Here is a 56,406-nt window from a genome sequence, read left to right on the forward strand (position 1 = left end):
CCCGAGCTTGATCTTCGAGGTCTTCGTCGCGATCCCGGCCAGCACGGTCTCCGGGGTGGAGATCGAGTACTCCGGCCGGTGGTGCTCGCCGAGCGCGATCGCGTCCACGCCGAGCTCGTCGGCCAGCACCGCCTCGTCGACCACCTGCCGGATCGCGGCCGCGTCGGTCAGCTGCACGCCGTCGTCGCCCACCGGGATGTCCCCGAAGGTGTCGAGCCCGAAGGCCACCTCGGTCATCTGTCCCACTCCCATCTGTGTGTCACCAGAAAAGTCTAGGTTGACACGTCAACACGCCGGGAGGTGGGGTTCATTCCCGCAGCCGGATCAGCCGAGCACGGCCATCCGCCGCCGCGCGGCAGTCAGGCTCTCGGCAGCCCGCTGAAGGTGTTCGTACGCCGCCACGAGGTCCGCATCCGCACCCTCGACGAACTGCCGCGGCGTCAGGTCGGCCGGGTTGTCCGGCTCCCCCGCCGGCCCCCACTTCACCAGGTCGCCGTACCTGGTCAGGTCGAACGATCGCATCATCTGAGCGGCGGCGGACATCAGACCGCGCAGCTCGTGGATGCCGGAAGCAAGGAGTGACTGGTTGAACCCGAGACTTTGTTACCGGCCTGACGCCAACAAGTCCGCGGTCGACCGGCTATAGTTTGACGCAACCGTGTGGTTGCCATCTTTCGGAGGGGTGTTGTGGCGTTTCCCGATCGGGCGCACGTCGAGGCGATCGCGGAGCAGGTGTTCGTCGCCCTGGCCGACCCGAGCCGGCGCAGCATCCTGTCCAGCCTCGCCGCGACCGGTCCGGCCACCGCGACCGATCTCGCCGACCGGCTCCCGATCACCCGGCAGGCGATCGCCAAGCACCTGAACCTGCTCTCCGACGCCGGCCTGGTGACCGCCGAGCACGGCGAACGCCGCCGCGTCCGCTACCGCCTCCGCTCGGCCCCGATGCAGGTCGCCCAGCAGTTCCTCGCCGCGCTGGCCCGCGACTGGGACTCACCGCTCGACGCGCTCCGCACCCACCTCGACAGCTAGACAGCTCGACAGCTCGACAGCTCGACAGCTAAACCCAGTGCCGGAGCTTGTCCGGGTTCAGGACCATCCACACCGCGGACACCTTCCCAGCAGTGACCTTCAGGCTCGCTACGGCCACCACCGCCTCGGCCGACCGGAGGACGACCCCGGCCGCGCCGTTCACCGCCTCGACGGTCAGCGCCATCCCGGACTCGAGGCTCAACCGCTCGGCGACGCACCGAGCGACCGCGTCGGCGCCGCGCACCGGACCGAGCTCGGCCGGCACCTTGCCGCCACCGTCGAACAGCGCGAGGGCGTCGTCGGTCAGCAGGCTCCGCAGCGCGCCGGCACTGCCCGCCCGGCACGCGATCGCGAACCGGTGCACGACCGACGACTCGGCCCGTCGCATCCGGGAGCCCACGGGCCCTCCCTCGGCTCAGGCGACAGCAGTCAGCTTCGCGGGGTTCATGATCCAGAGCACCTCGTCGATGCCTTCGTCGGACACGGTCACGGTCAGCACCGTGAACGTCTCGCCGTCCTTCTTCAGCAGCGCCACCGCGCGGCCGTTCGCCGTACCGAACTCGATGTCGACGCCGACCCAGAAGCGGGTGTGGAACGCGCGCAGGTACTTCGCCACCCGCTCCCAACCGACCACCGGGAACTTCGACGCCCGGGCCGCGCCGCCGCCGTCGGCGTAGCTGATCGCGTCCTTCGCCAGCAGCTGCTCGAGCGCGTCCAGATCACCCGACCGGGCCGCGTCGACGAATGCCTTGAGCAACGTTTGCTGCTGACTCCCGCTGATCTCGGTCCGCCGCTCCGCCTTGATCCGTTTGCGCGCCCGGCTGACGAGCTGCCGCACCGCCGGCTCGGTGGACTGCAGCATCGCGGCGAGTTCGTCGTACGGGTAGTCGAACGCCTCCCGCAGGATGTACGCCGCCCGCTCGGTCGGTGACAACCGCTCGAGCACGAGCAGTACGGCGAAGCTCAGCGCCTCGCCGCGCTCGGCACCGAGGAGCGGGTCGGCGCTGGTGTCGACCGGCTCCGGCAGCCACGGACCCACGTACGTCTCCCGCCGGGCGCGCGCCGACTGGCTCACGTTGATCGCGAGCCGGGTCACCGCGGTCGACAGGTACGCCTTCGGGTTCTCCACCTTGCTGCGGTCCGTCCCCTGCCAGCGCAGCCACACCTCCTGGACCAGGTCCTCGGCCTCGGCGTGGCTGCCCAGCATCCGGTACGCGATCCCCATCAGGCGCGGCCGCACCTCGGTGAAGATCCGCAACGCGTCCGCCAACTCGCGGTCGAGCTCAGTCTCGGACATCGGCACCATCCATCAGCTCGGGGATCAGCCCGAGGATACGGCCGGTCCGGACGCCTCCCCCGAGCCACCCTCCAGCGCGACGATCGCGCCGTGCAGGCTTTCCAGCTCAACGGCCTCGATCTGGGCCTCGACCGGGTCGAGCAGCCACCCGTCCGGCGATCCGAGGTCGTCGTACGGCTCGCTGCCCTCGGCGTTCAGCTCGATGTCCGCGTCGACCTCGACCTCGAGGTCCCGTAGCGCGGGGTCGCCTGAGTAGTCGTTCGTGCTCATGATCACTTGCCCGCCTGAGCGGCGTACCACTCGTCGTAGTGCCGCTCGCCCTTGGTGGCGTCGCCGATCGGGACCAGGCTGCGCTCGCTCAGCTCGGAACCGAAGTACCGGGCGTGCTCGTCGCTGATCACCTCACGGTGGTCGCCGTGCGCGGCCAGCACCTTGCGGAAGAACTCGTCCATCCGGAACTCGTCCGGCCCGCAGATGTCGACCCGCGCGTTCAGCGGCGCGCCGACCGCGACCTGGCCCAGGTTCTTCGCCACGTCCTCGCCCGCGATCGGCGCCCAGGCTACCGGCGCGATGTGCACCTTGCCGTCGTCCCAGGTGCCCTCGTCCGCGATCGCCGGGACGAACTCGAAGAACTGGGTCGCGTGCACCAGCGAGTACGGGACGCCGGAGCCCTTGATCAGCTCCTCCTGCGCAATCTTCGCGGCGAAGTACGCGTTGTCCGGCATCCGCTCGGTGCCGACGATCGAGATGCCGACGTGGTGCCGGACGCCGGCCGCGTCCTCGGCCGCGAGCACATTACCGGTCGAGGTCTTGAAGAACTCCATCACCGGGCCGGCCTCGAACGACGGCGAGTTCGCCACGTCGATCACGACGTCGGCGCCCTGCAGGACGTCGGCCAGGCCCTCGCCGGTGAGGGTGTTGACGCCGGTGCTCGGCGCGGCCGGCACCGCCTCGTGCCCGTGCTCGGTGAGCGCGCCCACCAGCTTGGTACCGATCAGGCCGGTGCCGCCGATCACGACGATCTTCATCGCAGAACCCCTTCGTTTGCAGATTGTGGTGGTGTCATCGGGTTAGACAGGGCAGGCCCGCGGCTTGTGACAGTCACATCCGGGACGCGTGCACTGTCTTTCTGGATGAGGACTCCTGGAGAAGGGAACCGCTGTGCCCAACACGACCGTCCGGATCCGGGTCCGGATGACCGCGCGGCCGATCGACGAGCCGCACCGGGTGTCGAGCCAGCTCGAGCTGCTCTTCGACCTGACCTTCGTAGTGGCGGTCGCTGCCGTCACCGAGCAACTCGCGCACACCATCGCCGCTGGTCATGCCGACGTGCTGCCGTTCCTCCAGGTCTTCTTCGCGATCTGGTGGGCCTGGATGAACTTCACCTGGTTCGCGTCGTCGTACGACACCGACGACATCGCCTACCGGGTACTGACCCTGGTGCAGATGGCCGGCGTGCTGCTGCTCGCGGCCGGTGTCCCGGCGGCCGCGGACCACGGCGACTACACGGTCGTCACGACCGGGTACCTGATCATGCGCCTCGGGCTGATCTCGTTGTGGCTGCGCGCGGGCATCGAGGACCCGAAGTACCGGCGTACGGCGTTCCGCTATGCGATCGGGATCGGGGCGCTACAGGTCGGGTGGTTCCTGCGGCTGTACCTGGCCAACACCGGTGCGTCGGCGAGCGTACTGCTCGTCGCCTTCATCGTGCTGGCGGCGCTGGAGTGGTCGGTGCCGCTGTGGGCGGAGCGGCCGCGGGCGACGACGTGGCACCCGCATCACATTGCCGAGCGGTACGGCCTGTTCACGATCATCCTGCTCGGTGAGGCGGTCCTCGCATCGTCCAACGCGGTACGGCGAGCCGTCGAGGAGACGCACGTCAGCGTCGACCTGATCGCGGTCGCGGCGAGCGGTCTGGTGATGCTGTTCGCGCTGTGGTGGCTGTACTTCCTGCACCCGGCCGGGCCAGGGCTCGAGGATCGCCGGAATCGTTCGTACCGCTGGGGGTACGGCCACTACGTCATCTTCGCGTCGCTTGCCGCCCTCGGCGCCGGGCTGGAGGTCGCCGTCGAGCAGACCGGCCACGGCCTGCACCTGTCGGAGACGGCCGCGAGCTACGCCGTCGCAGTACCGGCGAGCTGCTTCCTCGCATCGCTGTGGGCGGTGCACACGATGATCGCGGACTCGTCGCGCGTGCACTTGGTGGCGGCGAGCGCCGGCGTGGCGGTCTTGCTACTGCTGCCGCTCGGCACGCCCTCCGTCGGACCGGTGGTGGATCTGGCGCTGATGGCCGCGACGTGCGTCACGCTCGTCGGCGTCGCCTCGTGGCACGAGAACTTCAGGCAGTCAGACCGGACAGAGTCTTCAGTGTCGACCGAATGACGTCCGCGAACGCGACGCCGTCCGGCTCGGTCAGCCAGCGCTCGAACGCGACCCGGAACACCGCGACCCCGGTCTCGGCCGCCAGTGCGGCGACATCCTGTTCGACGCCGCGCTCGCGGAGCGCCTTGGTCAGCCCGGTGGTCAGCGACGCCATCTTGATGAGCTCGCGCTCGAGCAACTCCGGCGTCGCCTGAATCACCGCCGCGCGCCGCCGCGAGTAGTCCCGGCGGATGTCGTCGAAGAACTCCGCCGACGAGAGGACGGCGGCCGTGACCGCGGCCATCGGGGTGGCGTCCGCCGGCGCCTCGCTGAGCGCCTTCACCATCAGCACCTCGAGCTGCTCGGAGCCGGCGAACAGCACCTCGCGCTTGTCCGCGAAGTGCCGGAAGAAGGTCCGCGCGGTGACACCGGCCCGGTCCGCGATCTCGGCGACGGTCGTGCCGTCGTAGCCGCGCTCGGCGTACAGCTCCATCGCCGCCTCGCGCAGCCGTCCGGCCGCCCCGGGTTCCCACCGTGTCATACGGTCGATCTTAACTGATGTCATGGAATGACATCATCGGGTGTAAGGTTAGTGATGTCAGTTGATGACATCACTCCTTGAAGGGACTGCACCATGCGCGTCTTCATCACCGGAGCGTCCGGACACCTCGGCTCGGCCGTCGTCCCGGAGCTCCTGCAGAACGGTCACTCGGTGCTCGGCCTCGCCCGGTCCGACGACTCGGCGAAGAAGCTGACGGACTGGGGTGCCGAGGTGGTCCGTGGCGACCTGGACGACCTCGACCGGCTGGGCGCGGCGGCCGCTGCCGCGGACGGCGTCATCCATCTCGCGTTCCGCCACGACCTGCTGGTCAGCGGCGACCTCGCCACTGCCGCCGAGTCGGACCTGGCCGCACTGCGGGCCATGGCCGAGGCTCTGGTCGGCTCGGACAAGCCGTTGGTCAGTACGTCGGGCACCGGCATGCTCGCCGCCTTCGTCCACGGCCGGACCGGGACCGAAGCGGACTTCGCTCCCGGCGGCGGCTACCGCATCGACGCCGAGAACTACGTCGTCTCGATGGCAGACAAGGGCGTCCGCTCGTCGATCGTCCGGCTTCCGCAGGTCCACAGCGAGCTCGACCACAGCGGTTTCATCCCGTCGCTGATCAGGTTCGCCCGGCAGAACGGCTTCGCAGGCTACATCGGCGACGGCAGCAACCGCTGGCCGGCCGTGCACACCCTCGACGCCGCACGGCTCTACCGCCTCGCCCTCGAGTCTGCGCCCGCGGGCAGCCGCCTGCACGCTGTCGGCGACGAGGGTATCGAGCTCCGCGTGATCGCCGAGGCGATCGGCCGCGGCCTCGACGTACCGACCCGTTCGATCACGACGGACGAAGCCCCGCAGTACCTGGGCTTCCTGGCGACCTTCGCTGCCTGGGACAACCCGACCTCCGCGACCCGGACGAGTGAGCTGCTCGACTGGCACCCCACTCACCCGGGTCTGCTGGCGGATCTCGCCGCGGGGTTCTACTTCGGCTAGACCGTGGGGATCGGGGCGATGGTCTTCAGCCGCGAGCCTTCGTAGGCGGCGAGGAGGATCCCGAGGACGGCGATGCCTTCCTCCTCGGTGTGGATGGGGCGGGTCTTGCCGGCCAGCGAGTCGGCGAAGTGGGCGATCTCGGCGACGAACGTGTCGACCGGTTCGAAGGTGAAGGTCTCGGACTCGCCGGAGCGGAGGGTGTAGGAGAGCGTCGTACCGTCGCTGGTGAGCGAGCCCAGCTCGCCGACGGCGGAGAAGCGTTCGGTGGACGTGGCCGGCTCGTAGGCCCAGCTGGTGACGAGCTGGCCGACGACGCCGTTGTCGAAGCGGATCAGCACCTGCGCGGAGTCCTCGCCCTCCATGAACTTCAGGCGGTGGGTCGAGAGCATCGCGGTCGCCTCGACCGGCTTGCCGCCAGCCAGGTGGAGCATCAGGTACGTGGGGTGGTAACCGGTATCGATGAGCTCGCCACCCCCGCTGGTCCTGGCACTCGCCCGCCAGCCCATCGTGCTCGGGTCGAAGTCGTTGTAGAAGCTGTCCGTGGTCCGCACTTCGTAGACCGGGCCGAGCGTGCCGGCCTCGAGCAGCTCCTTGGCCTTGGCGACGGCCGGCATGAACAGCTGGTTGTGCGCACACATCAGCGTCACGCCGTTCGTGGTGACTGCCTCGCGCACCGAGGCCGCCTCGGCGGCGCTGAGGCAGAGCGGCTTCTCGCAGAGGATGTGCTTGCCCGCCTCCGCCGCGGCGACGATCGCGTCGCGGTGCAGGTGGTGCGGCAAGCAGATGTCGACCGCGTCCAGCTCCTCGTTCGCGAGCATCTCGCGGTAGTCGGTGTAGTGGCTCGCGTTCAACTCCTCGCCGCGCTTCTTCGCCGTCTCCTCGACGGCATCCGCGACGGCGGTGACGCTGATCCGGTCCGCGTGCTGCTCGTATCCCTTGATGTGCGCCGACGCGATCCCGCCTGCACCGATCAGACCGACTTTGATCATTTGCTCCTCCTCAGCTGTAGGCGATCACGCGATTGGCCTCGGCGGCCGCATTCGCAGCCACGACGAGGCGGGTCAGCTCGACGGCACGCTGGATGTTGTCGTCCGCGCGGGTGCCGTTGGTGATGTGATCCACCCACTGAGCGAACGCGTCCGGCGCATGCTCTGGCACAGGCACTTGTTCGCCGTTCACCAGCAGCACGTTTCCGCGGTCGGTGTACGTCAGTGTTCCTTCGGTCCCGAACAGTTCGATCGTGAACGGATTGTCGCTGGCGAACCCCGCTTCGATCACGCCGATCGTTTGATCGCCGTACCCGGCCACCACGACAGCGTTGTCTTCGAGCCCCAGCCCGGCCACCGAGCGGTACGTCGCACTCACGGTCTCCGGCGTCGCGCCGAGGAAGAGCTGAGTCAGGTACACCGGATGGCAGCCGAGGTCGGTCAGCGCGCCGCCGATCGCGGCCTTCGGATCGAAGAACCGGTGCGGCAGCCAGCCATCCTTGCCGTCACGGCCGATCGCGCCGTCGTGGCTCAACCGGACCCTGCCGTAGGTCAGCTTGCCGAGGGTGCCGGCGGCGAGCACTTCTTTGATCGCTTGTGTGTAGCCGTGGTAGAGCCGCGGCAGCGAGACGATCAGCTTCACGCCGGCCGCATCCGTCGCGGCGACGATCTCCTTCGCCTCGGCCACCGTCGGGGCGAGCACCTTCTCGGTGAAGATGTGCTTCCCGGCCTCGGCTGCCTTCACCATGATGTCGCGGTGCACGTCGGTCGGGGTGGTGATCACCACGCCGTCGAGGTCTTCGCGGGCGAGCAGCGCGTCCAGGTCGCCGGTGTACTCCGTGCCGAACTGCTCCGCGCCGGCCTTGCCGCGCTCGGCGTTGTCGTCCCAGACGGCGACCAGCTCGGTCCCCGGGTGTTCCTGGGCCTGCCGCGAGTAGTCGCCGGCGTGCACGTGCCAGAAGCTGAGCGTCGCGATCTTGAGTGGGTTGGACACTGTGGTCCTCCTCAGTCGGAAACGTTTCGGTGGAGCCGCCGACATAGCACGGTACAACGTTGTCAAGGAGCCTGGGGAGGGGTGCGGCGCGGCTGTTCACACGGTGAGACCCGTGCGCAGCCGGGATGCTTATAGTTATCCAGGAGTCCACGATTAAGCGAGGTACCGCATGACGGAGGAGCCGGCCGGTGGGGACCTGTCCCGGTTGCGGCAGCTCAACGCGGCCGCCGTACTGCGGGAATTGCGGGGCGATCAGCCGCTGACGCTGACCGAGCTGTCGAAGCGGACCGGGCTGTCGCGGGCATCGACCGAGGACGTGGCGCGGGACCTGCTCGGGCGGGGCTGGCTGGCCGAGGTCGCGCCGTCGGTGGGGTCGGTCGGGCGGCCCGCGCGGCGGTACCGGTTCAACTCGGGGGCCGGGCGGATCCTCGGGGTGGATGTCGGCGGGCACAAGGTGCTGGCCCTGGTCACCGACCTGGACGGAACCGTGCTCAACCAAGCACGCATCCTGCTCGATCCGGAGCTCGGGCGGCGCGGGCGGCTCGCCGCGGTGGACAAGTGCGTTGCGCAGGCGCTGGCCGGAGCCGACGTCCGGGCCGACCAGATCTGGTCCACCGGCGTCGCCAGCACCGGGCTTGTCGACGGCACCGGCAAGGTCATGCTGTCCGACTCGCTCCCCGAGTGGACGGGTGTCGACCTGACCGCCCACTTCCGCCGCCTGGTCGGTGGCCCGATCCGGGTCGAAAACGACTGCAAGCTGGCCGCCCTGGCGGAAACCTGGCGTGGCGTCGCCCGCTACGCCAAAGACGTCGTGTTCCTCCTCGCCGGCCTCCGCACCGGCGCCGGCCTGATCATCAACGGCCAACTCCACCGAGGCTTCGCCAACTGGTCCGGCGAAATAGGCGCCCTCCCAGCCGCCGGCTGGCAACGAGCCCCCGAACACCTCAACAACTGGCTGGCCGGGGCCAAGCACCCCACTCCCCCGGTCGGCGCCGCGCAGGCTGCTCCCCCACCAGAGCTGGAGAGTGTGTTTGTGGCTGCTCGGCGGGGGGATCGGGAGGCTGGGCGGGCGGTTCGGGGGTATGTGCGGGACCTTGCTGTCGGGGCTTCGGCGTTGGTGCTCACGCTGGATCCGGAGTTGGTGGTGATCGGGGGTGGGTTTTCGCGGTCGGCCGACGTGATGGTGGAGCCGTTGCGGCGGGAGCTGGACCGGTGGTGTCTCAGGACTCCGGAGATTCGGGTGTCGGCGTTCGCGGACGAGGGGGTGGCGCTGGGCGCGGTCCGGCTCGCTCTCGAGGAAGTGGAGTCGACGATCACGGCAGGGCTGAGGCCTTGACATAATTTCCCTGGACTCCATGATTATTCCTATCGCCCCGCCCAGCGAGAGGAAGCGTCATCGTGCGTTCGTTCCGCCTGCTCGCCGCCGCCCTGGCCGGCGTACTGCTTGCCGCCCTGCTCGTCTCCCCCGCCGCAGCCACCATCAGCGGCGCCACCGCGACCAACACCGCCACGACCGTCACCTACCGCTTCTCCTACACCGGGACCCCACAGTTCCTCCGCGTGTACGTCGACACCGACCGCGATCCGTCGACCGGGTACGCCCAGGCCGGGACCGGCGCCGACTACCTGCTCGAGAACGGCAGCCTCTACCAGCACACCGGCACCGGCTGGAGCTGGTCCCTCGTCAGCGCTGTCACCTTCTCCAGCACCGGTGGCGTCGCGCAGTGGACCGTGAACCGCTCAGCCATCGGCGAGACCGCAACGCCGGGCGACGCGGACCTCGTCTTCCAGGTCGAAGCCCCGCTCGAGACGTCCGCGAAGTACACCCAGACCTACACCGGCGGCAGCGGCTCCGGCACCGTCACCTACACGGCCGCGACCGACAACTTCGCGAACCCCGAGCGCGGTCTCTACCACCACACCGGCGACTGCGACAAAGCCGACTTCTCCCTGTCCACCCTGCAGAGCTACCGCACCGGCGCCGGCATCTCGCTGGTGATGTGCGTCTTCTACCTGGCCGAGTACAAGAACGGCCCGATCGCCCAGGCCGCGCTCGACCAGCTCCAGCAGCAGATCGACACGGTCCGCGCGGCCGGCCTGAAGATGGTCCTCCGGTTCGCCTACACCACCTCGACCGCGGGCGACGACACCACGAAGGATCGAATCCTCGCACACCTCGACCAGCTCGCGCCGTACCTCAGCAGCGGTCAGGACGTCATCGCCGTCGTCCAGGCGGGCCTGATCGGCGCCTGGGGCGAGTGGTACTACACGCAGAACTTCGGCAACGCCGGCACGATCAGCGCGACCGACTGGGCCAACCGCAAGGCCGTCACCGACAAGCTGCTCAGCGTCGTCCCGTCGAGCCGGATGATCCAGCTCCGTACGCCGAAGTTCAAGCGGACCCTCTACTCGACGAGCCCGGTCACCTCCGCGAACGCCTACAACGGCTCGGCGCTGTCGCGGATCGGTCACCACAACGACTGCTTCCTCGCCAGCGCGGACGACTTCGGCACCTACGAGAACACCTCGGTCGAGTACCCGTACCTGCAGAGCGACACGACGTACGTCGCCATGGGCGGCGAGACCTGCGGCTCGAACCCGCCGCGCTCCAGCTGCCCGACCGCGACAAGCGAGCTCGCGCAGTTCCACTGGTCGTTCATCAACACCGACTACGAGCCGTCCGTGCTCAACTCGTGGAGCACCGGCGGCTGCCTCGCGACCATCACCAAGAACCTCGGCTACCGCTTCCGCCTTGAGTCGGGTACCTACCCGGCCACCGCGACCCACGGCGGCTCGCTCCCCGTCAGCTTCACCGTCCACAACGACGGCTACGCGACGCCGTACAACCCGCGCAACCTCGAACTGGTACTGCGGAACACCTCCACCGGCACGAACTACAGGCTCGCCCTGAGCTCCGACCCGCGCCGCTGGACCGCCGGTACGACGACCACCGTCACGCAGACGCTCACGCTGCCCGCCACGCTTCCGGCAGGTTCGTACTCCCTGATGCTGAACCTGCCGGACCCGCTCCTGTCCACCCGCCCCGAGTACTCGATCCGTCTCGCGAACCAGGGCACCTGGGACGCGGCGACCGGGATGAACTCGCTCCTGCACACGCTCACCGTCAGCTAGTTCGAGGAGAAACGTTCGATGCGACGTCTCATCACCGCGCTGGTCGCCTTCGGCCTGCTGCTCCCGGCCCAGACCGCAATGGCCCACCTCGGTCCCCCAGCCACCACCGTCACGTACACGACCTCCGACGAGGTGATCTCCAACCAGGAGCGCGGGTTCTACCACCACGCCGAGACGCACTACTACGCCGACAACTCCGGCTACGTGCCGCTCGACGTCACCAAGCTACGCAACTTCCGGACCCAGGAGCACATCACCCAGATCCTGCGGCTGTTCTACCTGGAGAAGTTCGCCAAGCAGGACGTGATCGACCAGCACTACCTCGACCTCATGCAGGCCGACTTCAACACCGCCCGCGCGGCCGGCGTGAAGATGATCGTCCGGTTCGCGTACGCGCTGCCAGGTGACGGCTGGCCGCCGCCCACGCCGTACGGCGACGCTCCGGTATCGCGCGTCCTGAAGCAGATCAAGCAGCTGACGCCGATCCTGCGCGCGAACTCGGACATGATCGCTGTCGTCCAGTCCGGCTTCATCGGCCTCTGGGGCGAGGGCTACTACACGGACTACTTCTCCGACCCGGCCGACCCGAGTCAGGTGTCGGACCAGAACTGGGCCGACCGCAAGGCCGTCATCGACGCGCTGCTCCAGGCGCTGCCGAAGGACAAGATGGTCCAGGTGCGGACGCCGTACATGAAGCAGCGGATGTACGGCGTACCGACCGGGACCGCGGGTGGGCTGACCGCGGAGCAGGCGTACGACGGCTCGGCGGTGGCCCGGATCGGCCAGCACAACGACTGCTTCCTGGCCAGTCCGGACGACTTCGGGACGTACCTGAGTGACCCGCTCCAGCTGGACAAGGATTTCGTTGCCCAGGACACCAACTATGTGCCGGAGGGTGGCGAGACCTGCGCGGTCAACCCGCCGCGGTCGGAGTGGCCGTCCGCGTCGGCCGAGATGGCGCAGCTGCACTTCTCGTTCCTGAACATCGAGTACCACCCGGACGTGCTCGCGAGCTGGGGCGACAACATCACCATCGCGAAGCAGAAGCTCGGCTACCGCTTCGCGCTGACGCAGAGCACGGTGTCGCAGTCGCACGGGAAGGTCCAGGTCAAGGTCCAACTGCGGAACGACGGGTGGGCCGCGCCCTACAACCCGCGGCAGGTCCAGCTGGTGTTCCAGAACAGCCGGCACACCTACCGGGTCAACGTGTCCGGCGATCCCCGTCGCTGGGGCGCCGGTACGACGACGACGCTGAACTGGAATGTGAAGGTTCCCGCCGGCAAGTACAAGGTGTTGCTGAACATCGCGGACCCGAAGCTGCAGTCGCAGGCCCGTCTACCAGGCTCCGCCGAAACCTACAACGCCGTCTACGCGGTCCAGTTGGCGAACAACGGGACCTGGCAGCCGAGCACTGGTTACAACGATCTCCAGCAGACGGTAACCATCCGCTAGGGCCTTCTTGATGAGGCGGGACGGCGTCCTGAACGCCGTCCCGCCTCATCCGCGTCTACTGAGCGTCCCGCGGTGCTGGTGCGGGAACGGGCGCGCTCGTGTGGGTGTCGTGCGCGATCCCCGCCGCGGCATAAGCGTCTGCCTCGTCGAGGGTCTCGTGCAGCAGCAGCTGCTCGGCGATCGAGTCCAACCGGCTCCGGTTCTCGGTCAGCAGTCGTCGCGCTTCGGCGTAGCACTCCTCGATCAACCGGCGTACCTCCTCGTCGACCGTGTTGAGCAGCTGGTCGGACACACCCGCCGACCGGGCGTCGCCCTCCACCGGCAGCACCGACACCGGACCGATCGCCTCGGACATACCCCATCGCCCGACCATCGACCGCGCGATCCGGGTCGCGTTCTCCAGGTCGCTCTCGGCACCGGTCGTGACCACGCCGAGCACTTCCTGCTCGGCCGCCATCCCGCCGAGCGCACCGATGATCCGGCCGCGCAGGTACTCGACGTCGTACCCGTACCGGTCGCCCTCCGGGGTCGACAGCGTGACACCGAGCGCCCGCCCGCGCGGGATGATCGACACCTTGCGGACCGGGTCCGCGCCGACCTGGATCATCCCGAGCAGCGCGTGCCCGCCTTCGTGGTACGCCGTCCGCCGCCGCTCCTCGGCCGGCATCACCACGCTGCGCGCCGTGCCGAGCTGGACCTTCTCCAGCGAGTCGGTCAGATCCCGCTGGGTGATCTGCGACTCGCCCTTCCGGGCCGCGGCGAGGGCCGCCTCGTTCAGCAGGTTGGCCAGGTCGGCGCCCGTCATACCCGGCGTCGAGCGCGCCAGCTGGCCGAGGTCAGCGCCTGGTGCGAGCGGCTTGCCGCGGGCGTGCACCCGCAGGATCGCCTCGCGTCCTTTTTGATCAGGTGCGTGCACTGTGATCGTTCGATCGAAGCGTCCAGGCCTGAGCAGCGCCGGGTCGAGGACGTCGGCACGGTTGGTCGCGGCGAGGACGACGACGCCCTCGGTGCCGGAGAAGCCGTCCATCTCGGTGAGGATCTGGTTCAGCGTCTGCTCGCCCTCGTCGTGCCCGCCGATCGAGCGGGCTCCGCCGCGGGCGCGGCCGATGGTGTCGATCTCGTCGATGAAGATGATCGCCGGCGCCACCTTGCGGGCCTCACCGAACAGCTCGCGGACCCGGCTCGCGCCGACCCCGACGATCATCTCGATGAACTCCGACGCGCTGGCGGAGAAGAACGGTACGCCGGCCTCGCCCGCGGTCGCGCGGGCCAGCAGCGTCTTACCGGTACCGGGCGCGCCTTCGAGCAGCACGCCCTTCGGCGCCCGGGCCCCGAGCCGCCGGTACTTGTCCGGATCCTTGAGGTAGTCGACGACCTCCTCGATCTCCGCCTCGACCTCGTCGATCCCGGCGACGTCGGCAAACGTCACCCGGACCGTACTCGGGTCGACCGGCTTCTTCTGCTGGCCGCCGCCGAGCAGACCACCCAGACCGCCGAGACCGCCGCCGGCGCGCTGCCGCCGGAACAGCCACCAGTAGAACGCCGCGATCAGGATGAACGGGCCGAGCGAGATGAGCAGGTTCCAGATCACGCCGCGCTGCTGGACCACCGGGGTGGCGCGCACCGTGGCGCCGCCCTTCTGCAGGTCGCCGTACAGGTTGTCGTTCGCGAAGGTCGGCCGCTCGGTGGTGAACTTCGTGTACGTCGCGTCGCTCTTGCCCGGGATCGGCGCCGCCTGCTTGAGCTTGCCCTCGATGGTGTCGCCGCGGGAGAAGATCTCCGCGACGTTCTGCTTCTGCACCTGGGCGGTGAAGTCGGTGTAGGCGATGGTCTGCTCGCCGCCGGCCATCTGGTCCTGCATGGTCGTCAGCAGGAACAGCACCAGGTACCCGCCGATGATCCAGGCGATCCACCGCCCCCACCGCGGCCGGCGCGGCTTGTCGTCGCCGTGCCCCGGCGGCAACCCTTCGGTCCGCCACGGCTTGTGCGGCGGCCGCTGGGCCCCGTCACCATCGGCCCGGCCGTTCCCGTCGGGACCGGCGCCCCGGTCGGCCCGATCGACCGGGGTCCCCGCCGGCTTGTCCTGCGGCGGCTGTTCCTTCTCGCTCATGCAGCCCAACATAGGTCCCCGGGCCCCCGATCAACAGCAATTCCGCTCGGCCGTGCCCGTAGCCTGTGCGCCATGGCCGTCCCGCTGATCCTCGACTGCGACCCCGGGCACGACGACGCGATGGCCCTCCTGCTCGCCATCGCCGATCCCGCCGTCGACCTCCTCGCCGTAACCACGGTCGCCGGCAACCAGACCGTCGACAAGTGCACGCTGAACGCCCGCCGCGTCCTGTCCCTGGCCGGCGCGTCGCACATCCCGGTCGCCCGGGGCGCCGCCCAGCCGCTGGTACGCCGGCTCCGCATCGCCGACGACGTCCACGGCCAGACCGGCCTCGACGGCCCGCTCTTCACCGACGAGCCCTCCGTCCCGGAGTCGCCGTACTCCGCGCACGAGCTGCTGACCGACGTACTGCGAACGCACCCGACGCCGGTCACCGTCGTCGCGACCGGCGCACTCACCAACGTCGCCGCGCTGCTGGCCAGCGAGCCGGTGCCGAACCTCGCCGAGATCGTCTGGATGGGCGGCTCGACCGATCGCGGCAACATCCAGCCGCTCGCCGAGGCCAACGCCGCCGTCGACCCGGAGGCGGCGGACCAGGTCGTGCGCTCCGGGGTGCCGTTCACGATGTGCGGGCTGAACGTGACCCACCAGGCGCTGGTGACGGACGAGATCGTCGCGCAGTTCGAGCGGATCGGGACGCCGTTGGCGCGGGTCTGCGTGGAGTGGATGACGTTCTTCGCGTCGACGTACCGGGACCTGTTCGGCTTCGCGGCGCCGCCACTGCACGATCCGGTCGCCGTGGCACGGGTGATCGACCCGGCGATCGTCAGGTGCGTCGAGGCGAACCTGGTGATCGAGACACAGGGCGAGTGGACCGCCGGGGCGACCGTGGTCGATCTGGACGGATACACCGGCCGGCCGGCCAACGCGCGGATCGCGGTCGAACTGGATCGCGGAGCCTTCTGGAGCAGGATCGTGGCCGCGGTCGCTGCCCTGGGCTGACCGGGTCCGTCTGCTGGTAGCGGAAGGGGCTTCTGCTCCTGGGGGACGAGGCGCAGGCTGGGTGTCATGCACCTGAACGAAACTGCCGCAACCTGGCCACCCGGACGCCCGGAGATCCCGTCGCCGTGGGCACCGCAGCCCCCGTCGCCGGCGCCGCAACCGATCCTGCCGTCGTGGCTGGAGCCCACTGCGATCACGCTCGAACGCGAGCTCGCCGACCGCCTCCTGCAACAGCGCGTCATCCTGGTCAGCGGTCACCTCGACGACCCGCTCGCCAGCCACGTCGCCGCCCAGCTCCTGCTGCTCGATGCACACAGCAACGACCCGATCAAGCTCCACCTCTCGGCCACCGACGCCGAACTGGAGCCCGCGCTCGCGCTGGCCGCCGCGATTGACCTGATCACGTCCCCGGTCCATGTCGTTGCCCGGGGCACCGTTCGCGGCCCGGCCGTCCTCGTACTCGCCGCGGCAGCTCAACGCGAGGCGCACCGGCACACGACCTTCGTCCTGTCCACGCCCGACTACACCGCCGAGGGCACCGCCGACGAGCTCACCGCGCTCGCAGACCAGCACGAGCATCAACTGGCCCGCGTCCGCGACCTGATCGCCACCGCCACCGGCCGCGCAGCGACCGAGATCGCCGCGGACCTCGCGACCGGCAAGGTCCTGTCCGCGGACGAGGCGAAGGAGTACGGCCTGGTCAGTCGTTTGCTGTGATTGTCAGCACGAGACGGCCCGCGGTCTCGCCGGCCGCCTGCCGTTTCCACGCGTTCGCGACGTGCTCGAGCGCAACGGTCTCGTGAGCGACCGCGATCTCGCCGGCCGCGGCGTGCCGCAGTACGGCGGTCAGCGCATCGCGACGCTGCTCCGCGGTGAGGGCGTTGTTCGTGTAACCGAGCACGCTCGCCGCCTTGCTGCGGAGCACCGACGACGAGAACGTCGCCGCATCACCCGACGATCCACCGAGGTTGACCAACCGGCCACCAGGCGCGAGCACCCGCGAGGCGGCCGTCGCCGCCACCCCGAAGACCGAGTCGACCACCACGTCGTACGCGGGCGCGCCGAGCCGTTCGGTCAGCTCGTCGACGTCGGTGCTCAAGGCAACCACCTCGTCGGCTCCCGCCGCCAGCGCGCGCTCCCGTGACGCGTCCGATCGCACCAGCGCGACCACCCGCGCGGCCTCGAGAACCCGGGCCGCCCCGATCGCGACCTGACCCACCGCACCACCGCCACCCATCACCAGCACCTGCTCCCCCGGCCGGAGCTGGGCCCGCGAGGTCAGGATCATCCACGCCGCCACTCCCGACAACCCGATCGCAGCCACCGACGCGTCCGGAACGCCCGCATCCGTGGCCGGCGCCTCCAGCGGGATCAGATCGGCGTCCGGCACGGCAGCGCGTTCCGCGAAACTCCCGTCGCCCGCGGCCATCCCCGCCGAGGTTGCGAAGAAGACTCGCGTCCCGGGCACCAACGACGCCGACTGCTCGACGACGCCGACCCCTTGAACGCCCGGCACGTACGGCAGCGCCGGCGGCCCGAAGTACGACGTACCCGACGCACAGAGCAGGTCGAGCGGGACGACCGGAGCCGCAGTCACGCGGACGATCGACAGCCCCTCCGCCGCGGCAGGCACCGGACGGTCACCGTGCGACGGCGGCTCACCATGCGTGTGGACGACAGCTGCTCGCACCGATCCTCCTCAGGTGGCGACGTCCGGATAGGGCAACGAAAGGTGTTGCAGCGCCCGGCCGTAGGCCTTCTGGTACTCGAGCGGATCGTGGTCGCGCTCGAACATCGCGATGAACAAGGTCAGTGTCAGGAACGGGTGCGCCCCGAGCTCGAACAACGCGACATGGTCGTGGTCCCGCAGCGCGCGGCGCTCGTCGTCGGTGAACTCCTGCCAGGTCGAGCGCTCGGCCACCGCGCAGTTGAGGAGCTGGTTGGCCAGCTCCTGCTCCCACCAGTCAACCGTCCCCACCGGATCCTCGCGGTAGCGCTCGACCAGCAGGGGATCCCGGTCGACGGTGTAGAGGAACTTGTCCAGCAGGTACTTACTCATGCCGGCGCTCCGTTCGGGTACCAGGTGAAATAGGCCTCCATGGTGTGGAACAGGTCGAGCGAGTCGACGTGGTCCGCCTTCGCCCCCGCGCCGGCAACGCCCATCATCAGCATGAAATCCATGAAGCCGTGGGTCGCATTGCCAGGCTGGTGCAGACTGTCCAGCGTGACCTCGGACAGACAGCCGTCGAGGTCGCCGGCCGCGATCCACTCCACCGCCTTGCGATCGAACTCCGGGTCCGGCCCGTGCTCGCCGAACTGCCGCGGCCCGCCGAGCTCCAGCGACAGGTGCCCGGTGCCGATGATCGCGACCCGCTTGTCCACCGGCCACGACTCGACCAGCTGCCGGATCGTCCGGCCGAGCTCCACGAACCGGCCCGGTCGCGGCAGCGGCGGCGCGAAGATGTTCGTGTAAATGGGCACGATCGGCAGGTCCGCCTCCGGCCGGAGCGTGATGATCGGGCAGGTGATGCTGTGGTCGATGCGCAGCTCGTTGCTGAAGGCAAGGTCGAAGCCCGCGTCCAGGCCGTTGCGCAGGATGTGCGCCGACAGGTCCTCGGCACCGGCCAGCCGCATCCGCGGGAGTCCGAACTCACGCTCCTCGTTGTACCAGTTCGCGTCGAAGTACGGCGCCTTGCCGACCAGGAACTGTGGCATGTTGTCCAGCCAGAGCTGGTGGAAGTGGTCGCTGCCGACCATCACCAGAATGTCCGGCCGGGCCTTGGTGAGGGTCTCCCGGAACGCCTCGATCTTGGCCACCCACTCGTCCGCGAACGGCGGCCGGTCAGCACCGGTCGCGGTACTCGCGCGGTAGTAGAACGGATGGTGGGTGGAAGCGATCACCGCGGCGACTGTGGCCATCTGGTGCTCCTTCAGGATTCCGGATCGACGTAGACGGCGTTGCGGTCGACGGTCAGGTAGGCGTCCATACCGATCGGCCGGCGGCGTTCCTCGGCGAGCTGACCGAGCAGGCCGGCAGCCCTTGCCAGCAAGGCGAAGCCGCGGAGCAGCTCGACCGGCAGACCGAGATCGGCCAGTGCGGCACCACACACCCCGGCGCCGTTCAGCGGGAGCTTCCGGCCGAGCACCTGCTGATGGACCCGGCCGATGGCCTGGAACAGCCGCAGGTGCGGACCCTCCAGCTGCTCCTCACGAGCGATGCCGATCAGCACCGGCGTCCGCGGATCCTGCACCTTGTGCACCGGATGCCCGAGCCCCGGGATGTACGTGCCGTTTGCTCTGGACTGCTGGACGACCTCCAGCGCGAGCTCGTCCCAGCCGGCCTCGTCCGTCGGCGGTTCGCGGCCCTCCAGCGCTCGGTGCAGGAAGATCCCGCAGTCCTCGGTCACCCCGAGGAACCGCGATCCGCCACCGAGCAGACCAGCGGCCAGCGCGCCTTGCAATGAGTCGGGCGCGGACAGATAGGTCAGCCGGGCGGCGATCGCGGTCGGAGTGAACCCGTGGTCGGCGAGCGCGACCAGGACCGCCTCGAACAGCCGCGTCTCGGCCGGTTGCGGCCGGCGGAGTGCGACCAGCCAGAACGCCAGTTCCCCGAACCCGACCTTCCCCATCAGGTCGGCGGTCAGGTCCTGACCCAGCAGGCGGATCTCGTCGGCTGTCGACGTACCCAGCGAAGTCGGAAAGCTCATTCGGTCAGCCACTTCCTCAGCTCGGCGCCATGCTCGTCCAGCTCCGGCGGCGGCAGCCGGTACGACGCGGCGCTGTCGGAGAACGTGAGCGGGTTGCGAACGGTCGGTATCGAGCCGACTGTCACCACCGGGTCGAGTCCGATGTCCGCCGCGAACGCGATTCCGCCGTCGACGGTGTTGATCGGGCCGCACGGCACCCCGGCCGCGATGATGTCGGAGAACCAGTCCAGCTTCGTCCGCGTCCGCAACCGTTCGACCAGCAGCGGCCGCAGCTCCGCACGGTTCGCCGTCCGCTGCTCGTTGCGGTCGAAGCGTGGGTCGTCGGCCAGCTCCGGCACGCCGAGGACCTCGACCAGCTTGCGGAACTGGCCGTTGTTCCCGGCCGTGATGATCAGGTCCCCGTCGGCACACGGCAGCGGCTCGTACGGGAAGAGACTCGGATGGCTGTTCCCCATCCGGTGCGGTACGACGCCGCCCGCGACGTACGCGCTCGACTGGTTCACCAGCCCGGACAGCGCCGAGGAGAGCAGGTTGGCCTCGACGCGCTGACCGCGACCGGTCTCGTGCCGGACGTTGAGGGCGGCCAGCACCCCGATCGTGGCGTGCAGGCCGGCCATCACGTCGAAGACCGAGATCCCCGCGCGGAACGGCTCGCCGTCCGGGTCGCCGGTCAGGCTCATCAACCCGGAGATCGCCTGGACGATGAGGTCGTACCCGGGCAACGCGGCACCCTGCGGCCCCGAACCGAACCCGCTGATCGAGGCGTAGATCAGCCCCGGGTTTCCGGCGGCAACGGTCTCGTAGTCGAGCCCGAAGCGGGTCAGGCCGCCGGGCCGGAAGTTCTCCACCAGGATGTCCGCGCGCCGGGCCAGCTCCTGCGCCGCGGCCAGGTCGCCGGAATCCTTCAGGTCGAGCGCGATCGACCGCTTGTTCCGGTTCACCGCGAGGTAGTAGGTCGAGACACCGTCGCGGATCGGTGGTTGCCAGGAGCGGGTGTCGTCACCGCCAGGCGCCTCGACCTTCACCACGTCGGCGCCAAGGTCGGCGAGCAGCATGGTCGCGTACGGGCCGGCCAGGATCCGCGAGAAGTCGGCGACCAGCAGCCCGGACAACGGACCGTCCACACGGCCTCCCAGAGTTTTGCGGACAACTGTCCGCCGACTCGGACGGCCTCAGTCTCAGCCGCCCTTGCGCTGCTTGTCAACCGTCCGGCCCGAGCTCTTGACACCGCGTCGCAGCGCTCAGATAGTGAGCCGCATCGCCCCGTTGACCGTCATACGGACGTATGTCCGGGTAGAGCTGGAGGGGATCAATGACCACTGCTGAGACGCCGGCCGCCGAACCTGTCGCCGGGCGGCCGCTGGTGCTGCGCGGCGCGACCGTGCTGACCATGGACGACCACCACACGGTCGTCACGGACGGCGACGTACTCGTCGACGGCGACCGGATCGCGGCCGTCGGCCGGGCCCTCGAGCTCCCCGAGGGCACCCAGGTGATCGACGCGTCCGGCGGCATTGTGATGCCGGGCATGATCGACACCCACCGGCACATGTGGCAGACCGCGATGCGTGCGTACGGCGCCGACTGGACGCTGACGCAGTACTTCGTCTGGTACTACCTCGAGCACGGCAAGCGCTTCCGGCCGGAGGACATTCGCGCCGGCAACCTGACATCGGCGTGGGAGTCGCTCGAGGCCGGTGTCACCACCACCGTCGACTGGTCGCACGGGCTGCAGAGCGTCGACCACGCCGAGGCCGCCGTGGACGCGTTGCGCGCTGTACCAGGCCGGTTCGTGCTTGCCTACGGCAACATTCAGGCCGGTCCGTGGGAGTGGACCGCGGACCCGGCCGTCCGCGCGTTCCTGGAACGGCTGCGGGACGAGGCCGGGCTCGGACTTCAGCTCGCCTTCGACGTGACCGGCGATCCCGCCTTCCCCGAGCGGGCCGCCTTCGAGGTGGCCCGGGAGCTGGGGCTCGGCGTCACCACGCACGCCGGCGTCTGGGGCGCGACCAACGACGACGGCATCCGGCTGATGCACGAGAACGGCTTCATGACACCGCAGAACATCTACGTCCACGCAGCCACGCTGAGCACCGACTCCTACCAGCGGATCGCGGCGAGTGGTGGCTCGATCTCGGTCTCTACCGAGTCCGAGCAGAGCGCAGGCCAGGGGTACCCACCGACCTGGCAGGTCCGCCGGCACGACATCCCGGTCTCGCTGTCGATGGACACCAGCGTCTGGTGGAGCGGTGATCTGTTCAGCGCGATGCGGAGCACGCTCGGCGCCGACCGGGCCCGCGAGCACCTCGAGGCGCACCTGAAGGGCGCCACGGTGACCCACAGCCACCTGCGCGCCGAGCACGTCGTCGACTGGGCCACTAGGGGCGGCGCGCGGGCGCTCGGCCGCGACGACCTCGGCAGCCTCGAGCCCGGCAAGAAGGCCGATGTCGTCCTGATCAAGAACGACGCGTCGCCGGTGTCGTTCCCGGTCGTCAACCCGTACGGGCAGGTCGCGTTCCAGGCGCAACGCGGTGACGTACACACGGTGATCGTTGACGGCCGCTTGGTCAAACACGACCACAAGTTGATCGGTTGCGACCTGGCCGCCGTACGCCGGGACGTCGAGGCGACTGTCGACTATCTGCGGTCGTCGCTCGGCGAAGAGGCCTGGACGAGCGGGATGAACCCGGAGCTGCCCGAGGGCGAGGTGCTGGACAACCCGTACCAGTACACCGAGTACAAGTCCGGCTCGACCCGCGACGCACGTGGCACCATCTTCGGTGAGTAGCCGACCAGCAGGAGGATTCATGGCAGGGCGTGGCGCGGGTCCGGATTTCGTCGAGTCGCTGGCTCGCGGGCTCGATGTGCTCGCCTGCTTCGACGCCGGCCACCGGACGATGTCGCTCACCGAGGTCGCGACCCGGGCCGGTCTGGCCCGGCCGACCGCGCGCCGCCTCCTGCTCACCCTGGCGGAACTCGGTTTCGTCCGCAGCACCGACGGGGCCTTCCAGCTCACCCCGAAGGTCCTGACGCTCGGGATGGCGTACGCCGGTTCGCTCGGGCTGTGGGACATCGCCAAGCCGCACCTGGAGGCGCTGGTCGCGCGCACCGGCGAGTCGTCGTCGATGGCGCAGCTCGATGGCTCCGACATCGTCTATGTCGCCCGCGTGTCGGTGCCGAAACTGATCGCGCTGCGCGTCGACATCGGGACGCGCTTCCCGGCCGCGCAGACCTCGCAGGGCAAGGTACTGCTCGCCGCGCTCTCCCCGTCCGAGCTGGCCGGGGTGCTCGCAGAGCCGAGTCGCGCCGGACTTCCGCCGTACATCGGCCGGAGTGCCGATCAGCTGCGCGACGAGCTCACCGAGATCCGCGCCCGCGGCTGGGCGCTGGCCGACGAGGAGCTCGCGCCGGGTGTCCGTTCCGTCGCGGCGCCGGTCCGCGACGGCAGTGGCACGGTCCGGGCCGCGATGAACGTGACCGTGCACGCCGCCGAGACCTCTGTCGACACGCTGCTGCACGACCATCTCCCGCTGCTGCTCCGCACGGCTGGTGACGTCAGCGCCGAGTGGGCGCTCTGGCAATCCCGTCCCCATGTCGAGGTCGAGCAACGCCACGAGACGACTGCTTGAATGACTGCATGACCGCTCTCGGCTCTCCTGTCCCCCGCTTCCACCTGGCGATGCCGGTCGACGACCTGGCGGCCGCCCGTACGTTCTACGGCGCCGTCCTCGGCCTGCAGCAGGGTCGGAGCTCCGATACCTGGATCGACTGGAACCTCCGCGGCCACCAGTTCGTCACCCACCTCGCGCCGGCCCGCCCGCAGCAGATCCACAACCCGGTCGACGGCCACGACGTGCCCGTCCCCCACTTCGGCTGCATCCTGACCGTGCCGGACTTCCAGGCCTTCGCCGAACGGCTGAAGTCCGCGGACGTCCGGTTCGTAATCGAGCCGTACGTCCGCTTCGAGGGTGAGCCCGGCGAGCAGTGGACGATGTTCTTCCTCGACCCGGCCGGCAACGCGCTCGAGTTCAAGGCCTTCGCCGACGACAGCCAGGTGTTCGCCGTCTAGGGTGTGACCCAGCCGGTCAGGATCGTTGTACCGGACGCGGTTGAGCAGACCAGCCGGTACGGCGTGTCCGGCGGCGGGCGGAGCGCGAAGAACCCGAGCTCGTCGATGTCGGAGCTGACCAGCTTCCCGGCGTCGTCGCGCGCGCTGACCGTCCCCGGCTCCGGCGGGTCGAGCTGCCCGAGGACCGCGTCCGGCGTCAGCTCGATCTCGATCGTCCACTCGTCGGACGCGAACGTCAGCGACCGGAGTACGGCGCTCTCGGAGCGGACCGCGAGCGGTTCCAGCGCCGAGTCGAAGGTGAGCTCGGCCAGCTCGGCGTCGATGGTGCGCCACGAGTACGCCGCCTTACCGGCCTCGACGAAGGCCTGTGGTACGTCGTCCGGGACCAGCGCATCCCGCAACGCAACGAGCAACTCGTCGTCCGTCCAGTCCGGGTCCACCATCCTGCTCACCCCCTCGTCCGTTCTAGTTCTCTTCTAGCTCTCTCTGAGCAACGCCATCGCCGGCGTCTGCCGCAGCCTGTTCAGGCACCGGGCCCGGTTCGGCCCGATACTCCCCATCGGCAGCTCGAGCCGGACACTGATCTCGTCGTACGGCGCCGGCGGGTCCTGCATCAGCATCCCCAGCAGCAGCTGGCACTTCTTCGACAGCTCCGCGAACGCCCTCCGCAGCACGGTCTGCTGCTCGTGCCGCAGTACCTCCTCCTCCGCGATCGCGTGCACCGGTACGTCGTACGACTCGGCGGACTCGACCGGCTCCACCTTGCTCGTCGCCCGTAGCAGCCGGAAGCACTCGCGCTGGGTCGTCGTCGCGATCCAGCCCGGCAACGCGGCCGGCTCCCGCAGACCGGGCAGGTGCTCGATCAGCCGCAGCCAGACGCTTTGCCCGATGTCGTCGACATCGGCCTGCGCCAACCGGTACCGGCGGCAGACGGACCAGACCAGCGGTGCGTACCGCTCCACCAACTCGTCCCACGCCGACTTGTCACCGTCTCGGGCCCGGGTGACCAGGTCGACGACGCTCGGATCGTTCCGCACGCTGTCCCCTCTCCCACCGGACCGCTCACTGGTACGGAGCGGACCGGACGATTCTTGATACACCGTTCAGGCACCGAGCGCGACAAATGAGCGCGCCGCGGCGACCGCCGCCGGATCGTCGCGCGCCACCGCCTGCGCGGCAGCAAACGCTTCAGCCAGCGACCGGCCGGCTTGCAGGTGGTCGTGCAGCGCGACCATCAGCGGCGCGGTCGCCGGATCGTTCACCGGTACGACGCTGGCCAGGATCCCCGCCGCACCCAACGGAATCAGGCTGCTGCTCAAACCGAGCAGCTCGTCCGCCCCGACCGGCTTCGCGAGCCCGGAGTCGCAACTCGACAACACCATCCGGTACGGCGCCCGCCGCAACCGCTCGAAGTCGTACACGGTCAATGGCCCGTCGTCGAGCCGCAACGAGGAGAACAACGGGCTGTCCGACCGGAACGTCCCGTGCGCCGCGACATGGGCGATCCACGCGCCGTCGAGCTCCCGCAGTACGTTCTCTGCGGTCGCATCGCCGTCCGCGAGCACGGTTGCGTCGGGGTACTGCTTGGCGAGATTCATCACCTCGGTCCGCCCGGCCGACAACCCTGGCCCGAGGACCAGCACCACCCGTCGCTCGGTGGGCGGCCGGACCTGCCGCGCCCGCAGCCAAACGGCCGCCGACGGTACGACGTTCACCGCGCGATCCGTCAACGCCGGCACCAGGCCCCACGGCAGCGCCTGCAACCGGCTCGGCGGCACCATCACCACCGGCCGATCACCGAGCAGCTCCTGCGCTTGTCCAAGGATCGCGTCACCCAAGCGCGCACCGATGACGTCCAGCGACGGCCCACGCTGCGACCGCCCGTGCGCCAACCACCGCAACCGGAACCGCGACCTCTCGACCTCGACCGCAGCCGCCTCCAGCGACCCCACCGGATGCCGAATGATCCGGCCGTCCCGCACCACCACCGCATGCAGTACGCCGTCCACCTCGATCAGCTCGACCAGCACGGACTCGCCCAACGCCCCGACCAGCTCGTCGACATCGAACCGGTCGACGGCACCCGTCGCGCCACCCTGCGCGCGGTGCGTGCGATCCCGCACCGCCTTCTCCAGCCGCCGCCGTTCCTTCTCCAAAGCAGGATCCGGATCCGCGTCCAACCGCCGTACGACGTCTCGCAGGGCCGCGAGCTCACCGACGAACTGCTCGTCGTCCGACGGCCGAACCGGTGGTACGCCCAAAGCTGTGGCCCGCCACCGCTCACCCCAGACCAGCAACCGCCGCGCATCGTCCCGCCGCAGGGCGTCCCGCAGCGCCAGCGATGCCAGCTCCACACCATGCCCGGTCGCCAACGCCCGCAGCTCGGTCGCACCCATCGTCAGCCGGTGCTCGTCCAGTGCATCCAGACCGCGCGCACAAGCCGTCAGCATGCCGCGGACATCCGACCGCGCCTCGGCCCGCAACGCCTTGCCCAGCCAGGCCGCACTCCGCGCCATCGGCTGCGCGTCCTTGCTGCTCCGGCCAGCCAACTCGAGCTGACGATCCGCCGTCTTCGGCCGCCCGGCAGCCAATGCGAGTCGCCCGGCCAGGAGATGTGCAGCGGACGCCTCGGATGCCCCGACAGCATCCAGCCGCCGAGCCACCTCCTGCACGCGCCGCAGCAGCCCGTCGCCCCGCTCACCGGACTGATAGCGAGCCTCGAGCGCCACCATCGACGACCGCACCGACCACCAAGCTCGCCGCTGCGCCGAGAACAACCGCCGCGCCCGCAAAGCCCGATCCTGCGCGGCATCCAGGTCGCCGGCCGCCAGCGCGGCTGTCGCTGCCGCGAACCACAACTCGCCGCGCTTGGTCGCCGTGGCTTCCAGCTGCGCAACGGCCTGGTCCATCTCCGCCTTGGCCTCGGCAGTGAGACCGGCCGCGAGCAGCACGCCACACCGATCGATCGCCAGGTCGGGCCACACCACGCCGACCGCCGCAAAGCGCCGTCCCGCCTCGTCCAGGTACCGCAGCGCCGCCGGCAGATCTCCACGCGAGTACGCGACCAGTCCCCGGTTCTGCCGGGCCTCGGCGTACTCGAACTCCTGACCCGTTGCGGCGTACAGCTTCTCCGCGACGGCGAAGTCCGCGTCCGCCCGTTTGGTGCCACCGAGCGCGAGCTGGATGAAGCCGCGGTAGTTCCGCGACCGCGCCTCCCAGACCTGATCGCCCGACCGTCGCAACCGGGTGATCGCCGACCGCAGATCGTCCAGCGCCTCGTGATGCCGGCCGAGCACCAGCAGTACGTCGGCCCGCCGCAACAGCACCCGCCCGGTCAGCGCGCCCCGGCTCAGGTCCACGGCCCGGTCGAGGCTCGCCAAGCCCTCGCGGCTGCGACCGGCCCGGCCGAGCGTGGCGCCCAGCGTGGCAAGGACATCCGCTTCGCGTTCCGGCCGGCCACACTCCTCGGCGAGCCGCACCGAGGTCTGCAGTTCGCGCACCGCCGCCGGAATGTCGCCGAGCTGGCGTAAACCGATTCCCCAGGCCTGATGTGCGATCGACGCCTCGGCCGGAGCGGGATTTTCGGACAGCAGCGAACGCGCCGACGCGATCGCGTCGTGCGGGCGGGACAACGCCAGCGGCAGCAGAAATTCGGCCCCCTCAGCTCTCCCCCCAGCCACCGGCACAGTGGAATGATATCGGCCGGTTTGCACCATTTCACCGGTTCGAGGGGGCTGGAAAAAGAAATGCCAGAACAGATGTCCGAACAGGGATCCGAACGAAAGTACATTGCACAGATCAAGCTGATTGTCGAGGCCTTCGGGAAGAACGTCGAGATTTTTCCCGAGGATTGGGAGAAGCGCCCGGAAGGCGCCGACTATCTGTACCGCACCGGAGTGGTCCTGGTCCGCGACGAGGACCTCAGCAGAGTCGTCGAGTTGTTCCAGGGCGGCCGCCCGGGCGAGGGCGGGATCGGCGGGGTGACCCGGCTGCTGCTGCCGGAGAAGCTGCCGCCGGACGCGCCGGAGCGCGGGACGCTGACCCAGCGCTTCCTGCAGTACGCCGACCTCCGGCTCGGCCGCGGCGTGGTCACGCCGGAGCACTTGTTCTACGTGTGCCCGAGCGTCAGCCCGTGCCCGGCGACGGAGCCCGAGGAGGTCCCGCCCGGCAGCCCGCCGGAGCCGTTCCTGCCGACGCCGTTCACGTCCGCGGGCGCGGCCGACGGCCGCGGGGTGAAGGTCGTCGTACTGGATGTCGGCTGGTCGGACGCACCGGCGGCGTACTGGCTGAACGGGGTGACCGGTGATCCGGAGAACGCGTTCGACGGGTCCGGGCGGATCCGGCCGTACGCCGGGCACGGGACGTTCATCGCGGGCGTGATGCGGGCGATCGCGCGGAACGTGGAGATCGTGGTGAAGAGCTACTTCACCAGCGCGGGCGCGATCTGGGAGTTCGACCTGGCGCAGGCGCTGGACGAAGTACTCGACCTGGCGCCGGACATCATCAGCCTGTCGGCCGGGACGCGGACGCGCTTCGACCTGCCGGCGCTGGGTCTCGACGTGTTCATCCAGACGCGGCTGGACAGGGTCGGCGGCCTGACCCTGGTGGCGGCAGCCGGTAACGAGTCGACCCGGGACTTTTTCTGGCCGGCCGCGTTCCCGGAAACCGTCGCCGTCGGAGCGCTCGCCGACAACGGCCACGACCGGGCGTCGTTCAGCAACTTCGGCGGCTGGGTCGACGTCTACGCACCGGGTGAGAACCTGGTCAACGCGTTCCTGACGGGCGAGTACGAGTGCACCGAGCCGCCGAACGCGGGGCAGCTGCGCGAGTTCGCCGGGATGGCGCGCTGGAGCGGTACGTCGTTCGCGACGCCGCTCGTGGCCGGGCTGATCGCCGGCCGGATGTCGGTCACCGGTGAGAGCGCGAAGCAGGCGTCGGACGCGCTGCTGGCGTTCGCGCTGACGCAGCCGGAGCCCGGAGTCGGCCCGGTACTGCGGGCCGGTGACGCGCTCGCGTCCCTGCCGTAAGGAGGCAGAACGCGCTGACGCGGTGTGGACTACCGGCCTGACCAACCGGACCCCCGCACCGCGTCAGCCCTCCCCCCTGCGTGCCCCCTGCTGCCGTCCCCCCTCGCGGCGGCCCGAAGGCGGTTCCCCCACTTATGCGGAGTCCGGGCCCGCAGGGATTGATACACCCTGTGACCAAGGAAGATTCAGAAAGTTTTCAACCGGTCGGCGGCTTCGGATGCTCACAGAGGAACGGAGCCCGGCGGCCGCCCGAGTGGTAGCTGTACCGCTTGCCGGCGGCCTCGAGGACGGTCCGGTGCCCGGGCACCAGCGCCTGGGTGTACATCATCCCCGGCTCCGGGCAGCCGAGGCTGCCGTCCGGCCAGGTGACCTCGTCCGAGCTGACCACTTTGATTTGCGACGAATCTATTCCGAGCCGTTTGGCGAGGTCGGCCCGGGCCTGGTCCAGCGGGCTGCCGGACGGTTCCGGGCTGGCGGAATTCCCCGGCGTTCCGGGACTACTGGTGCTCGGCGTCATGGACGGTTGCCCTCCGGTCGCAGTTTCGTTGCCGCACGCAACCAGCATGACGGTTGCCACCGCTACGATCATCACCCTCAGCATTGTGATCACCTCCCACAGTAGACGCTGCCGGAATCCGGTTCGTTGCAGCCTTTCTGTTCAAGTTGTGTTTGCCGCCTGTCAGCCCACGCCCTGAAGGATTCCGGAAAACCTCGGGGTACCGCCACTACTAGGAGTCAAGTCATGTCTGTCGATCGTCGTTCCGTCCTCCGCGGCGCCGCTGTGGGTGCCGCCGGCGTCGGGTTCACCACCGTCGGCGCGATGCCGACCCTCGCCGAGGCCGCGCCCGCGCGTCACGACGGGCCGTTCCCGCAGCACCGCCCGTTCCCGCCGCTGCTGGACGACCCGAAGGGCATCCTGGCGCTGCCACCCGGGTTCAAGTACCGGATCGTCACCCAGGCCGGTGAGACCAAGCTGACGAGCGGTCACCCGACGCCGACGCTGCACGACGGCACCGCGGTCGTCAGCAGCGGCCACGACCGCTACCAGCTGATCCAGAACCACGAGATCGGCTCCGCCAACGCGCTCGGCGTCCCGCAGATCGAGGGCACCGTGTACGACCCGGCGGTCGGCTCGGCCGGTGGCTGCACGGTGATCACCGTCGACTCCAGCGGCAACAACCTCGGCGAGTGGGTCGGCATCTCCGGCACGCTGACGAACTGCGCCGGCGGCCCGACCCCGTGGGGCACCTGGATGACCTGCGAGGAGACCGAGAACAAGGCCAACGGCACCACCCGGTCGAAGGACCACGGGTACGTCTTCGAGGTCTGGGCCGACGGCAAGACCGCGCACCCGGTGCCGCTGAAGGCGCTCGGCCGCTACGCCCACGAGGCGCTGGCGATCGACGAGGACCGGACCCACATCTACCTGTCCGAGGACGCCTCCGGCCCGAACGGGACCTTCTACCGCTGGTCGGCGCCGCGCGGCTACAAGCTCGGCCCGCGCAGCTGGCAGGACCTGCAGGACAAGGACTTCGGCAAGCTCGAGGCGCTGGCCATCCTCGGTGACGACGGCAAGCCGATCCCGGACGTCGCCTACCTGACCTCGGCCCAGCTGCTCCGCCCGTTCCGGGTGGCGTGGGTGCCGGTGCCCGACCGCGACGGCGCGACCACCTCGGTCCGCAAGCAGTTCACCGACGGCCAGATCACCCGCGGCAAGAAGTTCGAGGGTGTCTACGGCACCAAGCAGGGCGTGTACGTCGTCAACTCCTACGCCGAGTCCGGCACCGCCGACGTCCCGGCTGACGGCGTACCGCACGACGGGATGGTGTGGTTCTACAACTACGACGCCTGCACCATCCAGCTGGTCACCTACTTCCCGGAGAGCGCGGTCGCGAACAAGCCGCGCGGCGACGTGAAGTACGACGACCTGAACTTCGACGGCCCGGACAACGTCACCGTGACGCCGTGGGGCTCGCTGATCCTGGCCGAGGACGGGCAGGCCAGCAGTCACGTGCTGAGCGCCACGCCGGGTGGCCCGACGTACGCCATCGCGCGGAACATGCTGAACGACTCCGAGTTCACCGGCCCGACGTTCTCGCACGACGGCAAGGTGCTGTTCGTCAACATCCAGACCCCGGGCATCACGCTGGCCATCACCGGCCCGTGGCGCGACTACCTGGGCTGAACCCTCGGGCACAGATCGGCATGACGTCTTGACGTGGCCGCTCCCGGGCGCCTTCCTTGAGGAGGGGGCGCCCGGGGGTGGGTGCTGGAGGGGACCGTCATGGCGCAGCAGTATCCGAAAGAGCAGATCCGCTTTGCCGTCGTGCTGAACGGCGGCGTCAGCCTCGCCGTCTGGATGGGCGGCGTGGTGCAGGAGATCAACGCGCTGACCCGCGGCGACGGCGTCTACGGGGAGCTGCTCGACCTTCTGGACCTCGAGGCGCGGGCCGACGTCATCGCCGGTACGTCGGCCGGCGGGATCAACGGCGCCGCCCTGGCCCTTGGCCAGGCCAACAAACTCGCCGACGTCTCGCTGCTGCGGGACCTGTGGGCCGAGCAGGGCCGGATGGACAACCTGCTGCAGCAGCCGTTCCGTGGGGCGCCCGCGTCGCTGCTGCGCGGCGACGACTACTTCCTGCCCAAGCTGCAGGACGCCTTCAAGCACCTGGTCATGCCGTGGGACCCGGAGACGCCCGAGTACCGGCCGGTGGATCTCACCATCACCACGACGCTGCTGAACGGCGCCCGGACCGTGTCGGTCGACTCGCTCGGCCAGCAGCTGCCGCAGCGGCAGCACGAGGGCCAGTTCCGGTTCCGGCGGGGCGCGCCGTCGGAGGACGGCGAGGACGACTTCGCGCCGCACAAGGACCCCGACCTGGTCGCGGCCCGGATCGCGATCGCGGCCCGCTGCTCGGCCGGGTTCCCGCTCGCGTTCGAGCCGTGCTTCGTCCCGGCCGTTGCCAGCCGCAACCAGAACCTGGAGACCGCGGAGTGGAAGGTGTCCCGGTCGCAGCTCGACGTCACCCGGCCCACGCTGCGGCCCGACCTCGGCAGGTACGTGTCCTGGCGGGACGCCGGCCCGGCGGACGAGGTCCCCGACGACCGGTCGCGGTACGCCGTGGACGGCGGCGTACTCGAGAACACGCCGACGCAGCGCGCGCTGGAGGCGATCAGCCGGATGCCGGCCGGCGGGCTCGTGCACCGGGTGATCCTGATGGTCTACCCGCATGCACCGACCAACGACATCGATCCGCCGGACGCCCCGGGGACACCGCCCGACGTGACCGAGACGCTGGGCGGTCTGCTCGGCGCGTTGATGAGCCAGAGCAGCCGCACGTTCGTCGACGAGGTGGAGAACTTCAACCGGGCCTCGGCATCCCGTCGCGGTACGCGGCACGACGTACTGGAGACCGCGGCCGGCCCGGACAAACTGGAGACCCTGGCGGACACCATCTTCGCCAGCTACCGCCAGCTCCGCATCCGCCGCGCCGCGCGCGACCTGGCGCAACGCTTCACCCCACCCACGAACTGGTCGTACGAACGCATCCGCCAGGCCGCCGAGGACGCCCAGCGCACCTGGCTGGAGACCGGCCCGCTCCCCTACGTCCCGCCGGAGATCCCGGCGCGGCCACCGGTGATGTGGACCTGGGGCGTCACGGCAGGGGTCGACATCGCCGAGTCCGCCATCGACCTCCTCGACCGGCTGATCGGTGTCGCCCACGACGAGCAGATCAAGACCTGCGCCGACTCCCGCTCGCTGACCTGCGCGGCGCAGGAACGGCTCCGCCAGGTTCGCTGCGGCACCGACGACATCTGGACGGCGGACGGAGTACTCCGGAGGCTGCGGCCGAGCGCCGAGTACTGGAGCCTCCGGCTCGCCTTCTACGCCCACACGATGGTTGGCATGCCCGACGGGGTGCTGACCGCCGCCGCGGACGAACTCAAGGTCGCCGAGCTGGCCGCCGACGACGGAGTGCTGAGCCCCGCCGAGTTGGACTCAGTCGCCGGGACCCTGCTCGCGGCGAGCAGTCGCGGCGCCCTTGGCGTCGAGGCGCGACAGGCGGTCGGCGATGTGGTCAAGGCGGTGTACGACGTACTCGATCAGCTGCGGCTGCTCGGCGAGGACTCCGTTGCCATCGCGGGCCTCGAGCCTTGGCAGGCCTTGTTCGCGGGAAGCACCGGCCTCGACGACGTGTTCCAGCGGTTGCTGTGGCTGCACGTCGCGACCTGGACGATCGCGGACGAGTCGCCGACCGAGGCGACGCTTCCGATCGACCTGGTGCAGGTCTCGTTGCGGACGCCGAACGACTTCGCGAAGTACTCGACGACGCCCGACGACAAGGTGGGTGGGCTGTCGTTGCGGCGGTTCGGTGGGTTCCTGAAGCGGTCGTGGCGGATGAACGACTGGACCTGGGGACGGATCGACGCCGCGACGATGCTCTGCCAGATCCTGCTCTCGCCGCAGCGGATCCAGCGGCACATCGTGCTGCACGACAATCTCCAGGACGACAAGCGGGCCGCGCTGACCGCCGCCACCGCGTTCGTGACCCGGCTCGGCGAGAGCTTGTTCAACAGCGAACCCGAGCTGCTGGCGCCGCTCCGCCAGCAGGCCGCCGATGAACTTGTCCCGCTCTACCTCCGCAGTGCGACGAGCAGCCAGCTCCCGACGAGCCTGCCCAGGCTCGCCGCGCTCGCCGCCTGGGCCCTGCACCTCGGCATCGCCACGAAGGAACTGCCGGCCATCGCCGCCGCCGTCAAGGCCGACCGCGCCGACCGCGCGAACCGCTACTCCCGTGGCGAGCTCTTCATCGACCAGTACGACGACCTGCTGGCGGACCTGCGCACCGTGCAGACGGATCAGCCGCTGACCCTGCGCCGCATCGACCTCGGCCGGCAGGCTCTCGAGGCGCTCGACCGCGCCGGCATCGGGCGCGAGCCGATCACCGACGAGGCGCGGAGCGACCAGCTGATCCGGACCGCGACGACTGCGGCCAGCGTCGCGGTGACCGTCGCGGACAGCTCGCGGTCCGGCCTGTCCGCGATCAAACCCGTCACGCGGACGCTGCGCGGGGGCATGCTGTTCCCGTACTGGACCGTGCTCGGGCTGGCGTCGAGCGGACCGATCGCGCGCTTCCTCGCCCTGTGGCTGCTCGGCTCCGGGGCTGTACTGCTGGCGTTGCCGTTGCTCGGCGTACTGCATGGCTGGGCAGCCGCGCCGGCCACAGCGATCGGCGTCGGTGCGCTGCTGACCGCCTTTGGCTTTGCCGCCTTGCGGACCGGGACATTGCTGCATGGCATCGTGCTGCTGACGCCTCTCATCCCACTGATAGCGCTGGCCGCGCAACGCTGGAACGACCGGCCGGCCGAGGACGGGCAGGTCGTTGCCCTAGGCACCCTTGGCACCATCCTCGCGCTGGCGTTGACGCTCACGTTGCTCGGTAGCCTGCCGGCAAACCTCGGTACGCCGCTGGCCGGCCTGTACAACGCGCTCGACCGGACCGCGCAGCGCTACAACAGCACGATCCGGCCGAACCTCATCCCGCAGTCGCCGCAGTGGCGGCGCCGGCTCGAGACCCTGATCACCTGGTTCTCGTTCACGGCGCTGAAGATCGTCGCTCTGATCCTGGCGGTGGTCGCGATCTTCGTCGGGGCGGGCTGGGCCGACGTGCAGGCCAGGTCGTGGAAGTCGCACCACGTGCTACTGGTCCTGATCGTCATCGGGCTGGCACTGATCGCGTGGGTGCTCGGGTTCATCGCGGGCTGGTCGTACCGGCTCTGGTCGGAGTCGGCCGGCGCCTGGCGGACACGGCCGGTCAACCTGCCGAACGCGACCGCAGCGACCTGGTCCGTCATCTACGGCACGATCTTCCTGGTCATCGCCGCGTGGGTGATCTGGCACTGGCCGCAGCCCTCCAACTGGGCCTGGCGGGCCGCATTGATCACGTCGGTGGTGTTCGCCCTGTCACTGCTGTACGTCGTACCGGGCGTCGTCCTGCTGCACTCGCGCCTCGTCCTGCCGCGACGCCTGGCCGCCGAGGCAAAGGCCGGCGTGATCACCTGGCCGCAGCCGGTCCAGGCTTCGCCTGCCGCCGAGCGCGACGAGCAGCAGATGAAGGCGGTCATCGAGGTCCTCCATCGCCGGCAACTCAGCTATCGATGCCTGCTGCGCGCCGAGCGCCCCGAACGGACGGCCGGCACGGACACCTGGCTCAGCTGGACGCTCTGCTACGTAGTCGGCTGGAAGCGGCCTGCGGTCGACCAGCTGGTCCTGACCGGCCGCGGCCGGAAGCTCGCCGATCGGGTGACCAGGGTGACTGCTGAGACAAGGGGTTGAGACGCGGGGCTGAGACACGGGCTGAACTGTCGGTGCGGCGTGTGAAGATCGGAACATGCCCATCGACCAGCACCTCCTGCTCGCGTTCCTGCTGACGACGACGATCGCGATGATCACGCCGGGCCCGGACATGCTGTTCATCCTGGGCTGCGGCATGCGCAGCGGACCGCGAGCCGGGTTGCTGGCGACGGCTGGGGTGGCGACCAGCGAGGCGATCCACGTCGGGGTGGCGGCGGCCGGGCTGGCGGCGCTGTTCGCGGCGGTGCCGGTGGCGTTCACCGCGGTACGGATCGTCGGCGCGGCGTACCTGGTCTATCTCGGCGTACAGATGATCCGGCACCGGAACGATGTTGCCGACGAAGAGCCCGCTGCCGGTATGTCCGGGCGGAAGGCGTACCTGACCGGGCTGACGACGAACCTGCTGAACCCGAAGATGGTGACGTTCACGATCGCGTTCCTGCCGCAGTTCGTGGTGCCGGCGCACGGTCAGGTCGGGCTGCAGTTCGCGGTGCTCGGCGCGATTCTGATCGTGCTCGAGTTCCTGGTGGACGGCACGGTCGGGCTGCTGGCCGGGCGGATCGGCGGCTGGCTCCGCACCCGCCGCGCCGCCCGCCGCCGCATCGACACGGCGACGGGCGGGATCTTCATCGGTCTCGGCGTACGGCTCGCGTTCCTGCGCTAGCAGGCGACGTCGCTCATCGCTTGCCCATGCCGGCGGTCATGCCGGCGACGATGCGCCGCTGCATCACGGCGAAGAGCAGGAACAGCGGGATGGTCGCGAGCGCGACGGCCGGGAACAGCTCGGCGGGCTTGAACCGTCCTTGGCTCCCGATGAACGAGTACACCGACAGCGTGATGGTGGTTTTGGACGGTGAGCTGAGAAACAGCAACGGCAGGACCAGGTCGTTCCAGATCCCGATACTGACGAAGATCGCGATCGTCGCGGTGGCCGGCTTGAGCAGCGGCAGCACGATGCTCCAGTACGTCCGAAATACCCCGCAGCCATCGATCGCGGCGGCCTCCTCCAACTCGGTCGGCACCGTGCGCAGGAAGCTGGAGTAGAAGAACACCGCGAACGGCAGGTTCAGTGCCACGTTGCCGATGATGACCGCCGGGAAGGTGTCGAGCAGGGTGAGCTGACGCATCAGCAGGTACAGCGGGGTGAGCAGGACGAACACCGGAATGGTGAGGCCGGAGACGAACACGTGATAGGTGAAGGTCGTCCAGGTCCGGCCGTGCCGGGCGATGGCCCAGGCAGCTGCCGAGCCGGCCAGCACGACCACCACGATCGACACCAGCGTGATCGTCAGCGTGTTCGACAGGCTCTGCAGGAAGTTCATCCGCCGGAACATGTCCGCATAGTTGCCCCAGGCAAGGTGGCTGGGTAGGGACAACGCGCCCGTGCTCGTGTCGCCGGCCGGGCGCAGCGAGACGTTGAGGACCATCAGGATCGGGAGCAGCATGATCAGCGAGAACACCAGCAGCAGGCCGGCCGAGATCCGGCGCCGCAGCACGCGGGACGGCGAAGAGCTGCGTGCGGAGCGCCGCGACTTGGGCGTGGCCGGTGCTTGGCGGGGTCGAGTATCCACGGTTGCGGTCATCCCATTGCCACCTCCCGCCGTCGTAGCACCGTGGTGACCACCACCGCCAGCAAGACCGTCACCAGCAGCAGAACGGTCGCGATCGCGGTGCCGTAGCCGAATTCGAAGCTGGAGAAGCTGGTGTCGTACACGAACAAGCTGAGCGTCTCCGTCGCCCCGGCGGGGCCACCACGGGTCATGACCAGCGGGAGTTCGAAGATGCGCAGCGTCCCGATCACGGACAACGTGACGCTGACGGTGACGGCCGGAGCGAGCAACGGCCACTCGACCTGCCGGAACCGGCCCCATCCCCCGGCACCGTCGATCTGCGCCGCCTCGATGACCTCGCCCGGGATCGACAGGTAGCCGGCCAGATAGATGATCGCCGTGTACCCCAGGAACATCCAGATGCTGCTCGCCGAGATGGCGAGCAGCGCCGTCCGCTGGTCTCCCAACCAGACCTGTTGCAGCGATCCGAGCCCTAGCAGGCGCAGCATCGAGTTGAGCGGTCCGCCGAGAGGCGAGTAGATGAACGACCAGACGTACCCGACCGCGACAAAGGCCATCATGCTCGGCAGCAGCAGGCTGCTCTGGGCGACGGCGCGAACGCGGGGCTGGCTGCGCAGCCAGGCTGCGACAGCCAGCCCCCCGACGTTCTGGACGACGACGATGACCGCGGTGAACATCAAGGTGTTGCGCAACGCGTCGGAGAACGTCGCGTCGTGCAGCATCCGCCGGTAGTTGGCGAGACCGACGTACCGGCCGCCGGAGATGCCCTGCGCGTCGGTGAAACTGATGACGATTCCCCGGATCGTCGGGTAGACGGCGAACAGCCCGAAGACGAGCGCGGCGGGTAGCAGAAAGAGGACTGCCTGTCGGCCTCGCAGCCACATGAGCGACTCCCTGGTGTGTTCGGCGCGCCGTGTCGACGCTGTGTCGTCGACGCGCTGTGTCTTCGACGCGGAAGGGGCTACGGCGATCAGCTGAGCGGAGTCCGTGGAATCTGCGACTCCAGCGAGCTGAGCACGCTGCTCGTCGGCCGGGCCGGGTCGGCGAAGGCGAGCTCGATCCCCTTCTGCAGCTCGGTCTCGGCGTTGGCGAAGTTGAGCACCTGGGCCGGCGAGGGCATCGAGTGACCCGAGGTGTACGCCTCGAGCGCTGGTTTCGCCGCGGCGACCGCCGGGCTTTCGACGTCCTTGAGCGGACTGAACGCCGCCTCCGCCTTGAGCACGACGGTCGCGTTCTCCGGGCGCGAGAGGAACTCGACGTACTGCTTGGCCGCCGCCGGGTTCTTCGCGTGCGAGTTCACTCCCCAGCCCGCGCCGACAAAGGTCGCGAGCTTGGGTGCGGTCCCGGTCGCGCCGCCGGGAAAAGCATTGAAGGAGAACTTGAACGACGCGTTCTTGGCAATGTCGCTCAACGCCCACGCCCCGTTGATCAGGAAGGCCCACTTGCCGGCCTTGAACTGCGGTACGCCGTCGTTGTTCGGATCGAGGCCGAGCATCAGCTTCGGATCGACCGTCCCGGTGGAGAACAACTCCTTGATCCGGTCGACCACCGGGTTCCACGCCGGGGCGAACGACGCCTTCCCGCCGTCGTAGTCCTGGGCCCACGACTTGTCGACGAGGTTCGCCGCCAGCAGCAAGGCCAGCTGCTCGCCGGTCCAGCCACCCTTGTTCGGCAGCATGAAGCCGTTGATCTTCTTTGCCTTCAGAATCTGGAGGTCGCTGATCAGGTCGGGCCAGGTCTGCGGGACCTGCTGGATCCCGGCCTGCCGGAGCAGGTCGAGGTTGGCGTAGAAGCCGATGGCGATGTTCTCACCGTTCAGCTGGTAGGTCTTCCCGTTCATCGTGTTGAAGTACTTCAGATCGGGATTCATCCGGTCGACCCACGGCTGATCGCTGAGATCGGCCAGGTACCCCTGCTTTGACCACTTGACCATTTTCTGCCGATCGATCATCAGCACGTCGGCCGCGTCACCCGCCGCCAGCCGGGAGTTGTTGTACGTGTCGTAGTCCGGACTGACGTACTTGAACTCCAGCTTCAGGTCGGGATGTTCCTTCTGGAACTTCGCGTTGAGCTCCGGCAGCCCGGCCAACTCGGTGCCACCGCCCTTGAAGGCGACCACCGTCAGCCTCTTGTCGTCCGGTTTCGCACCTGCACCATTTCCGCAGGCCGTCGCGACGGCCGCCAATGCGGACATCAGGAGCAGTACTGCCAGCGCTCTGCGCATTTTCTCCTCTTTCGTGGGAATCCAGCAGTGAAAGCAGCCGATCCGGCGGCCGGGACTGATGCGCCCGCGGACATCAGCCTGCGGTCCGTACTGCACCGGCTTCGTCGTCGATCGCCCGGGCTGCCACGGTGTCGCGGATGACCAGCGTGGTGGGCTGGACCAGGACATCGGGAAGTGCCGGGCGTTGATCCAGCGTGTTGAGCAGGCAGCGGGCCGCCAGTTGCCCCATGTCGTGCAGCGGCTGCCGCACAGTGGTGAGACCGGGTACCGAGTCGCCGGCGTGCGGAAGATCGTCGAAGCCGACGACCGAAATGTCCCGCGGGACCTGCAGGCCGTGCGCACGGACCGCATCGATCGCTCCGAACGCGATCAGGTCGGAGGCCGCGACGATCGCCGTCGGGCGGTGCTCGACCAGCAGATCGCTGGCCTGCCGGAACCCGGAGCCGTAGCTGTAGTCGCACACCCGCCGCAGCGTGCCGTCGACCGCCCGCCCGGCCAGGCGCATCGCGTCGGCAAATCCGCGATCCCGCTCGGCGGCGCTGTCGAAGTCGGGATCACCGCCGAGGAAGGCGATGCGCTGGTGCCCCAGCCCGAGCACATACTCGGTCGCCCGGCGCATGCCGTCGTAGTTGTCGGCGACGATCCGTGGCAGGTCGACGTCCATCCGGCGCGGATCGACCACGATCGCCGGGCACTCTCGGTCGCGCAGCACCTCGACGCTTCGGTCCTCCAGCTCCGGCGCGATCAGCACGATGCCGTCGACCAACCCGCCGGCCAGGAAGCTGAGCCGCTCGTGCTCCCGGGTCGCGTCCTGGTACGACGCACAGATCAGGACCTCGTACTCGACGGTGGCGAGCTCGTCCGCGATCCCGCGCACGATCTCGAGCGCGTACTGGGTGGTCAGGTCGAGCATCAGGACACCGATCAGCCCGGTCCGCCCGGTCTTCAGCCCGCGCGCGGCCTGGCTTCGGACGTACCCGAGGCGCTCGACGACCGACAGCACCCGTTGCCGGGTCTGCTGCGATGCGCCTGGTCGCTTGTTCAGCACGTTGGAGACCGTCATCGCCGAGACCCCGGCCTCGCCGGCGACCTGAGCGATCGTGACCCTCGGGGACAAATTCGCCTCCTGCATGGGCGTAAACTTAACGATAAAGGCGTCGCTGTCAAGGCCTGATGAGGCGAAAAGATTTGTTGATGAGTCAGTCTTGACCAGATGTAACTTTATCGCAACACTAACCCTGAAATCCTGATCGGTGCCGGCGACCACGGCCGGCTACCTGCCGCCCGAACGCTGAGGGGTGTGGTCCAGATGCTGTCGCGCAGGACATCCAAGCTCGTGACGCTGCTGCTCTGCGTCAGCGCGCTCGTCGCCGGATCCATCGTTCCGGCGGGCGCGTACACCATTGCCGCGCCGTACACTTTCTCGCTCTCGGCGCCGACCCCGGTCGAGGACTTCGGTGACGGCGAGTTCACGGTCGTCAAGGACGGCACCGACCTGTACGTGATCGGCCTGGTCAGCCCGTCGTCCGCACCGCCGCAGACGCCCCGGATCTTCAAGGGCACGTCGATGGACAATCTTGTCCGGCAACCGGATGGAGCTCTCGACAGTTCGTACCCGACCGACCGCGGCGACCGCTACTGGTGGAACGCCGGCGCCTACGTCGACGCGAGCGGCAAGTGGTACGTCCCCACCCACGTCGAGTTCAGCTTCCCGGGCAACGGACTGGCGCCGTTGAAGCGGATCGGGCTGTCCACGAGCACCGACAAGGGCCGGCACTGGCACTACGAGGGCGACATCCTCACCTCGGACAACTCGTACACCTTCTCGGACTTCCACAACTACTACGACTACGGAGTCGGCGAGCCGGCGCTGTACGTGGATACCGCCGGCGGATTCTTCTACGTGTGGTACATGAACACCTGGTTCAGCACCACCGACAACGGCGAGTTCGAGAGCTCTCTTCGGGTCGCCCGGGCGCCGATCAGCGGCAAGATGGCCCCTGGCACCTGGCAGTACCTCTACAACGGGGCCTGGAGCGAGCCAGGCCTCGGCGGCCGGGCCAGCGACCTGCTGCCCAACGCCTCCGGAGTCACCGTTGCCTTCAACACCTCCCTGCAGAAGTTCGTCCTGATCTCGAGCAAGCTGTACTCGCGGCACGCGATCGAGGACGGCGCCTACATGGCGACGGCAACCGACCTGTCGCTGCAGAACTGGACCGGCTTTCACAAGATCAGCGACCAGCTCGACCACTACAACGTCATCACCACCAGCGACGGCACGGGGGTCGGAACGGTCGGCAGCACGATGCGCGTCTACTCGGGCGGCTTCGAGGGCGGCTGCTGCCACTGGGTACGCCGGACGATGACGTTCGGCGCCGGATCGCAGCAGGCGCTAGGCATGGCCGAGCAGCATCTGCCGCGGTACTCGATCAACGACGGCAACCCGTACTGGGACTGGGACGCGACACCACGGCCCACGAGCTACAGCGACAACTTCAACGACGGCGTACTCACCGGCTGGAAGACCTACAACGGAGCCTGGAGCGAAGCCGGCGGCACCTTGTCGGTGGATTCCGGCAGCGGGAACCGTGCGGCCATCGAGGACAAGTGGTTCGACGACTTCACCTTCGATGCGGACGTGCAGGCAACGACCCCCACCGGCAACGCGGGCGTCGTGTTCCGCAACGCGAGCAACGACTACGGCACCGACAACTACCGCGGCTACTACGTCGGATTCGACGGATCGCAACTCGTGCTCGGCCGCGCGGACAACAGCAGCGGCGTGGAACTGAACGCCAACCACGACATCGGCGACTGGACTCCCCTCCAGACTGCCGCCGTGAACGGGGCGCCGAACGTCTTCCATCATCTGCGGATCGTCGCGCACTCCGCGCGCATCCAGGTCTTCTTCGACAACGCCACCACACCGGCGATCGATGCGGTCGACTCGGCCTTCAGCTTCGGCGGGATCGGCGTCCGCACGTTCAACACCGCAGCCAAGTTCGACAATGTCAGCGTCACCCGGAACACGACGCTCAACGCGTACACGCTGTCGGACAACCTCTCCACCACGCAGGGCACCAAAGGGTGGCGGTACCAGCAGCTCAACGGCGGGACGTACACCGACCTGACCTGGAATCAGCAGCTCGGGCAGTGGAAGGGGTCAGCGCCGTACAACCTGGTCTGGGTGCCGTCCTGGATCCATCCTGACCAGAACGCCACGGCCGTCTCCTGGACCGCACCCACGTCCGGGCCGATCGTGATCAACGGTGCACCGCGCAAGGAGTCGGCGGCCGGCGACGGCGTCGACCTGAGGATCATGAAGAACTCGACGCAGATCTGGCCGGCCGGCGGGGTCCAGCATCTCACCGGCACCAGCGAAGTGGCCCACAGCGTCAAGACCACGGTCGCGGCCGGCGACGTCATCCATTTCGTCGTCGACAAGTCCGGTACCAACACCAGCGACGCGACGCTCTGGAACCCGACGATCGAGTACAGCAGTGGCCCGCCGATCGGACAGGTGATCTGGCTGCGGGCGGCCTCGAACGGCCTCAATGTCGTCGCCCGCGCCGACGAAACCGATGCCCCGCTGAAGGCCAAGAGCACGCAGCTCGGCAACTGGGAGAAGTTCCAGGTGCTCGATGCGGGCGCCGGCTTCATCGCCCTCAAAGCTCTCTCCAACAACAGGAACGTCGTCGCGTGGGCGAGCGTGACCGGAAATCCGCTCCGCGCCAACTCGGACGTGCTCGGCGACTGGGAGAAACTGCAATGGATCGACGTGGGCAACGGATCCATCAACTTGAAGGCGAACTCGAACGGGAAGTACGTCGTCGCCCGCGCCGACGAGTCCGAGTCGCCACTCCGCGCCAACAGCGACGTCCAAGGCGACTGGGAGAAGTACAGCTGGGGGCGGTACCTCACCGGAATCTCGTAACCGCGAGAGCCGCGCGGCAGGGCGTCCGTCTCAGCGATCGTCAGCGCTGAGACGGACGCCCCGCCGGCGGCGCCGTCGAACCGCGGACGATCAACTCGGTCGGCAAGGTCATCAGCTCGGGCAGGCCTGGGCGGCCGTCGATCCGGTTCATCAGGTGACGGATGGCCAGTTGGCCCATGTCGTGCAGCGGCTGACGGACAGTGGTCAGCGAGGGGAACGACTCGGCGGCTCGCGGAAGATCGTCGAAACCCACGACCGAAACGTCCGAGGGCACGTTGCCGCCCGCCGCGCGGACAGCGTCGACAGCCCCCACGGCAATCAAGTCAGCGCCCGCGACGATCGCCGTCGGGCCAGCGGCCAGGACTTCGCGCGCGGCGCGAAGTCCGGCCTGGTACGTGAAGTCGCACTCGCGCAGGAGTGTCTCGTCGACGGGCTTGCCGGCAAGCCGCATCGAGTCGAGGAAGCCCTGCCTCCGGGACGCGCTGCTGTCGAAGTCGGGATCACCACCGAGGTACGCGATCCGCTCGTGTCCCAGCGACAGCAGGTGGTCCGTCGCCTGCCGCATCCCGCCGTAGTTGTCCACGACGATCCGGGGGAGGTCGACCTGGAACCGCCGCGGGTCGACCACGATCACCGGACACGTCGCGGATCGCAGCAGGTCGAGTGTGGAGTCCTCGAGCCGCGGCGCCACCAGGACGACGCCGTCCGCAACGCCGACGACCAGTCGCGCCACCCGCTCCTGCTCGCGGGTGGCGTCCTGGTACGACGCGCTGATCAGGACCTCGTACTCGGCCTCGGCCAACTCGTCCGAGATGCCACGGACGATCTCCAGCGCGTACTGCGTCGTGAGATCCAGCGTCAGCACACCGATGAGGCCGGTGCGTCCTGACTTCAGACTCCTCCCGGCGAGGTTCGGCACGTAGCCGAGCCGCTCGGCCACCTTCAGCACCCGGCGCCGGGTCTGTTCCGACGCGCCGGACCGGCCGTTGACGACGTTGGAGACCGTCATTGCCGAGACACCGGCCTCAGCCGCGACCTGGGCGATCGTCACCCGCCGGGTCATGGCACCCCTCCCGCTGCTGAATTGGTCTAGCGCCAGGCGCCGGGCTCAACCTAACCCATCCCACTCCCGCTGGGTGCTCAGAAGCAGAGTCGGCACCAGCTCAACTTTACCGTTACAGTCGCGGCCGGCCGGGATGCGGTCAGACGAGAGCGAAGCCGCCGGTCCAGGCGACCTTCTCGCCGACCGCGAGGGTGAGCTGCAGGAAGGCGGCCGCCTCCAGCTCGCGGGCCCGCTTCAGGCCGCCCGCGTCGACCGCGCGCAGCCCGCCGGCGCTGATGATGCCGGCCAGCTCGGCCTTGGCGTCGACGTCGTCACCGGCGATCAGGACCGTGGTCGGCACGTCGCCCGTCCGGCCGGAGGCCACCGCCGCCGCGAAGGTGGTGTTGAAGGCCTTGAGCACCTTCGAGTCCGGCAGCTTCGCGGCCAGCTCGGCCGCGGCCGAGCTGTCGGCCGGAACCACCAGCGAGTCGAAGGTCTCGAAGTTGAGCGGGTTGGTGATGTCGACCACGACCTTGCCGGCCAGCTGGTCGGCGCGGTCCGCGAGCACCTGCGCCACCGACGGGTACGGCACCGCGAGCACCACCACGTCGCCGCTGACCGTCTTGTCCTTGTCGGTCGAGTTGAAGAGCTCGACCGTGTTGCCGCCCTTGGCGATGACGGCCGCGATCGCCTGACCCATGTTCCCGCTACCGATGATGCTGACGTGCGACATAACTGCTCCCTTTGGTTTGGTTGCGCGTTCAATCATCACCGTCGCGCAGGATGGTTGTAGCTACAACCTTTTGCTGCCAGAATGTTCGGGTGAGCACGCGATGGCTGGACGACGGTGAGATGACGGCATGGGTGCGGCTGGCCGCCGTACTCGAGCTGCTGCCCGGGGTGCTGGACTCACAGCTCCGGCGGGACGCGGAGCTGACCCACTACGAGTACTACGTGATGGCGATGCTGTCCGAGGCGCCGAAGCGGACGCTGCGGATGACGGCGCTCGCGCAGCAGACCAACGCGACGCTGCCGCGGCTGTCGCACGTGGTGAAGCGGCTGGAGGACCGCGGGTACATCGAGCGGTTCCCGTGTCCGCAGGACGCGCGGGCGACGAACGCGCGACTGACCGCCGAGGGCTGGAAGAAGATCCGGGCGACCGCGCCGGGGCATGTGGAGACGGTCCGGCAGCACGTGATCGACGTACTGACACCGGCGCAGGTCGGCGAGCTGGCCGAGATCTGCGGGTCGATCCTCGCCGCGGTCGACCCGGACCGGCGGCTCAGCGGGGTGTACGACCGCTGATCTCCAGCAGCACCTTGGAAGCGGCACCTCGATCCGACGCCAGCTCGAACGCCGCCCGCGCTTCCTCCAGCGGGAAGCTGTGCGTGACGATCGGCGCCAGCCCGATCCCCTCCACCAGCCACTCGATCGCGGTGTCGAACTCCTCGGCGAACCGGAAGGCGCCCCTCAGCGTGAGTTCGCGGGTCATCAGGAGGTTGCCCGGAAAGCCGGTGTCGCCGGGCGGGAGCGTCCCCACCTGAACGACAGTGCCACCACGCCGTACCTGCTCCAGACAGGTCCGCAGCCCACCCGCCGTCCCCGAGGCCTCGATCGCCACGTCGATATCCTCCAGACGCCGGCCGTCGCCCACCTTCACGGTCTCGTCCGCCCCCACCTGCGCAGCAAGCCGCAACGGCGTCTCCTGCAGGTCGGTCGACACCACATACTCCGCACCGGACCTCTTCGCCGCGGCCACGACCAGCAACCCGATCGGCCCCGCCCCGGTCACCAGCACCCGCTTGCCGTCGACCTCCCCGGCCTGCCGCACCGCATGGATCGCCACCGACAACGGCTCGGCGAGCACCGCCGTCTTCAGCTCCAGGCTTTCCGGCAGCACCCGCACCTGGTCCGCCCGGACGACGAGCTCTTGCACGAACCCACCCTGGATGTGCGGGGTGCGGGCCGCGCTCCCGAGATAGTTGCTATAGGCACAGATATTGCTGCGCCCGGCGACGCACTCCGCACAGACTCCACACGTTGTCGCCGGATGAATCCCTACTGCGGTTCCAGTTGACAGGTTGTCCACCCCCGCACCAACCGCAACAATCCGCCCGACCACCTCGTGCCCGAGCACCAACGGTTCGCGGACCCGGAAGTCGCCGACGCCGCCTTCGCGGTAGTAGTGCAGGTCCGAACCGCAGATCCCGCCGTACTCGATCCCCACCACGACCTGTCCCGGCCCCGGCTCGGCCCCGTCCCGCTCCTCGATCCGCAGGTCCCCGGCCGCGTGCACCACACAGGCATACATGGGCACAACCCTAACCACGCGCTAGCGGGACTCGAGCAGGTCTTTCAAGCGTGCCAGATCTCTGGTGTTGGCGCGGCGCATGGCGGCGACCATGACCGGTGCGGCCATGCCCGCGAAGCCGGACGGTTCGCCGCGGTTGCGCAGCGTCATCCGCGTCGCGCCCTCACCGGCATACGCCCACTCGTAGGTGGTCTCCATCGGGAACGGCCCCTCCGCCGTCCGCATCACCAGCCGCTTCCCAGGCTCCAGCGCGACCACTTCGTACGTGTACGCCAGCCGCCGCCCGAGGAACTGCGCGACGAAGTCCAGCTGCGACCCAACCGATATCGGCGGCTCGGTCCGCCACTCGACCGACCGAATGTTCGAATACCACTCCGGCGCGTTCCCCGGATCCCCGACGTACGCCGCCACCGTCTCGACCGGCCGATCGATCACAGTCTCGGTGATCACATCAACACCCATAACCCGACGCTACGCCCTCCGCGCCCTCAGCAGTGCGAGGGCGTCGCGGACGGCCGCGGCCTGGGCCGGGGACAGGTCGTCGAAGTAGACCTCGGCGGCTTGGTGGGCGGCGAGGTGGGACGGGAGGTGCGCGGCGAGGGTGTCGGGGAGGAGAGCGGCGAGCGCCGCGGCTGAGCGTCGTACCTGCGGGTCGTCCGGGTGAAGGTCGGCGAGGGCGTCGAGTACGGCGTACACCTGTGCGGCGTGGGGTCCCATCCCGCGCAGTACCGCCATCAGGTCACCGCGTGTCTCCTCGGGGAGGACGGTGTCGAAGTAGGCGAGGTGCTCGCGGTCCTTCGCGGCCATCGGTGAGTTGGACCGCTCGCCCAGGTCGGCCAGAAGCGCCGTGAGTTCCGGCGACAACGGGCCGTCCGCGGCGAGGTGACCCGCTCGTGCCTGAGCCAGCAAGGCGGCGAGGCGGGTCCGGCGCTCGCCCAGTACCGCCTCCTGCCGTCCGAGATCGTCGTCGAGCTCCTCCAGCACCTCGACCAGGTCGCGCCCTTCGGTGCCGGCGAGCACGTTGCGGACCTCGTCGAGGCCAAGTCCGAGCTCGCTCAGCCGGCGGATCCGGGCCAGCACGACGGCGTCGCGCAGGGCGTACTCGCGGTAGCCATTGCTGCGCCGCGCCGGCTCCGGGAGGAGCCCGAGTTGGTGGTAGTGCCGCACCGCACGCGGGGTGACACCGACCAGGGCCGCGAGCTCACCGATCCGCACGGTCCCAGTGAAAACCATGCCGTCGCGGCAAGGTCAAGCGGCTTGACCTTGCCGCGACGTCAGGGTTTTCACTCAGTCGCATCATTCCCCTGCTTGGAGAGGCGTTGCGATGACGACCAGCACCGAAAAGAATGTCCAGCTGCTACGCACGGCGTTTCGTACGCTCGAGACCGGCGACCTCGACGCCGCCGTGGCCATGCTGGCCGACGACTTCGTCGCCTACCTTCCCGGCAGCAACGAACCCCGCCGCGGCCCGGACATCTGGCGCGCCGGCGCCCAGGCCATGCTGACAGGCTTCCCGGACCTGACCGTCGAGATCCAGGACATCTTCGGCGCCGACGACAAGGTGACGGTCCTGCTCCAGTTCCACGGCACCCACCTGGGCACGTTTCAGGACCTGGAACCCACCGGCCGCAAGGTCACGTACCGAAGCCTCGAGCTCTACCGCATCGAGAACGGCAAAGTCGCCGCCGAGTGGGTCGCCCCGGACGTCATCAGCCTCATGCAACAGCTGACGGATGACGGCCGGTCGGCCTGACTCAGAGCATGCGCAGACTCAGAGCATGTGCAGCTTGTCGAACGGCGACATGACCCGCAGCAGCCGGCCACGCCCGAGATCGACCACGACCGCATACGTACCTTCGACGGCGGTGATCCGGCCGATCCCCTCCTTGTCGTGGGACACCCGGTCACCCGCCTCGAAGGTCTTGACCGGGCTTGCCACCCGAGGCTTGAAAGGACTCGTGGACAGATGACGACGCGTCGTCGCGCGAGAAGGCTCCATAACAAGCCCAGTATGCGCCCCTGGCCGCCCGAGTGCACGCTGACCCGGGGTCTGGCGCCCGGGAACCGTCGAGCTGCTGAAGGATTCCCCTCGTTCGGTTGCCGTTGCCGGCCGGGCGGTGGGTGAGTGCTGTGCAGTCGGTGTGTCCCCGGCGTAGCTTCGGTCGCGACACGATTCGTGCTCGTCTCGAGGAGACACCGCCATGACAGACTCGGGAATCACCCGTCGTGCGGCCCTCACCGGCGCCGCGGCCGCGTTGCCGCTGATCGGGGGTACGACGACGGCGCAGGCCAAGACGGCGTCCGACGGGTTCACCGGCAGACCTGTACCGGCCGACGTGGCCAGGATGCTGCGCGAGATCAGCCCGGCGAACATCCGGCGGACGATCGAGAAGCTGGTCTCGTTCGGGACGCGCAACACGCTGTCGTCCCAGACCGACCCGGACCGCGGCATCGGTGCCGCGCGGGACTGGCTGTTCGACGAGTTCAAGAAGGCGGCGCTCCCGTCCGGCGGCCGGATGACCGTCGAGCTCCAGTCGTACGTGCAGCCGGTCGCGTCTCGGATCCCGGTGCCGACCGTGATCACCAACGTGGTCGCCACCTTGCCCGGTACGGCGCCGGACTCGGTCGCCCGCACCTACGTCGTGAGCGGCCACTACGACTCGATGCCGACCGACCCGACCGACTTCGTCAAGGACGCGCCGGGCGCGAACGACGACGCCTCGGGCGTGGCCGCCGTACTGGAAATGGCCCGGGTAATGGCGACCCGGCAGTTCGACGCGACCGTCGTGTTCATGGCGGTCGCCGGTGAGGAGCAGGGAACCTACGGCTCGAACTTCTTCGCCACCCAGGCCAAGGCCAACGGGAAGAACATCGCCGGGATGTTCACGAACGACATCATCGGCAGCTCGACCGGGCCGGCGGGTGAGCGGGATCCGTTCAGCATCCGGGTCTTCGCCGAAGGCCTGGCGAACCCGGCGAGTCCGCTCGAAGCCGACTGGCGGCGGTTCGGCGGCGACGAGACCGAGTCCCCCTCCCGGCAGCTCGCGCGCTACATCAAGGAGGTCGCCGAGAACGAGGCGACCCACATGAAGGTGAACATCATGTACCGGCGGGACCGCCTCGGCCGCGGCGGCGACCACATCCCGTTCCTGCAGCAGGGGTACTCCGCGGTGCGGTTCACCGAGCCGAAGGAGGACTACCGGCACCAGCACCAGGACGTCCGCGTCGAGAACGGCGTACAGATCGGCGACCTCCCCGAGTTCGTCGACTACGACTACTGCGCCCGCGCCGCCCGGGTCAACGCCGCCGCCCTCGCCGCCCTGGCGCGCTCCCCCGCAGAAGTCCAAGGCGCCCTCATCAACGTCGCCGGCCTCCGCGCAGACACCGAACTCCGCTGGACCCCCAACACCGAGGCCGACTTGGCCGGTTACGAGGTCGTGCTGCGCGCACCCACCGCACCACAATGGGAGCACACGATCGAGGTCGGCAACGTCACCAACACAACCCTGAAAAACGTCTCGAAGGACAACTTCTGGTTCGGCATCCGCGCCACCGACACCCAAGGCAACCGAAGCCCCGTAGCCTCCCCCCGCCCCACCACAACCTAAACCTCCGCCAACGCCACCACATCAGCTCCGACGCGGTCCCCATGCCGGCGACCCACGACTGCTGATCCGCGACGCACCGCATGACCGCAGGCCTACACACAGGCTCGAAACCCAACCGAGCCATCGCCGCGGGCAGCTGGTTCCCCGCAGCCAGCTGATCGGCCGCACGTAAGGCAATGCGCGCACCCACAGCATCAACAGCCTCCTGAGGCCCCAGTTGCTGATGGCGCTCAAGGACTGTCACCAGGTTCATCGGGTCGCCCTTGCGCAGCGAGTGGAGGTCGTCGATCCAGCACACGAGGTCGGCCGTCCCGAGCACCAGCATCTGGTACGCCGGCGCCCGGTACAACACGTCCAGCACCGCGGCCCGCTCGACCATCTCAACGAGATCGAGCATGACCAGCACCGCGGAAGCATCCCGCCGTACATCAATGAAAGCCTCTGGCGTCGGCACGCGGCCCGACACCCGGTACGCACTCTCGGCCAACTGCCCGCTCAACCACCGATCCAGATGGCCGCGCAACCGCCGCACCCAGTACGCCGGACACCCCAAAACCGTGCTACGCAAGAGCTCCCGCAACGCCAGCACCCCCGGATGCCCGTTGCGCGCAGTCGACACCGAATCATCCGCAACAACCTGCCGCAGAGCCCCGACAAGCACCCCATCCTCCGCGACCCGCTGCTCATCGACAACACACAAATACCTGCACCAGTTAGCAACCAACGCCAACCCATGCAACGCAACCCCCGGACAAACCGCCCCCCACAACCCGCTCGCACTCCCCGCCCGCCCCCCACTCAACGTCAACCCGAACCGCAACCCCCACCCCTCACTCAACCGCCCCGCCACCCCCACCTGCAGATGCCTCCCTCCCCCAAACGGCAACCGAACCTCAGGAATCACGCACCCACCAATCCCGACGTTCGGCACCATGAACCCTCCTCCAGCCCAACAACCACGGGGCGACCAGAACGCTCCCACCCTCCGTCCGCACCCCCACCCCAACCACCCCAAACCCCTGTCAAAAACCGGCATGACAACTTCCCGCCCCCCACCGCACCATCAACCTGCCGCCGCGCCTCAGCGATCGATCCGCCGAAGCATGGCGACAAGAACCGGCCCGTCAACAGCCGGCTGCTGCGTACCGATCGACTCATAACCCCACGCCTCGTAGAGCCGCAGCACCTTGCCGTCGCCGTTCAACGCATTGACGAGCAACGAAACCTGTACCTCAGAACGATCACGAAGAAGCTCATCGTGAATCAGCCGCGCATTCCCCCGCCCCCGCCACGGCTGACGGACCATGATCTCCTTCACTGCCACAGTCGGCGTTTCTGTGCAGCCTTCGGGAAGCGGAGTGGCCATCCGTCGCCACCAGCGGTCGTCCGACGTCAACGTGTTCGCATAAGCGAACCCCACCGGCTCACCGTCGTCGTACCCCACGACAACTTCCCACCCAGGGTCGCCCGCATGCCGAGCAAACTGCTCCCCAAACCGCTCAACCGAGTAATGCGGCAAATGAAGCTGATCCGCCCGCACATCGGCATAAACCTCAACCAACGTGCTCCACACGTCATCGATCGCAATGAAGTGGCGCAGCGCAACCCCGTCAGAACTCATAGAACCTTCCTCTTACTCATCGGGCCAGTCGGGGTGCGCGAGGTCGCCGTCGTCGAACCACTCGGCCCCAGCGTCATCCCTGTGCGGCCCCTGGTGGTAGCCGAGGACACAAGCCATCTGAGTCCGTGGATTCCGTCCATCACACGCCAGTTCCTGCGCGGAACGCAGTACCGGCCACTCCTGCACGCGCTCCTTGCTCAGGTCCACTTCCCCGCCCTCCGTTCTCAGCATCGTTTGGAGCGGCCAGGGCGACGGGGCAGGAGAATCGCACACCGCTTGGCGCACGCTCGGGCTCACCCACCGCCCTGACCGTGCTCCAAATCTGCCGTCAACAGCGCGTACGAACCACCGCGAGAACCAGTGACCATTGGCTACAAAACTCCCCGTGCAACAGGGAGATTTGTGGCACCATGAAGATATGAGCAGTAGCGCCGGCACACGTGCTTCGGGGACGAGCAGTCTGCGCCGGGAGCGACGCGAGTGGTCCGCCGATCTCCGCAGCCACGGATCAACCTGGGTTGAGATCGCTGATGCCTTCGCTGACAAGTACGGCGTCAACCCGCGCGTGGCGCTACGCCTCGCACACGACTGGAGCCAGCGCGACGCCGCAGATCAATGGAACCGTCGCTGGCCTGACGAGCCCAAGACCTTCAAGAACTTCTCTTACTGGGAGCAGTGGCCGGCGCCGACCGGCTACGCCCCGTCCCTCGACGTTCTTGCCAGACTGGCCGAGCTTTATCAATGCGCGGTCGCAGATCTCGTCACTGATCTCGCCGACTACTCAGCCCTGGACACAGCTCGAGCCACCAGCGGCAACCTCGGCGGACTATGGCTCTCCCGCTACACCTACTTCTCCTCCGGCCGCGACGCGAACCTCCACGGCGAACACCCGATCCGCCTCTACCACCTCGGAAGCCGGCTCCACGGAAGCACCGACCCTGCCGAGGGCGAATCAAGGCTCACGCTTGACCTGTCCGTCCGCGGAGCCATCGCCACCGGAACCTGGAACGAGCGAACGGCCGCCACCGGCTACTACCGCGGCGCCGTCTACCACGGCACCGTCCAACTCGTCGTCAGCCCGCACGCCCGCGGCATGAACGGCCGTTGGCTTGGCTTCGGCAAGAACTTCAAGGTCAACTCAGGCGACTGGCACCTCGAATGGCTCGAGGCTTGACGATCACACCTCGGGCACGTCGCCCGACCCACTGATCAACGCCACAATCGTCGTACCGCGCGCGAACGTCCCGCGTGCCACCTGGTCGAACAACGCGTACATCATCTTCGCCTCGTACACCCAGTCCAATCGCAGACCGTGCCGGGCCTCGAAGTCGTCAACGAACGCATCCAACTCCGGACTCCGCTTCGCATAACCCCCGAAGTGGTAGTCATTCTCAAGCCGCCATGACCCTTGCCGCCCGCCGTAGACCTGCCGCTGCAACCCGACGATCTCCCCTTCCAGGAACTCGCCACCCTTCAACACCGGAACCCCAACTACAGACTGATCCGGACCCACCCCAGCGGCCACCCCCGCAAGCGTCCCGCCAGTCCCCACCGCACAGAACAAGACGTCGAACGACGACCCCAACTCCGCCGGCAGCTCCGCACACCCACGTACGGCTTCGGCATTGCTGCCACCCTCCGGGATCAGGTAGAACTCGCCGAACTCCGCACGCAACGCATCGACCACAGCATCCGACCGCTTCTCCCGGTACGTCGCGCGATCGAGGTACGTCAGCCGCATCCCCCGCGAAACCGCATACCGCAGCGACGGATTGAGTGGCAGATGCTCCTCACCCCGGATCACCCCAATCGTGCGGAATCCGCAGTACTCGCCAACTGCCGCGGTCGCCCGAACATGATTCGAATACGCCCCACCGAACGTCAGCAGCGTTCCGAAGCCCAGCTCCCGAGCAGTAGCGACGTTGTACTTCAACTTCCGCCACTTGTTCCCCGGCACCTCAGGATGAATGAGATCGTCCCGCTTCAACAGCACCCGAACCCCCGCAGCCGTCAGCCGCTCGTCACCAACCTCCACCACCGGCGACGGCAACCGAAGCCCCGCAATCACCCCATCCTCCACCCCACCACCATCCCACGCCCACCGAGCCGCTCCCTCGCCCCGCACCTCATCCACCAACTCGAATCGATCCGCACAACGGCGCCGAAGACACCCACCACCTGACCAACCTGACCCCAGACCTCGACCACAAACTCAAGCCCGCCCTCAAAGCATCTGCCAAGAAGCTGGCTTTGTAGCCGTGCCCGCCACCAACAGCTGCCTCGCGCGTGCTGGCCAAGTGCAAGTCCCCCGCGCCGCCTGACCCACTAGCTGAACGCTGGGGCGCGGTCGGTCGGAAAGTGTCAGGCGGACTGCGGTTGCCAGGATGTCGACGGTTCGGTGGCAAGTGCGGTTCTGATTCGACCGATCGACCATCCGTAGCGGCTGACGAGCTCGAACGACGGATGTGAGCGCAGCACGCGCGCGAGTTGTCTGCGCGCCGTCGTACTCAGGTGCAACGCATCACCAATTGCGCGCATCGAGGCGTCCGGGTGTCGCACCAGGTACGACGCAACGCGAAGCTCCAATCGACTTGGATCCGGCGTGAACACAAGTCGGCCATCCATGAGCGCGCGGTGAGCCAGGTTTCCAAGCTTGATGTTGGCATTCAGGCGTCCTACCACAGGGCCGATGCCGTCAGCGACACCCTGACGCCGCGTTGGCGAGGCAAGAAGCAGATAGGCACCGATGCCGGAAGCGAGCACGAAAGCTGTCCATACGATGGCGGGTCGGGCGTTGAAGCGAGCGGATGCCCACAAGACTCCGGCCCTGGCGCCGGCTCCAGTCAGCCCGATGGCGAGATAGCGGCTTGTTCGGACTCGCGGTGCACTGAGACCGCAGTCAGTTGCGCGATCCGTCGGTAGTAATCGGCCTTCGTGGCGGGGGCAAGGCGAGGATGGCGCAAGTGCCTGTCATGAGAGTAGATAGCTGCGGCTGAGACGAGTCTGGCCAGCTGTGCATGCGCAACGTCATCGGCATCACGGACGTCTGATGCATCAGGCATCCACTGCTCCGAACCATGCGGTGGGGTGGCCACAACCGCGATTCGAGGCAGGTACTCGTCGGTGATGAGCCGACGCAAAGCATCGTGGTCGACTCCGTGCCGGCGAGCGTTCGGAGCCGACATCCTGCCAACCTCAAGGAACGCCTGCTCTGACATCACACCGATCCCCGAACCGGCATCGATCGCACGCAGCCACTCCGAACGTCGGCCCGATGCCAGGACATAGCAGGCATCGTTCAGCAACGCGTCCGTGTCGACGACAAACACCTCTGGGCCCAATGCCCAGAGGTCATCCGGCAACACACTTGCAGCAGTCAGCACAAGCCGAGACTAGAGCCACCGACCGACACTTTCACCGATTTATGCGCACGACGCTCACTCAAGTGTTGACCTGACAGGCGGTGCGAGCCAGATGATCGGCGTCACACCCCGTCATCGAGCGAGCATGCCGCTTGGGGATCTGTTCGCTAGCGACCTTGTAGCTTGCGGTAGCCGACGTCTCGACTGCCGGCCGATCTGCTCACCTCGCTCTAGCGAGTCGAACCGGGGTGGGCAGCCTGATACCAGTCCGGGCCGCTTAAGAGGCTCGTGTCCCGCGGGTCCACCTCTTCAGGCAACGACGTACCAATGCGACGCCAGCGGCGGCCCTGAAGATCGGTGAAGCTGAAGATCGGCACCGGGGACCCACCGGCGCGCCAGCTCCGGATCGAGCGGAGGATCGTACGACACGTCGACCGGCAACCGGCCTTCGGCGCCGGATGGCGCCAGGTGATCCGGAACCCGATAGTCCTCCCACAGGTCGGCTGGGTCGTCGAACTTCCAGTCCGCGGTTCCGCCCTCCGGATGGAGAAAGGTCTCCAGCCGCGGGTGGATCACCGGATGAGCGCCATAGTTCTTCATCACCATCCACCACTCGGGGCTGATGCCGTTCGGATCATAAGGCGGCGCCTCGACCTCCCCGAGAACCAAGCTGGCCTCACGGATCCCTTGTTGCCGCGCTGCCTGCGCCTCGCGTTGCTCGCGCTCGAGGGCGTCGGCGCGGGCACGGTTCTCCCGCTCACGGGTCTCGACAATCTCGCGCTCCTGAAGTGCCAGGCGCTCGGCTATCGCTCGCTGACTGCGTTCACTCGCCTCGGCGATCGCGCGATTCCGGCTGGCCTCCGCCTCCCGATTCGCGATGTGCAACGCGACCATGACCGCGGCAACGGTCCCCGCGGCTCCGAGCCACTCGCCCAGCGCACCCCAGGCATCCGTGTTGATGCCCTGCCCGAGGAATATGCCGACTCCGAGACATACCATCCCGGCCGCTGCCGCAACCGCCCACCGAAACCAACTTTGCGCCTGCTTACCCACAGCCGAGGATCTCACGCCCGGCCCTGCGCTCAGGGGCGCCACTTCGCAAGCAGCGTGCACGTCGCGCCCCACAGAGTCCCGATGACCGCGGCAGGCAGGGGTTCGCCCAGCGCCGCCAGTGCGATCACGGCACCGAACGCGACCACGGTGACGACCAGTACCACCAGCGACAGTTGACCGAAGGGCGACCCACCCGAGGGGTGCGGACCGACGCTCATCTTCCTACTCCGTTCTCGATTCGTTCGAGGTCCAGAGTGAGCGATCCGTCCCGTAACCTCCAGCTCGGGCAAGCGGCCACCGAAGCGGTGTGAATCGACCAGCAAAGCGGTTCATATTCTCCTCCTAGGAATCTAATCTAGGTAGCACGTATGCACCGCTTCGGTGGTCGCCGCTTCAGTGGGGGAATTGGATGCCAGATTCACCGGACACGACCGTCGCGCGCCGCCGCGCGTGGGCTCAGCGAGTTGCGGACTCTCACCGAGAAGACCGTGCACATCGGGCCGACCAGCTCGCGAATCGCGCCAGGCTCGACCCGGCGCTCAAGCTCTACAAGGCCTCATTCGGACATCTCCACGACGTCAGAATCAGGACGGGCTATCTGCTACTGGAGAATGGACGCGAT

General features: G+C 68.5%; 56 protein-coding genes (1 of these 56 cut by a window edge). 20 read left to right on the forward strand and 36 right to left on the reverse strand.

The features are described from left to right. Positions 1–237: the start of an LLM class flavin-dependent oxidoreductase gene (locus AB0E69_RS08825; protein WP_360141831.1), read on the reverse strand. Its footprint begins 804 nt before the window's first position; only the first 237 of its 1,041 coding nucleotides appear in the window; its start codon is at positions 235–237; the stop codon falls past the left edge of the window. 87 nt (positions 238–324) lie between these two features. Then, positions 325–543 carry a hypothetical protein gene (locus tag AB0E69_RS08830; RefSeq protein WP_360141833.1) on the reverse strand — a complete coding sequence of 73 codons (219 nt, stop codon included), beginning with the start codon at positions 541–543 and terminating at the stop codon, positions 325–327. A gap of 144 nt (positions 544–687) precedes the next feature. On the opposite strand from AB0E69_RS08830, the gene AB0E69_RS08835 reads away from it, so the two are divergent. Continuing rightward, complete coding sequence (locus AB0E69_RS08835) at positions 688–1,029, forward strand: metalloregulator ArsR/SmtB family transcription factor (protein ID WP_360141835.1); 342 nt, start codon at positions 688–690, stop codon at positions 1,027–1,029. 28 nt (positions 1,030–1,057) lie between these two features. Here the strand turns inward: AB0E69_RS08835 and AB0E69_RS08840 are convergent, their stop codons facing one another. Genes AB0E69_RS08840 through AB0E69_RS08855 form a run of 4 tightly spaced genes read right to left on the reverse strand, consistent with a single transcriptional unit; the run spans position 1,058 to position 3,354 of the window. Further along, positions 1,058–1,429: a hypothetical protein gene (locus AB0E69_RS08840; protein ID WP_360141837.1), complete on the reverse strand. Its 372-nt coding sequence runs from the start codon at positions 1,427–1,429 to the stop codon at positions 1,058–1,060. A gap of 15 nt (positions 1,430–1,444) precedes the next feature. Beyond that, positions 1,445–2,326 (reverse strand): RNA polymerase sigma-70 factor, encoded by an 882-nt coding sequence (locus AB0E69_RS08845; protein ID WP_360141839.1) that lies wholly within the window; start codon positions 2,324–2,326, stop codon positions 1,445–1,447. 24 nt (positions 2,327–2,350) lie between these two features. Next, on the reverse strand, positions 2,351–2,596 hold the full coding sequence (locus AB0E69_RS08850; RefSeq protein WP_360141841.1) for a hypothetical protein: 246 nt from the start codon (positions 2,594–2,596) through the stop codon (positions 2,351–2,353). 2 nt (positions 2,597–2,598) lie between these two features. Next, the gene (locus AB0E69_RS08855; protein ID WP_360141843.1) at positions 2,599–3,354 is read right to left on the reverse strand and encodes an SDR family oxidoreductase; all 756 of its coding nucleotides are present in this window, start codon (positions 3,352–3,354) and stop codon (positions 2,599–2,601) included. 133 nt (positions 3,355–3,487) lie between these two features. Here AB0E69_RS08855 and AB0E69_RS08860 point away from each other — a divergent pair, with 133 nt between their 5' ends. Next, positions 3,488–4,708 (forward strand): low temperature requirement protein A, encoded by a 1,221-nt coding sequence (locus tag AB0E69_RS08860; protein ID WP_360141845.1) that lies wholly within the window; start codon positions 3,488–3,490, stop codon positions 4,706–4,708. Here AB0E69_RS08860 and AB0E69_RS08865 read toward each other — a convergent pair. Further along, on the reverse strand, positions 4,665–5,228 hold the full coding sequence (locus tag AB0E69_RS08865; protein WP_360141847.1) for a helix-turn-helix domain-containing protein: 564 nt from the start codon (positions 5,226–5,228) through the stop codon (positions 4,665–4,667). The genes AB0E69_RS08860 and AB0E69_RS08865 overlap by 44 nt on opposite strands. A gap of 93 nt (positions 5,229–5,321) precedes the next feature. Between AB0E69_RS08865 and AB0E69_RS08870 the strand changes: the two genes are divergently transcribed. After that, the gene (locus tag AB0E69_RS08870; RefSeq protein WP_360141849.1) at positions 5,322–6,224 is read left to right on the forward strand and encodes an SDR family oxidoreductase; all 903 of its coding nucleotides are present in this window, start codon (positions 5,322–5,324) and stop codon (positions 6,222–6,224) included. Here AB0E69_RS08870 and AB0E69_RS08875 read toward each other — a convergent pair. Then, entirely contained in the window at positions 6,221–7,213 is a 993-nt protein-coding gene (locus tag AB0E69_RS08875) for a Gfo/Idh/MocA family oxidoreductase (RefSeq protein ID WP_360141851.1), read from the reverse strand. The two genes, AB0E69_RS08870 and AB0E69_RS08875, sit on opposite strands and share 4 nt — an antisense overlap. A gap of 10 nt (positions 7,214–7,223) precedes the next feature. Further along, a complete protein-coding gene (locus AB0E69_RS08880; protein WP_360141853.1) occupies positions 7,224–8,204 on the reverse strand; it encodes a Gfo/Idh/MocA family oxidoreductase in 981 nt (326 codons plus the stop codon). A 169-nt stretch (positions 8,205–8,373) separates the two neighbouring features. On the opposite strand from AB0E69_RS08880, the gene AB0E69_RS08885 reads away from it, so the two are divergent. The 3 genes from AB0E69_RS08885 to AB0E69_RS08895 all read left to right on the forward strand — a co-directional run bounded on the left by AB0E69_RS08885 (position 8,374) and on the right by AB0E69_RS08895 (position 12,788). After that, complete coding sequence (locus AB0E69_RS08885) at positions 8,374–9,540, forward strand: ROK family protein (protein ID WP_360141855.1); 1,167 nt, start codon at positions 8,374–8,376, stop codon at positions 9,538–9,540. Positions 9,541–9,602: 62 nt separating this feature from the next. Then, positions 9,603–11,336, forward strand: coding sequence for a DUF4832 domain-containing protein (locus AB0E69_RS08890; RefSeq protein ID WP_360141856.1), 1,734 nt, complete (start codon positions 9,603–9,605; stop codon positions 11,334–11,336). An 18-nt stretch (positions 11,337–11,354) separates the two neighbouring features. Then, a complete protein-coding gene (locus AB0E69_RS08895; RefSeq protein WP_360141858.1) occupies positions 11,355–12,788 on the forward strand; it encodes a DUF4832 domain-containing protein in 1,434 nt (477 codons plus the stop codon). Between the two features lie 55 nt (positions 12,789–12,843). On the opposite strand, the gene ftsH is transcribed toward AB0E69_RS08895, so the two are convergent. Next, entirely contained in the window at positions 12,844–14,898 is a 2,055-nt protein-coding gene (ftsH, locus tag AB0E69_RS08900) for an ATP-dependent zinc metalloprotease FtsH (RefSeq protein WP_360141860.1), read from the reverse strand. Positions 14,899–14,970: 72 nt separating this feature from the next. On the opposite strand from ftsH, the gene AB0E69_RS08905 reads away from it, so the two are divergent. Beyond that, on the forward strand, positions 14,971–15,900 hold the full coding sequence (locus tag AB0E69_RS08905) for a nucleoside hydrolase (protein WP_360141862.1): 930 nt from the start codon (positions 14,971–14,973) through the stop codon (positions 15,898–15,900). Between the two features lie 66 nt (positions 15,901–15,966). Continuing rightward, a complete protein-coding gene (locus AB0E69_RS08910) occupies positions 15,967–16,617 on the forward strand; it encodes an ATP-dependent Clp protease proteolytic subunit (protein WP_360141864.1) in 651 nt (216 codons plus the stop codon). Here the strand turns inward: AB0E69_RS08910 and AB0E69_RS08915 are convergent. Genes AB0E69_RS08915 through AB0E69_RS08935 form a run of 5 tightly spaced genes read right to left on the reverse strand, consistent with a single transcriptional unit; the run spans position 16,601 to position 20,731 of the window. After that, complete coding sequence (locus AB0E69_RS08915; RefSeq protein ID WP_360141866.1) at positions 16,601–17,590, reverse strand: zinc-binding dehydrogenase; 990 nt, start codon at positions 17,588–17,590, stop codon at positions 16,601–16,603. The genes AB0E69_RS08910 and AB0E69_RS08915 overlap by 17 nt on opposite strands. A 9-nt stretch (positions 17,591–17,599) precedes the next feature. After that, a complete protein-coding gene (locus tag AB0E69_RS08920) occupies positions 17,600–17,959 on the reverse strand; it encodes a hypothetical protein (RefSeq protein ID WP_360141868.1) in 360 nt (119 codons plus the stop codon). After that, on the reverse strand, positions 17,956–18,819 hold the full coding sequence (locus tag AB0E69_RS08925) for a hypothetical protein (RefSeq protein WP_360141870.1): 864 nt from the start codon (positions 18,817–18,819) through the stop codon (positions 17,956–17,958). The genes AB0E69_RS08920 and AB0E69_RS08925 overlap by 4 nt, the downstream gene beginning before the upstream one ends. A gap of 11 nt (positions 18,820–18,830) precedes the next feature. Beyond that, a complete protein-coding gene (locus AB0E69_RS08930; protein WP_360141872.1) occupies positions 18,831–19,607 on the reverse strand; it encodes a citryl-CoA lyase in 777 nt (258 codons plus the stop codon). Further along, entirely contained in the window at positions 19,604–20,731 is a 1,128-nt protein-coding gene (locus AB0E69_RS08935; RefSeq protein ID WP_360141874.1) for a CoA transferase, read from the reverse strand. The genes AB0E69_RS08930 and AB0E69_RS08935 overlap by 4 nt, the downstream gene beginning before the upstream one ends. Positions 20,732–20,919: 188 nt before the next feature. Here AB0E69_RS08935 and AB0E69_RS08940 point away from each other — a divergent pair, with 188 nt between their 5' ends. From AB0E69_RS08940 to AB0E69_RS08950, 3 genes are read left to right on the forward strand one after another with little or no spacing between them, the layout of a single operon-like run. Continuing rightward, positions 20,920–22,395 (forward strand): amidohydrolase family protein, encoded by a 1,476-nt coding sequence (locus AB0E69_RS08940; protein ID WP_360141876.1) that lies wholly within the window; start codon positions 20,920–20,922, stop codon positions 22,393–22,395. Positions 22,396–22,414: 19 nt separating this feature from the next. Then, positions 22,415–23,236 (forward strand): IclR family transcriptional regulator C-terminal domain-containing protein, encoded by an 822-nt coding sequence (locus tag AB0E69_RS08945; protein ID WP_360141878.1) that lies wholly within the window; start codon positions 22,415–22,417, stop codon positions 23,234–23,236. An 8-nt stretch (positions 23,237–23,244) separates the two neighbouring features. Continuing rightward, positions 23,245–23,676 (forward strand): VOC family protein, encoded by a 432-nt coding sequence (locus AB0E69_RS08950; protein ID WP_360141880.1) that lies wholly within the window; start codon positions 23,245–23,247, stop codon positions 23,674–23,676. On the opposite strand, the gene AB0E69_RS08955 is transcribed toward AB0E69_RS08950, so the two are convergent. The 3 genes from AB0E69_RS08955 to AB0E69_RS08965 all read right to left on the reverse strand — a co-directional run bounded on the left by AB0E69_RS08955 (position 23,673) and on the right by AB0E69_RS08965 (position 27,356). Beyond that, positions 23,673–24,128, reverse strand: a complete 456-nt coding sequence (locus AB0E69_RS08955; protein ID WP_360141882.1) for a hypothetical protein — start codon at positions 24,126–24,128, stop codon at positions 23,673–23,675. The genes AB0E69_RS08950 and AB0E69_RS08955 overlap by 4 nt on opposite strands. A 24-nt stretch (positions 24,129–24,152) precedes the next feature. Further along, positions 24,153–24,713 carry a sigma-70 family RNA polymerase sigma factor gene (locus AB0E69_RS08960; protein WP_360141884.1) on the reverse strand — a complete coding sequence of 187 codons (561 nt, stop codon included), beginning with the start codon at positions 24,711–24,713 and terminating at the stop codon, positions 24,153–24,155. Positions 24,714–24,779: 66 nt separating this feature from the next. Further along, a complete protein-coding gene (locus AB0E69_RS08965; RefSeq protein ID WP_360141886.1) occupies positions 24,780–27,356 on the reverse strand; it encodes a CHAT domain-containing protein in 2,577 nt (858 codons plus the stop codon). A 78-nt stretch (positions 27,357–27,434) separates the two neighbouring features. Between AB0E69_RS08965 and AB0E69_RS08970 the strand changes: the two genes are divergently transcribed. Next, positions 27,435–28,703: a S8/S53 family peptidase gene (locus AB0E69_RS08970; RefSeq protein WP_360141888.1), complete on the forward strand. Its 1,269-nt coding sequence runs from the start codon at positions 27,435–27,437 to the stop codon at positions 28,701–28,703. Between the two features lie 196 nt (positions 28,704–28,899). On the opposite strand, the gene AB0E69_RS08975 is transcribed toward AB0E69_RS08970, so the two are convergent. Then, entirely contained in the window at positions 28,900–29,292 is a 393-nt protein-coding gene (locus tag AB0E69_RS08975) for a hypothetical protein (protein ID WP_360141890.1), read from the reverse strand. A gap of 153 nt (positions 29,293–29,445) precedes the next feature. Here AB0E69_RS08975 and AB0E69_RS08980 point away from each other — a divergent pair, with 153 nt between their 5' ends. From AB0E69_RS08980 to AB0E69_RS08990, 3 genes are all read left to right on the forward strand, one after another. Next, on the forward strand, positions 29,446–30,888 hold the full coding sequence (locus tag AB0E69_RS08980) for an alkaline phosphatase PhoX (protein ID WP_360141892.1): 1,443 nt from the start codon (positions 29,446–29,448) through the stop codon (positions 30,886–30,888). 99 nt (positions 30,889–30,987) lie between these two features. After that, on the forward strand, positions 30,988–35,040 hold the full coding sequence (locus AB0E69_RS08985) for a patatin-like protein (RefSeq protein WP_360141894.1): 4,053 nt from the start codon (positions 30,988–30,990) through the stop codon (positions 35,038–35,040). Between the two features lie 55 nt (positions 35,041–35,095). Continuing rightward, positions 35,096–35,722, forward strand: coding sequence for a LysE family translocator (locus tag AB0E69_RS08990; protein ID WP_360141896.1), 627 nt, complete (start codon positions 35,096–35,098; stop codon positions 35,720–35,722). A 13-nt stretch (positions 35,723–35,735) separates the two neighbouring features. On the opposite strand, the gene AB0E69_RS08995 is transcribed toward AB0E69_RS08990, so the two are convergent. The 4 genes from AB0E69_RS08995 to AB0E69_RS09010 all read right to left on the reverse strand — a co-directional run bounded on the left by AB0E69_RS08995 (position 35,736) and on the right by AB0E69_RS09010 (position 39,970). Next, positions 35,736–36,641 (reverse strand): carbohydrate ABC transporter permease, encoded by a 906-nt coding sequence (locus AB0E69_RS08995; RefSeq protein ID WP_360141898.1) that lies wholly within the window; start codon positions 36,639–36,641, stop codon positions 35,736–35,738. Further along, positions 36,638–37,513, reverse strand: a complete 876-nt coding sequence (locus AB0E69_RS09000) for a sugar ABC transporter permease (RefSeq protein WP_360141900.1) — start codon at positions 37,511–37,513, stop codon at positions 36,638–36,640. The genes AB0E69_RS08995 and AB0E69_RS09000 overlap by 4 nt, the downstream gene beginning before the upstream one ends. Positions 37,514–37,599: 86 nt before the next feature. Next, complete coding sequence (locus AB0E69_RS09005) at positions 37,600–38,853, reverse strand: ABC transporter substrate-binding protein (protein ID WP_360141902.1); 1,254 nt, start codon at positions 38,851–38,853, stop codon at positions 37,600–37,602. Between the two features lie 73 nt (positions 38,854–38,926). Next, entirely contained in the window at positions 38,927–39,970 is a 1,044-nt protein-coding gene (locus AB0E69_RS09010) for a LacI family DNA-binding transcriptional regulator (protein ID WP_360141904.1), read from the reverse strand. A 192-nt stretch (positions 39,971–40,162) separates the two neighbouring features. Here AB0E69_RS09010 and AB0E69_RS09015 point away from each other — a divergent pair, with 192 nt between their 5' ends. Beyond that, on the forward strand, positions 40,163–42,787 hold the full coding sequence (locus AB0E69_RS09015; RefSeq protein ID WP_360141906.1) for a DUF1080 domain-containing protein: 2,625 nt from the start codon (positions 40,163–40,165) through the stop codon (positions 42,785–42,787). Between the two features lie 40 nt (positions 42,788–42,827). Here the strand turns inward: AB0E69_RS09015 and AB0E69_RS09020 are convergent, their stop codons facing one another. Both AB0E69_RS09020 and AB0E69_RS09025 read right to left on the reverse strand, forming a co-directional pair. Beyond that, positions 42,828–43,850, reverse strand: a complete 1,023-nt coding sequence (locus tag AB0E69_RS09020) for a LacI family DNA-binding transcriptional regulator (RefSeq protein ID WP_360141908.1) — start codon at positions 43,848–43,850, stop codon at positions 42,828–42,830. Positions 43,851–43,989: 139 nt separating this feature from the next. Next, a complete protein-coding gene (locus AB0E69_RS09025; RefSeq protein WP_360141910.1) occupies positions 43,990–44,562 on the reverse strand; it encodes an NADPH-dependent F420 reductase in 573 nt (190 codons plus the stop codon). Positions 44,563–44,651: 89 nt separating this feature from the next. On the opposite strand from AB0E69_RS09025, the gene AB0E69_RS09030 reads away from it, so the two are divergent. Further along, on the forward strand, positions 44,652–45,134 hold the full coding sequence (locus AB0E69_RS09030) for a MarR family transcriptional regulator (protein WP_360141912.1): 483 nt from the start codon (positions 44,652–44,654) through the stop codon (positions 45,132–45,134). Here the strand turns inward: AB0E69_RS09030 and AB0E69_RS09035 are convergent. From AB0E69_RS09035 to AB0E69_RS09045, 3 genes are read right to left on the reverse strand one after another with little or no spacing between them, the layout of a single operon-like run. Continuing rightward, positions 45,112–46,140: an L-idonate 5-dehydrogenase gene (locus tag AB0E69_RS09035; RefSeq protein WP_360141914.1), complete on the reverse strand. Its 1,029-nt coding sequence runs from the start codon at positions 46,138–46,140 to the stop codon at positions 45,112–45,114. The two genes, AB0E69_RS09030 and AB0E69_RS09035, sit on opposite strands and share 23 nt — an antisense overlap. Before the next feature lie 21 nt (positions 46,141–46,161). Further along, positions 46,162–46,602, reverse strand: coding sequence for an SRPBCC family protein (locus AB0E69_RS09040; protein WP_360141916.1), 441 nt, complete (start codon positions 46,600–46,602; stop codon positions 46,162–46,164). A 9-nt stretch (positions 46,603–46,611) separates the two neighbouring features. Next, the gene (locus AB0E69_RS09045) at positions 46,612–47,355 is read right to left on the reverse strand and encodes a MerR family transcriptional regulator (protein ID WP_360141917.1); all 744 of its coding nucleotides are present in this window, start codon (positions 47,353–47,355) and stop codon (positions 46,612–46,614) included. 109 nt (positions 47,356–47,464) lie between these two features. Between AB0E69_RS09045 and AB0E69_RS09050 the strand changes: the two genes are divergently transcribed. After that, entirely contained in the window at positions 47,465–47,893 is a 429-nt protein-coding gene (locus tag AB0E69_RS09050) for an ester cyclase (RefSeq protein WP_360141919.1), read from the forward strand. Positions 47,894–47,911: 18 nt separating this feature from the next. Here the strand turns inward: AB0E69_RS09050 and AB0E69_RS09055 are convergent, their stop codons facing one another. Beyond that, positions 47,912–48,079: a hypothetical protein gene (locus AB0E69_RS09055; RefSeq protein WP_360141920.1), complete on the reverse strand. Its 168-nt coding sequence runs from the start codon at positions 48,077–48,079 to the stop codon at positions 47,912–47,914. 262 nt (positions 48,080–48,341) lie between these two features. Between AB0E69_RS09055 and AB0E69_RS09060 the strand changes: the two genes are divergently transcribed. After that, positions 48,342–49,748 carry a M20/M25/M40 family metallo-hydrolase gene (locus AB0E69_RS09060; protein ID WP_360141922.1) on the forward strand — a complete coding sequence of 469 codons (1,407 nt, stop codon included), beginning with the start codon at positions 48,342–48,344 and terminating at the stop codon, positions 49,746–49,748. Here the strand turns inward: AB0E69_RS09060 and AB0E69_RS09065 are convergent. Both AB0E69_RS09065 and AB0E69_RS09070 read right to left on the reverse strand, forming a co-directional pair. After that, a complete protein-coding gene (locus AB0E69_RS09065; protein WP_360141924.1) occupies positions 49,633–50,784 on the reverse strand; it encodes a terpene synthase family protein in 1,152 nt (383 codons plus the stop codon). The two genes, AB0E69_RS09060 and AB0E69_RS09065, sit on opposite strands and share 116 nt — an antisense overlap. A gap of 45 nt (positions 50,785–50,829) precedes the next feature. Continuing rightward, on the reverse strand, positions 50,830–51,369 hold the full coding sequence (locus tag AB0E69_RS09070) for a GNAT family N-acetyltransferase (RefSeq protein ID WP_360141926.1): 540 nt from the start codon (positions 51,367–51,369) through the stop codon (positions 50,830–50,832). A gap of 385 nt (positions 51,370–51,754) precedes the next feature. Between AB0E69_RS09070 and AB0E69_RS09075 the strand changes: the two genes are divergently transcribed. Beyond that, positions 51,755–52,543, forward strand: coding sequence for a hypothetical protein (locus tag AB0E69_RS09075; protein ID WP_360141928.1), 789 nt, complete (start codon positions 51,755–51,757; stop codon positions 52,541–52,543). A gap of 3 nt (positions 52,544–52,546) precedes the next feature. Here the strand turns inward: AB0E69_RS09075 and AB0E69_RS09080 are convergent, their stop codons facing one another. The 5 genes from AB0E69_RS09080 to AB0E69_RS09100 form a co-directional block, all read right to left on the reverse strand. Next, complete coding sequence (locus AB0E69_RS09080; RefSeq protein ID WP_360141930.1) at positions 52,547–53,449, reverse strand: pyridoxal-phosphate dependent enzyme; 903 nt, start codon at positions 53,447–53,449, stop codon at positions 52,547–52,549. 281 nt (positions 53,450–53,730) lie between these two features. Then, entirely contained in the window at positions 53,731–54,132 is a 402-nt protein-coding gene (locus tag AB0E69_RS09085) for a hypothetical protein (RefSeq protein WP_360141932.1), read from the reverse strand. Positions 54,133–54,212: 80 nt separating this feature from the next. After that, positions 54,213–54,752, reverse strand: coding sequence for a hypothetical protein (locus AB0E69_RS09090; RefSeq protein ID WP_360141934.1), 540 nt, complete (start codon positions 54,750–54,752; stop codon positions 54,213–54,215). 288 nt (positions 54,753–55,040) lie between these two features. After that, the gene (locus AB0E69_RS09095; protein WP_360141936.1) at positions 55,041–55,784 is read right to left on the reverse strand and encodes a hypothetical protein; all 744 of its coding nucleotides are present in this window, start codon (positions 55,782–55,784) and stop codon (positions 55,041–55,043) included. 29 nt (positions 55,785–55,813) lie between these two features. After that, positions 55,814–56,002, reverse strand: coding sequence for a hypothetical protein (locus AB0E69_RS09100; RefSeq protein ID WP_360141938.1), 189 nt, complete (start codon positions 56,000–56,002; stop codon positions 55,814–55,816). Positions 56,003–56,406: the final 404 nt, after the last annotated feature.

It is taken from the genome of Kribbella sp. NPDC026611 (assembly GCF_040638345.1).
Classification (GTDB): domain Bacteria; phylum Actinomycetota; class Actinomycetes; order Propionibacteriales; family Kribbellaceae; genus Kribbella.

What these genes read in the sequence shown, in the direction of transcription:
- AB0E69_RS08830 (WP_360141833.1), bottom strand. Translation starts at nt 543, where the DNA reads ATGTCCGCCGCCGCTCAGATGATGCGATCGTTCGACCTGACCAGGTAC.
- AB0E69_RS08845 (WP_360141839.1), bottom strand. Translation starts at nt 2,326, where the DNA reads ATGTCCGAGACTGAGCTCGACCGCGAGTTGGCGGACGCGTTGCGGATC.
- AB0E69_RS08850 (WP_360141841.1), bottom strand. Translation starts at nt 2,596, where the DNA reads ATGAGCACGAACGACTACTCAGGCGACCCCGCGCTACGGGACCTCGAG.
- AB0E69_RS08855 (WP_360141843.1), bottom strand. Translation starts at nt 3,354, where the DNA reads ATGAAGATCGTCGTGATCGGCGGCACCGGCCTGATCGGTACCAAGCTG.
- AB0E69_RS08865 (WP_360141847.1), bottom strand. Translation starts at nt 5,228, where the DNA reads ATGACACGGTGGGAACCCGGGGCGGCCGGACGGCTGCGCGAGGCGGCG.
- AB0E69_RS08870 (WP_360141849.1), top strand. Translation starts at nt 5,322, where the DNA reads ATGCGCGTCTTCATCACCGGAGCGTCCGGACACCTCGGCTCGGCCGTC.
- AB0E69_RS08875 (WP_360141851.1), bottom strand. Translation starts at nt 7,213, where the DNA reads ATGATCAAAGTCGGTCTGATCGGTGCAGGCGGGATCGCGTCGGCGCAC.
- AB0E69_RS08885 (WP_360141855.1), top strand. Translation starts at nt 8,374, where the DNA reads ATGACGGAGGAGCCGGCCGGTGGGGACCTGTCCCGGTTGCGGCAGCTC.
- AB0E69_RS08895 (WP_360141858.1), top strand. Translation starts at nt 11,355, where the DNA reads ATGCGACGTCTCATCACCGCGCTGGTCGCCTTCGGCCTGCTGCTCCCG.
- ftsH (WP_360141860.1), bottom strand. Translation starts at nt 14,898, where the DNA reads ATGAGCGAGAAGGAACAGCCGCCGCAGGACAAGCCGGCGGGGACCCCG.
- AB0E69_RS08905 (WP_360141862.1), top strand. Translation starts at nt 14,971, where the DNA reads ATGGCCGTCCCGCTGATCCTCGACTGCGACCCCGGGCACGACGACGCG.
- AB0E69_RS08910 (WP_360141864.1), top strand. Translation starts at nt 15,967, where the DNA reads ATGCACCTGAACGAAACTGCCGCAACCTGGCCACCCGGACGCCCGGAG.
- AB0E69_RS08920 (WP_360141868.1), bottom strand. Translation starts at nt 17,959, where the DNA reads ATGAGTAAGTACCTGCTGGACAAGTTCCTCTACACCGTCGACCGGGAT.
- AB0E69_RS08925 (WP_360141870.1), bottom strand. Translation starts at nt 18,819, where the DNA reads ATGGCCACAGTCGCCGCGGTGATCGCTTCCACCCACCATCCGTTCTAC.
- AB0E69_RS08930 (WP_360141872.1), bottom strand. Translation starts at nt 19,607, where the DNA reads ATGAGCTTTCCGACTTCGCTGGGTACGTCGACAGCCGACGAGATCCGC.
- AB0E69_RS08940 (WP_360141876.1), top strand. Translation starts at nt 20,920, where the DNA reads ATGACCACTGCTGAGACGCCGGCCGCCGAACCTGTCGCCGGGCGGCCG.
- AB0E69_RS08945 (WP_360141878.1), top strand. Translation starts at nt 22,415, where the DNA reads ATGGCAGGGCGTGGCGCGGGTCCGGATTTCGTCGAGTCGCTGGCTCGC.
- AB0E69_RS08950 (WP_360141880.1), top strand. Translation starts at nt 23,245, where the DNA reads ATGACCGCTCTCGGCTCTCCTGTCCCCCGCTTCCACCTGGCGATGCCG.
- AB0E69_RS08970 (WP_360141888.1), top strand. Translation starts at nt 27,435, where the DNA reads ATGTCCGAACAGGGATCCGAACGAAAGTACATTGCACAGATCAAGCTG.
- AB0E69_RS08975 (WP_360141890.1), bottom strand. Translation starts at nt 29,292, where the DNA reads ATGATCGTAGCGGTGGCAACCGTCATGCTGGTTGCGTGCGGCAACGAA.
- AB0E69_RS08980 (WP_360141892.1), top strand. Translation starts at nt 29,446, where the DNA reads ATGTCTGTCGATCGTCGTTCCGTCCTCCGCGGCGCCGCTGTGGGTGCC.
- AB0E69_RS08985 (WP_360141894.1), top strand. Translation starts at nt 30,988, where the DNA reads ATGGCGCAGCAGTATCCGAAAGAGCAGATCCGCTTTGCCGTCGTGCTG.
- AB0E69_RS08990 (WP_360141896.1), top strand. Translation starts at nt 35,096, where the DNA reads ATGCCCATCGACCAGCACCTCCTGCTCGCGTTCCTGCTGACGACGACG.
- AB0E69_RS08995 (WP_360141898.1), bottom strand. Translation starts at nt 36,641, where the DNA reads ATGACCGCAACCGTGGATACTCGACCCCGCCAAGCACCGGCCACGCCC.
- AB0E69_RS09000 (WP_360141900.1), bottom strand. Translation starts at nt 37,513, where the DNA reads ATGTGGCTGCGAGGCCGACAGGCAGTCCTCTTTCTGCTACCCGCCGCG.
- AB0E69_RS09005 (WP_360141902.1), bottom strand. Translation starts at nt 38,853, where the DNA reads ATGCGCAGAGCGCTGGCAGTACTGCTCCTGATGTCCGCATTGGCGGCC.
- AB0E69_RS09015 (WP_360141906.1), top strand. Translation starts at nt 40,163, where the DNA reads ATGCTGTCGCGCAGGACATCCAAGCTCGTGACGCTGCTGCTCTGCGTC.
- AB0E69_RS09020 (WP_360141908.1), bottom strand. Translation starts at nt 43,850, where the DNA reads ATGACCCGGCGGGTGACGATCGCCCAGGTCGCGGCTGAGGCCGGTGTC.
- AB0E69_RS09025 (WP_360141910.1), bottom strand. Translation starts at nt 44,562, where the DNA reads ATGTCGCACGTCAGCATCATCGGTAGCGGGAACATGGGTCAGGCGATC.
- AB0E69_RS09035 (WP_360141914.1), bottom strand. Translation starts at nt 46,140, where the DNA reads ATGTATGCCTGTGTGGTGCACGCGGCCGGGGACCTGCGGATCGAGGAG.
- AB0E69_RS09040 (WP_360141916.1), bottom strand. Translation starts at nt 46,602, where the DNA reads ATGGGTGTTGATGTGATCACCGAGACTGTGATCGATCGGCCGGTCGAG.
- AB0E69_RS09050 (WP_360141919.1), top strand. Translation starts at nt 47,465, where the DNA reads ATGACGACCAGCACCGAAAAGAATGTCCAGCTGCTACGCACGGCGTTT.
- AB0E69_RS09060 (WP_360141922.1), top strand. Translation starts at nt 48,342, where the DNA reads ATGACAGACTCGGGAATCACCCGTCGTGCGGCCCTCACCGGCGCCGCG.
- AB0E69_RS09065 (WP_360141924.1), bottom strand. Translation starts at nt 50,784, where the DNA reads ATGCCGGTTTTTGACAGGGGTTTGGGGTGGTTGGGGTGGGGGTGCGGA.
- AB0E69_RS09070 (WP_360141926.1), bottom strand. Translation starts at nt 51,369, where the DNA reads ATGAGTTCTGACGGGGTTGCGCTGCGCCACTTCATTGCGATCGATGAC.
- AB0E69_RS09100 (WP_360141938.1), bottom strand. Translation starts at nt 56,002, where the DNA reads ATGAGCGTCGGTCCGCACCCCTCGGGTGGGTCGCCCTTCGGTCAACTG.